Below are 56,889 nucleotides of genomic sequence, written 5' to 3'. Positions count from 1 at the left end.
TCGCCACCATCACCCTCGCCACGCAGCACGGCTGGTTCGGCACCTGGATCGGCAGCACGGTGGGCATGGTCGCCGCCGACGCGCTGGCCATCGTGGTCGGCGCCCTGCTCGGCAAGACGCTGCCCGAGAAGGTCATCACCTACGGGGCCGCCGCGCTGTTCGCGATCTTCGGCGTGCTGCTCATCCTCGACGGTGCCGGCGTCGTCGGCTGACCCGTGGGGGGCGACCCCGCTGTCGCGACGTCCCAACCTGCCGATACCGTGCCAGCACACCTCGGCCGGAGGGAGTCCCCCATGACGTACGTCGCCGCAGTCGGCAGCATCGAGCAGCGCCTCGCGGGTCGTCACGTGCTCCTGACCGGTGTCACGGGCTTCGTGGGCGAGGCCCTGCTGCACCTGTTGCTGAGCGAGGTCGCCGACGTGCGCGTGAGCGTGCTGGTGCGGCCCAAGGGGTCGACCAGCGGTGCCGCGCGCACGGCCTCCCTCCTGGGCAAACCGGCCTTCGAGCGAGTTGTCGACGCTGCCGGTGGCGTCGAGGCGCTCATGGCCGAGACGTCGGGCCGCGTCGCGGTGGTCGAGGGTGACCTCGCCGACGTGCCGCCGCTGCCCACCGACCTCGATGCCGTCGTGCACTGCGCCGGCGACGTGTCGTTCGACCCTCCGGTCGATGAAGGCTTCACCTCGAACGTGGTCGGCACCCGCGATCTGCTGGCCCGGCTCGTCGAGGCCGAGGAGGCCTCGGGCGGAGACGTGCACTACGTGCACGTCTCGACCGCCTACGTCGCCGGACGCCGACGCGGCCACATCCCCGAGGCGCCGGTCGAGCACGACGTCGACCTCGAGAGCGAGCTCGCCTGGGGGCTGGCCCAGCGCCGCGAGGTCGAGCACGCCAGCCGCACCAGCGAGGTGCTGGCCGAGCAGCGGCGCAAGGCCGAGAAGGAGCACTCGCGCGCCGGGCTGCTCACGGCTGCCGCCGCCACCGAGGCGGCGCGCAAGGCATGGGTGAAGAAGGAGCTGGTGCTGCGCGGCACCGAGCGGGCCCGCAGCCTGGGCTGGACCGACTGCTACACCTTCACCAAGGCCCTGGGCGAGCGCGTCGTCGAGGCGCACGCCCGGGCCGGGCACCGGGTCTCCATCGTGCGGCCGAGCATCATCGAGTCCGCCCTCGAGAGGCCCCACCCGGGCTGGATCGAGGGCTTCAAGATGGCCGAGCCGCTCATCCTCGCCTACGGGCGCGGCGAACTGCCGGAGTTCCCCTCGTCGGCCGACACCATCGTCGACATCGTGCCCGTCGACCACGTGGTCGCCGCGCTGGTGGCGGTGCTCGCGCATCCGCCCGAGGCGGGAGACGCGGAGTACTTCCACGTGTCGTCGGGCGACCGCAACCCGCTCACCTTCGGCACCCTCTACGACTGCGTGCGCGGGTACTTCGAGCAGCACCCGTTCGCGGGAGGCCAGCGCGGCGCCGTCCAGCTGCCGGAGTGGCGGTTCCCCGGGGCCGCGTCGGTCGAGCGGTTGCTCTCCACCAGCGAGCGAGCCGTGAAGGTGGCCGACTTCGTGCTCGAGCGCACCCCGCGCAGCGCCCGCACCCGCGAGCTGACCCGGCAGCTCGACCGGCAGGGCCGCCGCCTGGAGTTCCTGCGCCGCTACCTGACCATCTACGCCGAGTACGCCCAAGCCGAGCTGCGTTTCGTCGACGGCCACACCCTCGCCCTCTTCGCCTCGCTCTCCGACGACGACCGCGCGCGGTTCGCCTTCGACACCGCCGTCGTTAACTGGCGGCACTACCTCGTCGACGTGCACTGCCCCTCGGTCACCGAGCCCGTGCGCAAGATGGACGAGCTGCGCGCCCTGCGCCGCGGCCGCACGGCCGGTGGGAGCGACCTCAAGGCTGTCCCGTCGGGTCAGTCGTCGGGTCAGTCGTCGGGTCAGTCGTCGGGCCAGTCGTCGGGCCAGTCGTCGAACAGTGGGGCCGCCTTCTTCGACATGGACGGCACGCTGCTGTCGTCCAACGTCATCGAGACGTTCCTCTGGATGCGCCTCCAAGAGCTCGACGCGGGCGAGCGGTTCGCGGAGCTCTCGCGCATGGCCGCCCGGGTGCCCGGGCTGGTGCGGGCGGAGCGGCGAGAGCGCAGCGCCTTCCTGAGGGCGGTCTACCGCGACTACGCCGGCGCCCGGCTGGCCGACCTCGAGGCCGTGGCCGACGAGCACCTCACCGACCACGTGCTGTCGCGGCTCGCGCCGGCCGCGGTGCGCCGCATCCGGGAGCACCGGCGCGCCGGACAGCGCACCGTGCTCATCACCGGCGCGATCCGACCCCTGACCCGACCGCTCGCGCCGCTGTTCGACCACATCGAGGCCGCCGACCTCGCCGTCGACGAGCGTGGCGTGTGCACCGGACACCTCGCCTCCTCGCCGCTGGTGGGCGAGTCGCGCGCCGCGTTCATGCGCTCTTGGGCTGCCGACCACGGAGTCGATCTCGCGCAGAGCTACGCCTACGCCGACTCCCACTCCGACCTGCCGCTGCTCCAGGCCGCGGGCCGACCGGTGGCGGTGAGTCCCGACGTCGCGCTGTTCCGCCACGCCAAGAAGCACCACTGGACCGTCGTGGAGTGGGCCAGCCCCCGAACCGCCGCGCGCGGCCTGAATCCTGCGGGAGCGGCCCGATGATGCTGGCGCTGGAGATGTTCCGCTCGCTGCCGCGCACGGTGGCCGGCAAGGCGATGGGCTCGCGCATGCCGGGCCTGCTCTCGGGCTTCGCCGCACCCCTGCGGCTGGTCACCATCGAGGAGCCCCGCGTCGACAAGCCCGGCTGGGCGCCGCTGCGCACCCGGCTCTCGGGTATCTGCGGCTCCGATCTCGGCATGCTCTCGGGGCGCACGAGCCTGTACTTCTCCGCCCTCGTGTCGCTGCCGTTCGTGCCGGGGCACGAAGTGGTCGCCGAGCTCACCGAGGACGTCGATGACCTCCACGCCGGCACCCGCGTCGTGATCGACCCGGTGCTCAGCTGTGCCGCGCGGGGCGTCGAGCCGTGCGAGAGCTGCGCCGCCGGTCGCACGAACGTGTGCTCGCGCATCACGGTCGGTGACGTGTCGGCGGGTTTGCAGACCGGGTTCTGCCACGACACCGGCGGCGGCTGGGGGCAGCAGCTCGTCGCCCATCGCACTCAGCTGCACCCGGTGCCCGAGGGCTGGAGCGACGAGCAGGCGGTGCTGGTCGAGCCCATCGCGTGCGCGGTGCACACCGCGCTCCGCGCCGGCGTGCGCACCGGCGACCGGGTGCTCGTGAGCGGCGCCGGGTCGGTCGGGCTGTTCGCGACCCTGGCGCTGCGCGAGTTGACCCCGGCCGGGGAGATCGTGGTCGTGGCCAAGCATCCGCACCAGCGCGAGCTTGCGCTCGAGCTCGGCGCCAGCGACGTGGTGGCCCCGCACGAGGTGCTGCGCCGGATCCGCCGCACCACCGGCGCGTTCCAGCTGCGTCCGGAGTTCTCCTCGCCCTACCTGCTCGGTGGCGTCGACGTCGCGATCGACGCGGTCGGCTCGTCGACCTCGCTCGAGACGGCGCTCGGCGCCACGCGGGCCGGCGGGCGCGTCGTCCTCTCGGGGATGCCCGCGGCCGCCGACCTCTCGGCAGCCTGGTTCCGTGAGCTCGAGGTCGTCGGCACCTACGCCTCCTCACGCAGCGAGCCGACGGGGGAGGGCGCCTTCGAGACCGCGCTGCGCCTGGCCGCACACCCCGCGGTCGAGCAGTTGGCCAAGGGCGTCGCGAGCTACCCGTTGCACCGGTGGCGCGAGGCCCTCGACCACGCCCACTCCACCGGCCGCCTCGGCACCGTCAAGGTCGCCTACGACCCCCGCTCGAGCAGATAGAGGAGCACCCGTGACACGCCCAGGATTCGTGCTCGAGGTCGACGACCGCACCCCGCCGCTGGTGGTGCACGAGGGTCTCGGCTTCCGGCTCGAGGAGTTCCCGCTCGGCACCCGCGTGGTCTACCCGCCGGAGTCGCTGCCGGCCGTCGACGACGTCGAGGGCACGATCCGCAACGCCCTGCTGGATCCCGTCGACTCCGACCCGCTGCCCGAACTGCTGTTCGCGGGCATGAAGCTGACCATCGCCTTCGACGACCTCTCGCTGCCGCTGCCGACGATGAAGGCGCCCGACGTGCGCCAGCGCGTCATCGAGCAGGTGCTCACGATGGCCGCCGAGGCCGGGGTCGACGACGTCGAGATCATCGCCGCGAACGCGCTGCACCGGCGCATGACTCCGGCCGAGCTGCGCCACATCGTGGGCGAGCGGGTGTTCCGCTCGTTCCACCCCCAAGGCAAGCTCTACAACTTCGACGCCGAGGACCGCGCCAACCTCACTCACCTGGGCACCACCGATGAGGGCGAGGACGTCGAGATCAGCAAGCGGGCCGCGGAGTCCGACCTGCTGGTGTACGTCAACCTGAACCTCGTGGCGATGGACGGCGGCCACAAGTCGGTGGGCATCGGACTGGCGTCGTACAAGAGCCTGCGTCACCACCACAACGCGCACACGATGGTGCACTCGCGCTCGTTCATGGACCACAAGAAGTCGGCCATGCACCAGTCGGCGTGGCGGATGGGTCGGATCATCAAGGAGCACGTGAAGGTGTTCCAGATCGAGACCACCGTCAACAACGACGTGTTCCCCAAGCCGTATGAGTTCCTGCAGAAGCGCGAGTGGGAGTGGTCGGTGCGCGACCAGGCCTCGATGCTCGCCGCGCGGCGCGGGCTCGCGCTCGCGCCGCAGAAGCTGCGGCACAAGATCTTCCACGACATGCGGGCGCCGTACGGCCTGACCGGCGTCAGCGCCGGCGAGGTCGAGGGGGTGCACGAGCAGACGCTGGAGCGGGTGCACCGCCAGCATTGCGTCGAGGTCGACGGCTACTCCGACGTGCTGGTGATGGGCGTGCCCTACCTGGGGCCCTACAACGTCAACAGCTCGATGAACCCAATCCTGGCGACCTGCATGGGGCTGGGCTACTACTTCAACTCCTACCGCAACCATCCCGTCGTCCGACGCGGGGGAGCGGTGATCCTCTACCACCCGCTCGACGAGGGCTTCAACCAGCTGCATCACCCCTCCTACGTCGACTTCTACGAGGAGGTGCTCGCCGAGACCACCGACCCGGCCGTGATCGGGGAGAAGTACGAACGGCAGTTCGCCGAGGATCCCTGGTACGTGCACCTCTACCGCACCTCGCACGCCTATCACGGGGTGCACCCGTTCTACATGTGGTACTGGGCGGCGCACGCGATGGACCATGTCGGTGACGTCGTGTGGGTCGGTGGCGATCGGCGGGTGGCCTCGCGGCTCGGCTTCCGGGCGGCATCCACGCTGGCCGACGCGCTCGAGATGGTGTCGGGCTCGGTGGGCACCAGCCCGTCGATCACCTACCTGCACAACCCGCCGCATCTGCTCGCCGACGTGCGGGTCTAAGGCTCGGGGAGGTCTGCTCGTGGGGTTCGTGAACGAGAGCATCGACGACGTCCGGCGCACCGCCCGCGGCTGGCGCTGGGGACGCCGCTCGCAGGTGCCGCGCTCGGCCGAGGCGTTCGTGCCCGATCAGCGCCAGGCGGTGCGCGACTCCGACTGGTCGCGCACCAAGGCGGCGGTGGCGGTGCGCGAGGTGGCGCAGAAGGCCGGTCTCGAACCGGTGTTCCGCTCCCAGGTGCGCACCCAGGTCCAGGGTCTCGACGTGCTGGAGCGCATCGAGGGGCCGGTGATCTTCGCCGCCAACCACGCCTCGCACCTCGACACGCCGCTGATCCTGCTCTCGCTGCCCGACGAGTGGCGCCGGCGCACCGCGGTGGCCGCAGCAGCCGACTACTTCTTCGACACCTGGTGGCGCGCGGTCGGCTCGTCGCTGTTGTTCAACACGTTCCCCATCGACCGGCACGGTGGTGCGATGGCGACCACGCCCGGCGAGGTGCTCGACCAGGGGTGGAGCCTGGTGATCTTCCCCGAGGGCACGCGCTCGACCGACGGCTGGATGAGCCGGTTCAAGATGGGCGCCGCGTTCCTCTCCCACACCTACGACGTGCCGGTCGTGCCCGTCGCACACCGGGGCACGTTCGCTGCGATGCCGCGCGGTGCCGGCTGGCCGCTGAAGGATGCCGGACGGCGACGCCAACTCACGGTGCGCTTCGGTGAGCCGATCCGGCCTCGCGAGGGCGAGTCGGTGCGCGACTACGCGCCGCGCATCCGCGACGCCGTCGCCGCGCTGCTCGACGAGGACACCAGCGACTGGTACGCCGCCCAGCGGCGCCGGGCCGCGGGCGCGACCCCCGATCCGAGCGGTCCCGATGTCGCGGCCTGGCGCCGGGTGTGGGCGCAGACCGAGTCCCCCCACGCTGAGAACGGCACGCGTCGTATCGCGGCCTGGCGTCGCTGAGCCCGTCGCGACGTCCGCTTCCGGCCGCTCGGCGTCCCGTTCGCTCGGCCAGCGGGAGGCCAACCCGAGCGGGCCTAGAGTGGGCGCCATCACATGTCGCGAGGAGGAAGCATGATCGTCCCGTTCAGCGTCTCCGACTTCATCGAGCGCGCCGTCACGGTGTACGGCGAGCGCACCGGTGTGGTCGACGAGCCGAGCCAGCCGGCCGCCCCCCTGGGCGAGAAGGGTGAGCTGACCTACGCGCAGCTGCACGCGCTCGCCGCCCGGCAGGCCGCCAAGCTCGACGAGATGGGTATCGGGTTCGGCGACCGCGTGGCCGTGGTCAGCCACAACAGTGCCCGCCTGCTCACGGCGTTCTTCGGCGTGGCCGGGTACGGCCGGGTGCTGGTGCCGGTGAACTTCCGGCTGCGACCCGACGAGGTGAGCTACATCGTCGAGCACTCCGGTGCCCGGGTGCTCATCATCGACCCCGAACTCGACGACGAACTGCGCGACGTCACGGCCGAGCACCGCATCGTGATCGGCGACGACGAGCAGATCTACGCTCCCGAGGGTGCGGTGCCGCAGCCGTGGGAGCACGACGAGAACGCCACCGCGTGCATCAACTACACCTCCGGCACGACGGCCCGGCCCAAGGGCGTGCAGATCACCCACCGCAACATCTGGACCAACGCGGTCACCTTCGCCATGCACACGACCGTGAGTGACCGCGACGTCTACCTGCACACGCTGCCGATGTTCCACGCCAACGGCTGGGGCATGCCGTTCGCGATGACCGGCCTGGGCGTCAAGCAGATCGTGATCCGCAAGATCGACGGCGCCGAGATCCTGCGACGGATCGAGGAGCACGGAGTCACCGTCATGTGCGCCGCGCCCGCCGTGGCCGCCGCCGTGCTCGAGGCGGCCCAGAGTTGGGACGGGCCGATCCCCGGTCGCGACAAGGTGCGCATCATCATGGCCGGTGCCCCGCCGCCCACGAAGACCGTGGTGCGAGTCGAGCAGGAGCTCGGTTGGGAGTTCATCCAGATCTACGGCCTCACCGAGACCTCGCCGCTGCTGACCATCAACCGCAACCGCGCGGAGTACGACCGTCTCTCGCCCGAGGAGAAGGCCGTCAAGCTCACCCGCGCGGGCGCGCCGGCCCTCGGTGTGACCCTCTCGATCTCCGAGGCGGACGACGAGAGCGACGGCGGCGAGGTGCTGGCCCGATCGAACGTGGTGCTCGAGGGCTACTGGGAGCAGCCCGAGGAGTCCGAGCGTGCGCTGGCCGGCGGGTGGTTCCACACCGGCGACGGCGGCGTCATCGGAGACGACGGCTACCTCACCATCAGCGACCGCAAGAAGGACGTCATCATCACCGGCGGCGAGAACGTGTCGTCGATCGAGGTCGAGGACGTGCTGTTCTCGCACGCCGCCGTCTCGGAGGTGGCGGTGATCGGCGTCCCCGACGAGAAGTGGGGCGAGACGATCAAGGCGCTCGTCGTCCTCGCCCCCGACGCCGAGGTCACCGAGGCCGAGCTGATCACCTGGTGCAAGCAGAAGGCGGCCGGCTACAAGGCACCCACGTCGGTGGAGTTCCGCGACGAGCTCGCCCGCACCGCCACCGGCAAGCTGCAGAAGTTCAAGCTGCGCGCGCCGTACTGGGAGGGCCGCGACCGCCAGGTCAACTGATCTGGCTGCCGTGAGGCAACCTTCCCCCGGAGGGCCAGTGCCACCCGCTCACGGGTGAACCTTCAGGCCCGCACGTCGAGCACGACCTCGAACTCCAGCAGGTCGGCGCCGGTGGAGACCGGGGTGGGGTGCTCGGGGTGGTCGCCGGCGGCACCGCTGGCGTGAGCGGCGCGGGCGCCGCCGTCGCGCCAGGCCTCGAACGAGGCGTCGTCGGCCCACTGGGTCACCACGAAGTAGCGGTCCTCGCCGGCGACGGGGCGCAGCAACTGGAAGCCGAGGAACCCCGGGACGCCGTCGACGGCGTGGGCGCGGGCTGCGAACCGCTTCTCGAGCTCCGCGTGGGCCTGGGGCGGGGCGGAGATGGCGTTGATCTTCACGACGGGCATGGCCCGAGGTTAGGGCGTCGAGGCGATCACCCACGGATGCGGTACAACTGGCACGTGTTCAAGCAGCCCCTCCTGGCCCTGGTGTTCGCCGTGCTGAGCGGCGCGAGCGTGTTCGGCGCCCTCTACGAGATCGACCATGCCGGTGTCTGGGCCGAGCTCGGCATGATCGTGCTGGCGTTCGCGTTCATGATCGGACTGCTGCGCACCGTGCAGCTCACCACGCCGCCCGGCCAGCAGTGAAGCGGCCGTTCGCGGGGCCCCGAGCGCAGCCGTTCCCGGTGCCGGGAACGGACGACGACGACGCACCCACCCTGCGCGAGGTCGTCGACCTGGTGCACTCCTGGTACCCGCCGGCCACCGCCGACGACTGGGACCGCGTCGGACTGGCGATCGGGGAGCTGACCGAGCACGTCCACCACATCTTGGTGGCGGTCGACCCGGCGCCGAGCGTCGCCGCGGAGGCTTGTGACCTCGACGCCGACCTGCTGCTCGTGCACCACCCGTTGTTCCTCAAGCCCGTGCACGGGTTCACCTCGGAGACGCCCAAGGGGCGTACGGCCTGGCGGCTCATGGACGTCGGCTGCGCCCTGCTCACCGCGCACACGAACGCCGACCAGGCGGTCAGGGGCGTCTCCGAGGCCATGGCTCGCGTGCTCGGCCTGACGAACCTCGCGCCGCTCGTGCCGGCGCCGGCCGAGCCCTACGACAAGCTCGTGGTCTTCACGCCGCAGCAGAACGCCGACGTGATGCGCGCCGCCCTCGCCGAGGTCGGCGCGGGCCGGCTCGGTGACTACGAGCACGCCTCGTTCACCACCGTCGGCGAGGGCCGGTTCCGTCCGCTGCCCGGGGCCAACCCGACCATCGGCACGGTCGGGGACGCCGAGCTCGTCGACGAGGTGCGCATCGAGGTCGTGATGCCGCGCGGCGCTCGCGCTCGCGTCGTCCGCGCGATGCTCGCGGTGCACCCCTACGAGGAGCCCGCCTTCGAGGTGATGGAGATGGCCGACACCGGTCTCTCCGAGACCGGCGCCGGCCGCATCGGTGACGTCGAGCCGACCACCCTCGCGGCGTTCGCCCAGCATGTCGCCGAGGTGCTGCCCGAGACGGTCGGCGGAGTACGGGTGGCGGGCGACCCCGACCGGCCGGTGCGCCGGGTGGCGCTCTGCGGCGGCGCCGGCGACTTCCTGCTCGAGACGGTGCGTCGCACCGACGCCGACGTCTACGTGACCAGCGACCTGCGGCACCACCCCGCCTCGGAGCACCTGGAGCACGCGCAGCACTCCGGCGGTCCGGCGCTCGTCGACGTCTCGCACTGGGCCGCGGAGTCCACGTGGCTGCCGGTGGTGGCCGAGCGGCTGCGGGCCGCGCTCGGGGAGCGCGTGCGCGTTACGGTGAGCACGCGCCGCACCGACCCCTGGACCCACCTGTACCGCTGACGTGCCGCTGACGTACCGCTGACTCATCAAGGGAGCCTCCGCTGAAATCCGACCCGACCCACCAGCTGGCCCTGCTCGACCTGCAGGCGCTGGACTCCCGCGCCGATCAGCTGCGCCACCAGCGCCGGTCGCTGCCCGAGCTGGCCGAGATCGCCGCGCTGGAGAAGTCGCGTGGCGAGCTCGTCGACCAGGCGCGCGACGCCAAGATCGTCGTCGACGACCTCACGGTGGAGCAGGAGAAGATCGACGCCGATGTCGAGCAGGTCAAGGTGCGCCGCACGCGCGACCAGAGCCGCATGGACGCCGGCCAGATCACCAACCCGAAGGATCTCCAGCGCATGCAGGAGGAGATGGTCTCCCTCGAGCGGCGCATCAGCCACCTCGAGGACGACGAGCTCGAGGTCATGGAGCGGCTCGAGGCCGCGCAGGGCATGTTGAGCGCGCTGAACGACCAGGTCTCCCAGACCGAGCAGCAGCTCGAGGGGCTCGTGGCGACCCGCGACCAGAAGCTCGGTGACCTCGACGGCCAGCTCGTCGACGTCGAGGCCCAGCGCGGACCCTCGCTCGAGGGCCTGCCCGAGCCGTTGCTCGCGCTCTACGACAAGCTCCGGGCGAGCAAGGGCGGGATCGCCGCTGCGGCGGTGCGTCAGCGGCGATGCGGCGGCTGCCAGCTCGGCCTCGACGCGGCCGAGGTGGAGCGCATCCGGGCGGCCGCGGACGACGATGTGCTGCGCTGCGAGGAGTGCTCGCGGATCATGGTCCGCACGGCCGAGTCCGGGCTGTGACCTCTGCCGCCTTCGAGGCCGGGGGCGCGCGGCGCGGCTGGTCGGCGAGCAACGTGCACGCGACGCTCGTGCTGGTACGCCACGGCGTCACCGCGCACACCCTTGAGAAGCGGTTCTCCGGCGGTCTCGGCGGGGCCGACCTGCCGCTGACCGACGACGGGCGCGAGCAGGCCCGCCGCGCCGGCCGCTGGGTGGCCACTCACCTGCCCGAGACGGGTGCGGTCGTCGCCTCCCCGCTGCGACGCACGGCGCAGACCGCCGAGCACGTGGCGCCGCGGCTCGAGGTCGGCGCCGTCGAGACCGATCCCGGCTTCGCGGAGATGGAGTTCGGTGCCTGGGAGGGCCTCACCTTCGCCGAGGTCGCCGAGCGCGACCCCGAGGCGCTCGCGGCCTGGCGGGCGTCGTCCGACGTAGCGCCCCCGGGCGGGGAGTCCTTCGCCTCGGCCCGCGCACGCGTGCTGGCGGCCCGCGACCACCTGCTCGCGCGACGAGACGGCGGCACGACGGCGGTCGTCACGCACGTCACGCCCATCAAGCTGCTGGTCGCCGACGCGCTCGGCGCGCCGCTCGAGGCGCTCTACAGGATGGAGCTCTCACCGGCCTCGATCACCGTGATCGGGTACGACGCCAGGGGTGGCGCCTCGCTGCGTCTGTTCAACCACGTGCCGGTCTGAGGGAGCGCGCTGCCTCACCCGGCCTCCCGCGCTGAGGCCAACAGATCCTGGACCAGGGCGCGGTCACCGTACGAGGCGTACACGGCGACCTCGCCGACGTAGGTGTAGCCACCCCACGTCGGAGTTCGGTTCCCGATCTCCCGCACGACGCCGGGACCGTGGGCCGGGTCGAAGGTGGCTGAGTCGTAGAAGGCGATCCCCTCCTCGAAGACACACGGCGGCGAGTCCGGTCGTGCCCAGCGCTTGAGCTGGAACTCGCAGTCACCCATGTCCAGGCGTTCCCAGGCTGATGGGACGTCGACGCGGACGCCGTCGTACTCGATGGTCTTCCACGCCTCGCGCGACGGTGAGTCACCCACCACCTCCACAGGCGGGTCGGCGGCGGCCCGCATCCAGGCCAGGACGACGATGAGGACGGCGGCGAGCACGGCCGCGAGAAGCAATCGGGCACGAGGCGTGGCTGTCACGGTTCCTCGGACGTCCAGCACGGCCGCGAGGTTCCGCCGCGAGCGCGGCGTGGTGTCGATGCCGACACCCGGACCCGGTCACAGCTCGCCCACCACGACGTCGAGTCGGGTGCCCGACTTCTCCGGGGTCGACTCGACGTGCCAGCCCAGGTCGCGCAGTGCCGTCGCCAGCGCCGCCGGCGTGCCGGGGTTGGCGCCGTCCTCCAGCAGGGCTCGCACGAGGCGACCCTTCGTGGCCTTGTTGAAGTGGCTCACGATCTTGCGCTGCCCCTGGTGCTCGTGCAGCACGCGCACGGTGGCGGTGCGGCGGGCGAGGTCGGGTGTCGGCTTCCAGAAGGCCGCATAGGCGGTGGAGCGCAGGTCGACGAGCAGTCCGCGGCCCAGCGCGTCGAGCACGGCGGGCCCGAGGTGGGCGCGCCAGTGTGCGGCCACGCCACCGAGGCCGGGCAGCGTGCTGTTGCCGGAGAGCCGGTAGGCGGGGATCTTGTCGGTGAGTCGCACGAGTCCGAACACCGACGACGTGATGGCGACCCGCGTGGCGGCACGACGTCGGGCAGCGGGTGAGAGCGAGCCCGAGTCGAGGGCGTCGTAGAGCACCCCGGTGTAGATCCGGTCGGCCCGGGCGGTCGGCGACTCGTGGGCCCGAGCGTTCAGGTCGACGAGGTCGAGTTGGGTGCTGCCGATCTCCAGGGCCGCCGCGGCTGCGGCCGGGTCGGCCGCACAGAGCTCGACGAGGGCGTCGATCACCTGGCGGCGGGCGGCGGTCAGCCACGGGCTGGAGAGCTTGTCGAGGGCGAGTGCGGAGCCCCGGGACGGGGTTGCCTTGCCCTCACTGGGCGGGAGCAGGATCAGCATGGTGCTGGCTATGGTGCCGGTATGACGTCGCACCCCGTGGTCCGGGTCCGGCCTCGCCTCGGCGAGCAGTCGGACGACGAGTCGGTTCCGGCGCGAGCCCTGCGCGCCGGCGTGCAGGCGCTCCAGGAGGAGCTCGGGGTGCAGGCGGCCTTCCCGCCCGAGGTGACCGTGGCAGCGGAGGCCGCCGCGGCTTCGCCGCGTCTGCCCTCGCTCGACCGGACGGACCTGCCGTTCCTCACCATCGACCCCGAGGGCGCGCGCGATCTGGACCAGGCCATGCACCTCGCGCGTGACGGCGAGGGCCCGGACGCCGGCTTCGTCGTGCACTACGCCATCGCCGACGTGGCCGCGTTCGTGAGGGCAGGCGATGCTGTCGACGTCGAGGCACACGAGCGGGGGGAGACCCTCTACGGCGCCGACTCCAAGCTGCCGCTGCACCCGCCCGGGCTGAGCGAGGGGGCGGCGTCCCTGCTGCCCGACGAAGTGCGCCCGGCCCTGCTCTGGACGATCCGCATGGACGCCCACGGCGAGCGCACCGACTCCCATGTCGAGCGGGCGCTGGTGCGTTCCGTGGTGCAACTGACCTACGAGGAGGCGCACGCCCACATCGAGGCCGGTACCGGCCCCGAGACGTTGGGGGTGCTCGCCGAGCTCGGCCCGCTCAGGCTGCAACGCGAAGCGTCGCGCGGCGGGGTTTCGCTGCCGCTGCCCGAGCAGGAGGTCGTGGTCGATGGCCGCCGCTGGCACCTCGAGCACCGGGCGCGGCTGCCCGTCGAGGACTGGAACGCGCAGATCTCGCTGCTCACCGGGTTCGCCGCCGCGGCGATGATGGTCTATGCCCGCGTCGGACTGCTGCGCACGTTGCCGCCCGCGGACCCGGCCGACGTGCAGCGGCTTCACCGTACGGCCCGCGCGCTCGGCATCGACTGGCCGGCGGAGATGCTCTACCCCGACTTCGTGCGCACCCTCGATCCTGCTGAGCCCGCCCACGCGGCCATGGTGGTGGCCTGCACCCGCCTGCTGCGCGGGAGCGGGTACGTCGCCTTCGACGGCGAGTTGCCCGCCCAGCCGATGCATGCGGCGTTGGCCACCGAGTACGCCCACGTCACGGCACCGCTGCGTCGTCTGGGCGACCGATACGCCGGCGAGATCTGCCTCGCCCTGTGTGCCGGCACCGACGTGCCCGGCTGGGTACTGGACGCCCTGCCCGGCCTGCCCGAGACGTTGAAGGCGTCGGCCCGGCGCGCGGGACAGTACGAGCGCGGGATCCTCGACCTCGTCGAGGCCGGGGTGCTCGACGGTCAGGTCGGCAGCGAGTTCGACGCGGTCGTCGTCGAGGTCGACGAGTCGGGGACGCGGGGCCAGATCGTGATCGCCGAGCCCGCCGTCGAGGGACGTGTGCAGGCGCCCGAGGGGCATCCGCTCACCCTCGGCAGCGACCTGCGCGTGCGATTGGTCGAGGCGGACGTCGAGCAGCGGCGGGTCCGCTTCGAGCCCGCCTGATCCGCGCGCGGAGGGCCAGGTGCGGCGCCAGATGCGGGAGCCGGAAGGCCCGTTGCGCCGGAGAAAGGGAAGGCCCCGCCGGTGTGGGAGCGGCGGGGCCTCCAGCACCCTCGCGACGTCTGAAGGTCCGAGAGTGAACGAGCAACCTCCCCCCGGAAGTGACCCGCTGGACGGAACGGTGTCACACCGAGAGTGGTGGTGAAAGCAGCGCCGCGCCCGTTTTCGCCACCGGTCTAGACCGCCGGTTCGCGGTGTGGAATGTGTGTGGAGAGTGGACCGGTAAGACGACTCTCACGAGCGCACGTGGAACCGTTCGCCCTGGGGGCCGAAGAGCGCCAGCACCTCGGCGGGATGCGGGCCTGGGTTTCCGACCCAGTGCGGGGTGCGCGTGTCGAATTCGACCACCTCGCCCGGCTCGAGGGTCAGGTCGCGGGTTCCGAGCGTCAAGCGCACCCGACCCGAGAGCACGTACATCCACTCGTAGCCCTCGTGCACCGTCTGCTCGGCTGGCCCGGGCTCGACCGGCAGGATCATCTTGAAGGCCTGGAGCCCGCCCGGCCGCTTGGTGAGGGGGATGTGCGTGCGGCCGTGCCGCCGGATCGGCTTGAGTCGCACGCGCGGGTCGCCGGTCTCGGGGGCGTCGACGAGCTCGTCGAGGCTCACTCGGTAGGTGCGGGCCAGCGGCAGCAGCAGTTCGAGGGTCGGACGTCGAACACCTGACTCCAGTCGCGACAGCGTGCTGATCGAGATGCCGGTCTCGGCGGCCACGTCGCCCAACGTGGCCTCGCGCTCGAGTCGCAGCTGGCGTAGCCGGGGGCCTACCTGATCGAGCGAGGATGAGGTCATAGTGCCTACTTTGCCATAACGGCAAAGTTGTTTGCGCTCGCAGCGGGGAGGGGTCACGCTGGGGACATGAGCCACCAGCACGCGCACAGCCAGCCCCATGCACCCCTCGACATCCCGAGGCCGAACGCCGACTACGACGCCGTGATCGTGGGAGGTGGGGCGGCCGGGCTGTCGGGAGCGCTGGCGCTGGCGCGGGCCCGTCGGCGGGTGCTCGTGGTCGACAGCGGCGATCCGCGCAACGCCGCCGCGCACGCCGTGCACAACTTCCTGACCCGCGACGGCACGCCTCCCTCGGAGCTCTATGCCGCGGGGCGCGCGGAGGTCGCGGGCTACGGCGGCGAGACCATCGAGGGGCGGGTGGCGTCGGTTCGCGCGTGGGGTGAGGAAGCGATCGGCTTCGTGGTGGGGGTCGAGGCGGAGTCGGGGAGCCGTGAGGTCACGACGCGACGACTGCTGGTCGCCACCGGAGCATCCGACGCGCTGCCCGACGTGCCGGGGCTGCGCGAGCGGTGGGGCCGCGATGTCGTGCACTGCCCCTACTGCCACGGCTACGAGGTGGCCGACCGGCGGATCGTGGTCGTGGGCACCAGTCCGATGGCGGGGCACGCCGGCCTGCTCTGGCGGCAGTGGAGCCAGAGCGTGACGCTGCTGGTCGACCCCGCGGTGGCCGAGGCGGGGCTGCCCGACCCGCACGAGGGTGAGCGGCTCGAGGCGATGGGCGTGGTGCTCGACGAGGGACGCGTCGTCGAGGTGCTCGTCGAGGACGATGCCGTGACCGGCGTCCGGCTCGATGACGACCGCGTGGTCGAGGCCGACATCGTGGTCTGGCAGGCCGAGGTGCTGGCGCGCAGCGAGGTGCTCGAGCACCTGGGCATCGCGGCGGTGCCGATGGAGGTCGCCGGTGCGCGGATCGCCTCCCAGGTGCCCGTGACCCCACCGGCTGGCGCCACCTCGGTGCCCGGCGTGTTCGCTGCGGGCAACGTGGCCGAGCCGATGGCGCAGGTGGTGCATGCTGCGGCGGCCGGCACCTGGGCCGGGGCGATGATCAACGCGGACCTGGTGCGCGAGGACGCCGACCGTGCCGTCGCCGCCTCGCGCGCCGAGTTCTTCGAGCAGCCGGCCTGGGAGGAGCGCTACGGACAGAGGGACAACGTCTGGAGCGGCAAGGTCAATGCCGTCCTCGCCACCGAGGCCGTCGACCTCGTGCCCGGACGCGCGCTCGACATCGGCAGCGGGGAGGGTGGCGACGCGCTCTGGCTGGCCGAGCACGGATGGGAGGTCACGGGTTGTGAGTTCAGCTCGACCGGCCGGGCCCGCGCCGCTGCCGAGGCGGACTCACGCGGGCTGACCGATCGGGTCGAATGGCGCGCCGTCGACGTCCGCGAGTTCTCGGCCGAGGGCGAGGCATGGGATCTCGTCACCTGCCACTTCCTGCACCTGCCGGACGGCGGCATGCTCGACGTCACCCGTCGTCTCGCCGAGGCGGTCGCGCCCGGTGGCACGCTATTGGTGGTCGGCCACCACCCCGACATGATGAAGGGCCCGCGCGGTCGCCACGCTCACACGGCCGAGCAGCTCGGGCCGGTGCTGACGTCGGGGGAGTGGGCCGAGGAGTGGTCGGTCACGACCGAGACCCGTGCCCGCACCGCGCTGGCTCGTGATGGCAGCGGTGAGGAGATGACCTTCCTGGATGCGGTGCTGATCGCGCGGAGGGCGGGCTGACGATGATCGAGCAGCCGGCGCCGACGAGCGCGTCGAAACCCCGCACGACGCTGATGCACCGGTGGTTGAGCCGTGAGGAGCGCCAGCGACGAGCGCGTCGTCCGGTGGTTGAGCCGTGAGGCCGTCCACGGCCGAGCGCGTCGTCCGGTGGTTGAGCCGTGAGGAGTGCCAGCGACGAGCGCGTCGTCCGGTGGTTGAGCCGTGAGGAGTGCCAGCGACGAGCGCGTCGTCCGGTGGTTGAGCCGTGAGGCCGTCCACGGCCGAGCGCGCCGAAACCCCACACGGCGCTGACGCACCGGTGGTTGAGCCGTGAGGAGCGCCAGCGACGAGCCCGTCGTCCGGTGGTTGAGCCGTGAGGCCGTCCACGGCCGAGCGCGTCGAAACCCCACACGGCGCTGACGCACCGGTGGTTGAGCCGTGAGGAGCGCCAGCGACGAGCGCGTCGAAACCCCGTAACGGGCAAGGCAACATCTTCTCCACAGTTCCCCGTCACACCTTCCGATAGAACAGGTGTTCGACTAGAATCAGGTCATGACCATGGCGCCCGCACCCCAGCCCGCAGGACTGCTGGCATGTGCGGTGTCGGCACAACGCGACGCGCAGGCCGCCGAGGCCCGGCTGTGGGAGGCGGCCGCGGAGTGGTGTGCCGCGCACGCCGAGGGCCACGTGCCCGACTGTGTCGCCGGTGGCCCGCTCGGTGTCGTCACTGATGAGTTGCTGGCGGCCTATGAGGTCGAGGGTGGTGACCGGCTCATCGGTGCCGGTGGCCCGGGCACGCCGTTGGTGGCTCAGTTCGCGATCATCGAACTCGCCACCGCCCTGGGGCGCTCGGATGCGTCTGGTCGGGCGTTCGTGGGTGTGGTGATGGAGACCCGGTTCCGCCTCCCACTGCTGTGGGAGGCCATGACCTCCGGACGGGTGCCGCCGTGGCGGGTACGCCGCATCGCCGAAGAGACGATGAAGGTCGGTGCCGATGCTGCCGCCTTTGTAGACCGGATGATCGCACCCGTTGCGCACAAGACCGGCCTGCGGGCCCTGGACGGTCTCGTCGCGGATGCGATCGCTCGCTACGAACCCGAAACCGCTGAGGCCGACCTCGCCGACGCCCACGCGACCAAGCACGTGACGATCGAGCTCGACCCCGGGCGATCAATTACCCAGGGTGCGGTCTGCGCGTTCGACGGCCTCGTGCGCCTCGACGGGCTCCTCGACCGGGCCGATGCCGAGGATCTCGACCACGCCCTCCGCCACCTCGCCGCGGAGCAGTCCGCGCTCGGCTCACCGCTGGACCTCGGCGAACGACGTGCCGCCGCCCTGGGGCAGCTCGCCCGGAGCCAGACCATGCTCGACCTCGGTGGTCAGGTGAGCGGTGGTGTGGTTTCGACGCGCTCGGCCGTGAACGGCCTCACGGCTCAACCACCAGCCTCGGCGGTGGTTTCGACGCGCTCGGCCGTGAACGGCCTCACGGCTCAACCACCAGCACCAGGCTCACCGGTGGTTTCGACGCGCTCGGCCGTGGACGGCCTCACGGCTCAACCACCGGGCTTGCTGGTGGTTGAGCCGCCGGATGCCGAAGGCGAAGGCGTGTCGAAACCACCCCCACCCACCACGCTCCCCACCACGGTCCCCGCAGTCGTCCCCGCACGGCAGCTCGTGCTGCACGTGCGCCTCTCGGCCGCAGCGATCCACGCCGCCACCGACCCACAATCAGTGCAGGTGGACCCGGCCACCGGTGCTCTGGGCCTTCACCTGGCCCGCGTCTCCACCGACACCGGTGCCCATCGGGCCACGGTGACCGCCGCCCAGGTCGCCACCTGGGCCGGCAACCCCGACACCCAGGTCATCGTCAAGCCTGTCGTGGACCTGACCGAGACCATCAGCGTGGACGCCTACGAGATCCCCGACCGCATCGCCTACCGAGTCACCGAGCAGCGCCAGACCTGCGCCTTCCCCTTCTGCCAACGATCCGCGATGCGGGCCGACCTCGACCACATCGACGAATACGTACCCACGTCCGACGGCGGCCCACCCGGCCAGACCAGCACCGAGACCCTCGCCCCGCTGTGCCGCACCCACCACCGCGCGAAAACCCACCCCAGCCAGAACCAGAGACGCTGGCGCTACCGCCGCGTCCGCCCGGGGCTCTACCTCTGGACCTCACCGCACGGCCGACACTTCCTGGTCGACCCCGACGGCACCGAGCACCTCACCTGAGCCGCAGAACCTACTTGTTGCGCGCGTAGAGGTAGGCGCCGACCAGGACGATCACGAATCCGATCAACGTGACCACCGCGCCAGTGGTGGTGATGCCGTCCTGGTGTTCGAAGAACCGCGGGATCATGTCGAGCAGTCTCGGCGTGCTGCCGCAGCGTCTGCCTCACCCCGGCCGCGACGGGTGTCGATGGCCATGGCTGTGGCGGAACCGGCCGATGGGCGCCTCCGGCAGGATTCGAACCTGCGACACCTGGTACCGGAAACCAGTGCTCTATCCCCTGAGCTACGGAGGCATGCGCCAAGCGATGCGCGCGGCGTCACCCTACAACTGCCCGCGCGGGCCACCGAATCCCAGCCCGAGAACCAGCCCCGCTGTATCGGTTCGTCGGCCGGGGAGGTGCGTCGATAGGCTGACGGGGTGACTCCCGAGCAGCTTTCCACCGCGATCGTCGACGTGTTGACGACGCTCACCGACGAGGGCGCGCTGACCCTCGAGGGTGGCGTCCCGACGAACGTGACGGTGGAGCGACCCCGCCAGAAGGGTCACGGCGACTACGCCACCAACATCGCGATGCAGTTGGTCAAGAGGGCGCAGGTCGGCGGTGCGACGACCAACCCCCGCGCCCTGGCCGAACTGCTGAGCGCCCGGTTGGAGCAGCAAGGCGGCATAGCCGACGTCGAGGTGGCCGGCCCCGGCTTCATGAACATCACCGTCGCGGCCGCGGCCCAGGGCCAGGTCGCTGCCGACGTCGTCGCGGCCGGAGACGGCTTCGGCAGCTCGCAGACCCTGACCGGGCAGCGCATCAACGTCGAGTTCATCTCCGCCAACCCGACGGGTCCGTTGCACCTGGGCCACACCCGGTGGGCGGTCGTCGGCGACGCCATCTCCCGCGTGCTGGAGGCGGCCGGTGCCGAGGTGACGCGCGAGTTCTACATCAACGACCGTGGCAACCAGATGAACCTCTTCGGTGCCTCCGTCGAGGCGGCTGCCCTGGGTGAGCCCGTGCCCGAGGACGGCTACAAGGGCGGGTACATCCCCGAGCTCGCCCAGCAGGTCGTCGCCACGACCCCCGGCATCCTCGAGCTCGACGCCGCCGAGCGGCTCGAGGCCTTCCGTGAGGCGGCCTACGCGCTGCAGCTCAACAGCCAGCAGGAGCAGCTGGAGCGGTTCAACACCCACTTCGACGTGTGGTTCTCCGAGCGCTCGCTGCACGCGGGCGAGGAGGGCAACGACGTCGCCGATGGCCTGGAGAAGCTGCGGGCCCAGGGCCACCTCTTCGACGCCGACGGTGCGTTGTGGATGCGCACCACCGACTTCGGTGACGACAAGGACCGCGTGCTCATCCGCTCGAACGGCGAGCTCACCTACTTCGCCTCCGACACCGCCTACTACGTCAACAAGCGCGAGCGCGGTTTCGACCGCTGTCTCTACCTGCTCGGCGCCGACCACCACGGCTACGTCGGCCGGCTCAAGGCCATGGCCGCCTGCGCGGGCGACGACCCCGACCAGACCCTCGAGGTGCTGATCGGTCAGCTGGTCAAGATCATGCGGGGAGATCAAGAGGTCCGACTCTCCAAGCGTGCCGGCGAGATCGTCAGCCTCGAGGAGCTCATCGACGACATCGGTACCGACGCGCTGCGCTACTCCCTGGCGCGCTACCCGGCCGACTCGCCGCTCACGCTCGACATCGAGGAGATCACCAAGGCCTCGAACGACAACCCGGTCTACTACGTGCAGTACGCCCACGCGCGCTGCTGCCGCATGGTCGAGAACGCCACGGCGCTGGGGATGAGCGTCGAGGACGCCGTCGCCGGCTTCGACCCCGCACTGCTCAGCCACGAGCGGGAGGGCGAGCTGCTCCGGGCGCTGGCGGAATTCCCGCGCGTCGTCGCCAGCGCCGCCGAGCTGCGGCACCCGCACCGGGTGGCGCGCTACCTCGAGGAGACCGCGGCGGTCTTCAACAAGTGGTACGACACCCGCGAGTGCCGGATGCTGCCGCAGGGCGACGAGCCGGCCGGGCCGGTCAACGACGCCCGGCTCGTGCTCACGCTGGCCGCCCGCACCGTGCTGTCGAACGGTCTGACCCTGCTCGGCGTCACCGCGCCCGAGCGGATGTGAGCGGGCAGCGATGAGCCACACCCACGAGGCGGGCTGGGCGCACGCGCCCGGAGCCCTGCGCGGGCCCGCCTGGCTGCGCGAGCCGAGCGACCCCAACGCGCTGGTCCCGCAGCTGTGGTCGCACCACGCCGAGAAGCGCGACGGCGTCCTGACCCTGGCGGGAGTGCCGGCGGGCAGTATCGCTGTCGAGCACGGCACTCCGGCCTACGTGCTCGACGAAGACGACTTCCGCGCGCGGGCCCGGGCGTTCCGCGACGGGTTCGCCGGCTACGACGTCTACTACGCCGGCAAGGCGTTCCTCTGCACCGCCGTCGCCCGGTGGATCGCCGAGGAGGGTCTGCACCTCGACGTCTGCTCCGGAGGCGAGCTGACCGTCGCCGAGCGGGCCGGCTTCCCGATGGAGCGCGTCGGCTTCCACGGCAACAACAAGAGCCTCGGCGAGCTCGAGCGCGCCGTCACCCTCGGCGTGGGCCGCATCATCGTGGACTCCTTCGACGAGATCGACCGGCTCGCCGCCGTCACCCACGAGCTCGGGCGCGACGCCGCTGTCATGGTGCGCGTCACCGCCGGCGTCGAGGCACACACCCACGAGTACATCGCCACCGCGCACGAGGACCAGAAGTTCGGGTTCTCCATCAACGCCGGCGACGCCTTCGAGGCCGTCCTCCGTGTGCTCGCCGCGCCCGGGTTGCGCCTCCAGGGCCTGCACTCCCACATCGGCAGCCAGATCTTCGACACCTCCGGCTTCGAGGTCGCCGCGCGGCGCGTGCTCGCGCTGCACGAACGAGTCGCCACCGAGCTCGACGTCGTCATGCCCGAGATGGATCTCGGCGGCGGCTTCGGCATCGCCTACACGACCCAGGACGAACCCGCCGAGCCCGCGATCCTCGCGGCCGGGATCACTCGCATCGTCGAGCAGGAGTGTCGAGGCCGTGGCATCGCGGTCCCGCAGCTCTCGGTCGAGCCGGGCCGCGCCATCGTCGGGCCGTCGGTCTGCACGCTCTACTCCGTCGGCACGGTCAAGCCGGTCACGCTGGACGCCGGGGCGGTGCGCACCTACGTCTCCGTCGACGGTGGCATGAGCGACAACATCCGCACGGCGCTCTACGACGCCGACTACTCGTGCACGCTGGCCTCACGTGCCTCGCAGGCGCCGCCGGTGCTGGGCCGGGTCGTGGGCAAGCACTGCGAAGCCGGTGACATCGTGGTCAAGGACGAGTTCGTGCCCGGAGACATCGCCGCCGGAGACCTGCTCGCCGTGCCCGGCACCGGCGCGTACTGCCGCTCGATGGCCTCGAACTACAACCACGCGTTGCGCCCCCCGGTGATCGCAGTGCGGGACGGAGTGGCACGCGTGATCGTGCGGCGCGAGACTGAGGACGACCTGTTGGCGACCGATGTGGGTGATGAGCGATGAAGGTGGCCGTGCTGGGCTGTGGCTCGGTGGGATCCCAGGTCGTGCGCCTGCTGCTGGAGCAGTCCGACGAGCTCGCGGCGCGCGTCGGCGCCCCGGTCGAGCTGGCCGGGGTCGCCGTCCGGCGGCTCGAGGCGGCCCGTGAGGTCGAGGTGCCCGAGGGCCTGCTGACCACGGACGCCGACGCGCTCGTGCGCCGTGACGACGTCGACCTCGTCGTCGAGGTGATCGGCGGCATCGAGCCCGCCCGCTCGCTCATCCTGGCCGCCCTGGAGGGCGGCGCCTCGGTGGTGTCGGCGAACAAGGCGCTCGTGGCCGAGGACGGTCCGACCCTCTTCGACGCGGCGCAGAAGGCCGAGCGTGACTTCTACTACGAGGCAGCAGTGGCCGGGGCGATCCCGATCCTGCGGCCGCTGCGGGAGTCGCTGGCCGGCGACAACGTCAGCCGCGTGCTCGGCATCGTCAACGGCACCACCAACTTCATCCTCGACAAGATGGACACCTCGGGTGCCGGGTTCGAGGAGGCGCTCGAGGAGGCCCAGGAACTCGGCTACGCGGAGGCCGACCCCACTGCCGACGTCGAGGGGTTCGATGCCGCCGCCAAGGCCGCCATCCTCGCCTCGCTGGCGTTCCACACGCGCGTGAGCGCCAGCGACGTCTACCGCGAGGGCATCACCGAGGTCACCGCCGGCGACGTCGCCTCGGCGCGAGACATTGGCTGCGTCGTCAAGCTGCTCGCCCTCTGCGAGCTCCGCACCGGCCCGGACGGCGAACGCGGGGTCTCCGCGCGGGTGCACCCGGCGATGATCCCGCGCAGCCATCCGCTGGCCTCGGTGCGCGAGGCCTACAACGCGGTGTTCACCGAGTCCGAGGCGGCCGGCCAGCTGATGTTCTACGGCCCCGGTGCCGGCGGTGCGCCCACGGCGTCCGCGGTGCTCGGCGACCTCGTCACGATCGCGCGCAACCGGCTCGCGCACACGACCGGCGCGGGCGAGTCGGCCCATGCGGACCTCACGGTGCTGCCGATGGGCGAGACCGTGACCCGCTACCACGTCGCGATCGACGTCGACGACAAGGTCGGCGTGCTCTCGCAGGTGGCCATGGCCTTCGCCGAGCACGGCGTGTCGATCCAGAACCTGCGGCAGGAAGGTCGCGGCGACGACGCCCAGCTCGTCGTCGTCTCTCACGAGGCCACCGACGCGCAGCTGCGCGAGACCATGCAGCACCTCGAGCAACTGGAGTCCGTGCGTGAGGTGACCTCGGTGATGCGCGTCGAGGGAGGAGCGGAATGAACACGCAGGTGGGCACCCGTCAGTGGCGCGGCGTCATCGAGGAGTACCGCGAACTGCTGGAGATCCCGCAGGACACTCCGGCCGTCACGCTGCGCGAGGGCGGCACCCCGCTGGTGGCCTCGGAGTGGCTCTCCGGCCTCACCGGTGCCCAGGTGCACCTCAAGGTCGAGGGGGACAACCCCACCGGCTCCTTCAAGGACCGTGGCATGACGGCCGCGATCTCGGTCGCCAAGCACGAGGGCGCGAAGGCCGTCGTGTGCGCCTCGACGGGCAACACCTCGGCGTCGATGGCGGCCTACGCGGCCAAGGCGGGGCTGACCCCGCTCGTGCTCGTACCCGAGGGCAAGATCGCGGCGGGCAAGATGGCGCAGGCGATCATCCACGGCGGTCGCGTGATCATGGTGCGCGGCAACTTCGACGACTGCTTGGCGATGGCGCGCGGCCTCGCCGCCGAGTACCCGGTGGCGCTGGTCAACTCGGTCAACCCCGTGCGTCTCCAGGGCCAGAAGTCGGCGGCGTTCGAGATCTGCGACATGCTCGGCGACGCACCCGACTACCACCTGCTGCCGGTCGGCAACGCCGGGAACATCTCGGCCTACTGGCTGGGCTACACCCAGTACCTCGATCTGGGGCGCACGACCAGGCGCCCGGTCATGCGCGGATTCCAGGCCGAGGGCGCGAGCCCGCTGGTCACCGGCGAGCCGTTCCCCGACCCCGAGACCAAGGCCACCGCGATCCGCATCGGCAACCCGGCCTCGTGGCACTTGGCGGAGCAGGCGGCCAAGGAGTCGGAGGGTCGGTTCGCCGCGGTCAGCGATGAGCAGATCCTCGCCGCACAGCGGGAGCTCGCCCGCCGGGACGGCGTGTTCGTCGAGCCTGCGTCGGCCGCCGGCATCGCGGGCCTCCTCGCGGAGCTCGAGTCGGGGGAGGACTACACGGGCTCGACCGTGGTCATCACGGTGACCGGTCACGGCCTGAAGGACACCGCCACCGCGCTCGAGGCGTTCGCGGGCGGAGGTGCCGGCATCGTCGACACGGTGGTCGACGCCGACGTGCACGCCGCGGCCAAGGCCGCGGGCCTGGGCTGACGCCGGTGGCTCCCGTGTTCGTCGACGGACCAGTGCGGGTCTCGGTCCCCGCGACCTCGGCCAACCTCGGGCCGGGCTACGACACCCTGGGGCTGGCGCTCGACCTGCGCGACGAACTCGAGGGCGAGGTGCTGGCCTCGGGTCTCGAGGTGCAGGTCACGGGCGCGGGCGAGGGAACGGTGCCCCTCGACGAGTCGCACCTGGTCGTGCGGTCCATGCGCGCCGCCTTCACGGTGCTGGGGGAGCAACCACCCGGCCTCCGGCTGACCTGCCACAACGTCGTGCCGCACGCGCGCGGCCTGGGCTCGTCCTCCGCCGCGATCGTGGGCGGGTTGGTGCTCGCGCGGACACTCGTGACCGACGGTGCGGCGCGCCTGCCCGACGACGCCCTGGTCGATCTCGCCTCGCGCATCGAGGGTCACCCCGACAACGTCGCGCCCGCCCTCCTCGGTGGCTTCGTGGTGGCCGGCGCCGACGAGGTGCCGGCGGGGGAGGAGCCGCACTTCTTTGCGATCCGAGGGTCGGTCGACCCCCGGATCGGAGTCGTCGTCCTGGTCCCGCCCACCCCTGTGTCGACCGAGGCCGCGCGCGGGCTGCTGCCAGCCGAGGTTCCCCACGCCGACGCCGCTGCGAACTCCGGCCGAGCAGCCCTGCTCGTGGCGGCGCTCACTGCGCGCCCCGATCAGCTGCTCCGCGCCACGCGCGACGTGCTGCACCAGGAGTACCGGCGCCCCGCGATGCCGGAATCCCTGGCCCTGATCGACCGACTGCGGGCCGAGGGGGTGCCGGCGATCGTGTCGGGCGCCGGGCCGACGGTGCTGGCCTTCGTCGATGCGGCCGACGAGGTGGGGATACGGCGCGTGCTCGACACCGCTCCCGACGGTTGGTGGGCGACGAGATTGGCGGTCGACCTGCGCGGCGCCCTCGTCGTCTAGTGGTGCGTGCACTCCCGCAGCGCGCCACCAGCCCTGCCGGCCGGTCGGGCTGATACGCTCCGAGCGAGCCGTGGTCGATCTGGACCCGGCGGCCCCGCTGGGCGGGCAACACGTTCGTCATCCTCGAAGGACTCTCGTGACCGATTCGACTCAAGCCCCTGCTGCTCGCAAGCGCGGAGGGGGTATCAACGGCATGCTCGTCGCCGATCTCAAGGCGATGGCCAATGGCATGGGCATCGCCGGCGCCGACTCGATGAAGAAGGCCCAACTCGTCGAAGCCATCACCGGGTTGCAGGATCGGCATGCCCAATCGAAGTCGGAGCAGTCGAAATCGGAGCAGTCGAAGTCGGAGCAATCGAAGTCGGAGCAGCCGAAGTCGGAGCAGTCGAAGGCAGCGCAGCCGAAGGTCGAGCAGCCGAAGCAGAACCCGTCCCGGGCCGAGAAGCCCCAGCAGGACCAGCCCCAGCAGGACCAGCCCCAGCAGGACCAGCCCCAGCAGGACCAGCCCAAGCGGGACCAGCCCCAGCAGGGCAAGGGCCAGCAGCCCGACAAGCAGACCAAGGCCCAGTCCGGGCAGGGCAAGGGGCAGCAGAACAACCAACAGAAGAACCAGGGCAAGTCCGGCGGTCAGGCCGAGCAGGGCAAGACCCAGTCGGACAACCAGCAGAACAACCAGAACAACCAGAGCAACCAGCCGGCTCAGGGTCAGCACGACGACGACGACGAGGGGCGGGGTCGCAATCGGCGCCGGAGGGGCCGCGACCGCGACCGCACTCGGGGGCGTGGTGAGGTCGACACCACCGTCCTCGAGGACGACGTGCTCGTGCCCGCAGCGGGCATCCTCGACGTGCTCGACAACTACGCCTTCGTACGCACCAGTGGCTATCTGCCGGGGCCTGACGACGTGTACGTGTCGCTGTCGATGGTGCGCAAGTACGGCATGCGACGTGGCGACGCGGTCACGGGTCAGGTGCGCCAGCCCCGAGAGGGCGAGCGCAAGGAGAAGTTCAACCCGATGGTGCGTATCGAGACGGTCAACGGCTCCGAGCCGGACGCCGCTCGCACCCGGCCCGAGTTCGAGGCGCTCACCGCGGCCTACCCGACGACCTGGCTGCACCTGGAGACCGGGTCCGAGGATCTGTGGGGTCGCGGGGTCGACCTGATCGCACCCATCGGTGCCGGGTCGCGGGCGCTCGTGGTGGCTCCGCCAGGAGCGGGTGCGACGTCGCTGTTGGCGTCCTTGGCGTCGTCGGTGGCGACCACGGCGCCGAGCAGTCACCTGATGATGGTGCTGCTCGACGAGCGCCCCGAGGAGGTCGCCGAACTGCGCGGCAGTGTGCGTGGTGAGCTGATCGTGTCGACCTTCGACCGCGTGCCCGCGGACCACACGGTGGCTGCGGAGCTCGCGTTGGAGCGCGCCAAGCGTCTGGTCGAGCTCGGGATGGACGTCGTGTTGCTCCTCGACGGTCTCACGCGCCTCGCGCGTGCCTACAACACCTCCGGTCACGGTGGCGGTAGGGCGCTGCCGGGCGGGCTGGACTCCACGGCTCTGCCGCCGGTCAAGCAGTTCTTCGGTGCGGCCCGCCGGGTGGCCGAGGGTGGGTCACTCACCATCGTCGCGACGGCCACGGCGGGTGAAGACTCGATCCTCGACGGCGTGGTGCTCGAGGAGCTGCGGAGTACCGCCACCACGACGTTGCGACTCCAGGCGCCGGGCCCGCGGGTCGACGTGGCGGCCTCGGGTACCCGACTGGTCGAGCGTCTCCTGGAGCCGGATGCCATCGTGGCCCGCACGGCGCTGCGCGACTCGGTGCTCGCCGAGGGCACCACGGGTCTGGTCGAGCGGATCCGGGCGACGACCTCCAACGCCGAGCTGCTGCGTCTCGTGCGTTAGTCCCGCCTGCTCGTAGGTTGCTTGTTGCTGAACCGTTGCCGAGGAGTGGAGAATCGGTTCTGGTGTTCCAGGACCTCGTGCCCTTGCTCCCGTCTAGGCTGACGTGCGCAGCGGTGGCCCGTGGAAGGCCACGCCGAGCAAGGTCGGAGCAAGGAGGGGTCGTGGCGAAGATCGTCATCGCCGACGACGACGTCGACATCCGCGAACTGGTGGAGTTCAAGCTCTCCAGCATGGGGCACGAGGTCACGTCCGTGGCTGACGGAGCCGCGGCCCTGCGGGCCTGCCAGAGTGCGCGCCCGGACCTCGTGGTGCTCGACGTCATGATGCCGGGCGTGTCCGGCCTCGAAGCCCTCCGGGCCTTGCGCGGTGAGCCGGCACTGGCCGATCTGCCGGTCATCCTGCTCACCGCACGGGCCCAGGAGTCCGATGTCGAGATGGGCTTCGACTCCGGTGCCGACGACTACATCACCAAGCCGTTCAGCCCGCGTGAGCTCGGCTCCCGCGTCGCCGCGCTGCTCAGCCGCGCCACCTCGGTCTGACCCGGGATTAACGCAGGCCGTGCCGGTGTTGGCACACTGATCGTCGTCTCGGCACCGGTTCACGTGCGTCCGCCCTCCCGGCGGTCGGCGACCCGGCGCCCCAAGGAGAGGAAGAAATGAAGAAGGACATCCACCCCGAGTACACCGAGACCCAGGTCACCTGCACCTGCGGCTCGACGTTCACCACCCGCAGCACCGCTGCCGCCGGCACCATCCGCGCCGACGTGTGCAGCCAGTGCCACCCGTTCTACACCGGCAAGCAGAAGATCCTCGACACCGGCGGTCGCGTCGCCCGGTTCGAGGCGCGCTACGCCAAGGCCAAGGAGCAGGCCAAGAAGTAGCTTCGCTGCGAGCGCCGGTCTGCGCCGACCACAGGGGTCGGCGTGGCCGGCGCTCGTCGTCTGTCCGCACTCGGAACCACCGTCAGGAGCCAGCAGTGTTCGAGGCCGTCGAGGGCATGCTCGCCGAGCATCGCGAGATCGAGGGTCGCCTCGCCGAGCCCGAGACGCACGCCGACGCACGGCTGGCCAAGCGGCTCAACCAGCGCTACGCCGCGCTGTCGGCCATCGTCGACACGTGGCGAGAATGGACGACGCTGGGGGAGGACGCCGAGGCGGCGCGCGAGCTGGCGGCCGAGGACGCCTCGTTCGCCGACGAGGTCGACGAGCTGCTCGCCCGGCGTGAGGAGGCCGAGGAGAAGCTTCGCCGTCTCCTGGTGCCCCGTGACGAGGCGGACGACAAGGACGCCCTGCTGGAGATCAAGTCGGGCGAGGGCGGCGAGGAGTCGGCGCTGTTCGCCGGCGATCTGCTGCGGATGTACTCCCGCTACGCCGAGGCCCGCGGCTGGTCGGTCGAGGTGCTCGACTCGGCCGAGTCCGACCTCGGCGGCTACAAGTCGGTCACCGTCGCGGTGAAGGCGAAGGGCACGCCCGCGCCCGGTGAGGCGCCGTTCGCGCAGCTGAAGTTCGAGGGCGGGGTACATCGCGTCCAGCGGGTGCCGGTCACCGAGAGCCAGGGCCGCGTGCACACCAGCGCCGCCGGCGTCCTGGTGCTCCCGGAGGCAGAGCAGGTCGACGTCACGATCGACGAGAACGATCTGCGCATCGACGTCTTCCGCTCGTCCGGTCCGGGTGGTCAGAGCGTGAACACCACCGACTCGGCCGTGCGGATCACCCACGTCCCCACGGGCATCGTGGTCTCCTGCCAGAACGAGAAGAGCCAGCTCCAGAACCGCGAGCAGGCGATGCGCATCCTGCGCTCGCGGCTGCTCGCCGCGGCGCAGGAGGAGGCCGACGCCGCGGCCGGCGAGGCGCGCCGCAGCCAGGTGCGCACGGTCGACCGCTCCGAGCGCATCCGCACCTACAACTTCCCCGAGAACCGGATCTCCGACCACCGGACCGGCTACAAGTCCTACAACCTCGACCAGGTACTCGACGGCGACCTCGGCCCCGTGCTCACCTCCTGCATCGAGGCCGACATGGCGGCCCGCCTGGCCGCACTCGAGGAGCAGTGACCGCGGCACGCGCCCTGCTGCGCGCGGCGCAGGAGCGTCTCGCCGTGGCGGGCGTGGCCAGCCCCGGGGCCGACGCGGCCGAACTCCTCGCGCACGTGCTCGGCATCTCGCGCGGCCGGCTGCCGCTGCTCGATGACGTGGCCGCCGATCGTGCGGCGGCCTTCGAGGTCTTGATCTCGCGGCGCGAGGCGCGCGAGCCGCTCCAGCACCTCACCGGCGTGGCCGCGTTCAGGTACGTCGAGCTGGACGTCGGCCCCGGCGTCTTCGTGCCCCGCCCGGAGACCGAACTGCTGGCCGGCTGGGCGATCGAGGAGGCGATGGGCCTCGAGCGCCCCGTGGTCGTGGACCTCTGCACCGGTTCGGGAGCCATCGCCCGCAGCATCGCCCACGAGGTGCCGCACGCCCGGGTGCACGCCGTCGAGCTCGATCCGGCGGCACACGCCTGGGCGGAGCGGAACCTGGCCGACACCGGCGTCGATCTGCGTCTCGGTGACGCGTTCGATGCCTTCGAGGATCTGCGGAGCCAGGTCGACATCGTGGTCTGCAACCCGCCCTACGTACCCCTGGAGGCGTGGGAGTCGGTGGTGGTGGAGGCGCGAGACCACGATCCGCACCTCGCGTTGTTCTCGGGCGGCGACGGGCTCGACGCGATCCGGCTGCTGGAGCGCCACGCCTCCCGGTTGCTCCGCCCCGGAGGCGTGCTCGGGTTCGAGCACGCCGACGTACAGGGCCAGAGCGCGCCGGCCGTGCTGGCGTCCTCAGCACGGTGGCGCGAGGTGCGCGACCACGACGACCTGGCCGGTCGTCCGCGCTTCACGACGGCGCGGCTGGCACGATGACCCCATGCAGCGATACGGCACCTCGAACGACGACGACCGCGAGAGTGCGATCGAGGCGGCGAGCCTGACGCTCCAGCGCGGCGGCCTGGCGGTCATCCCGACCGACACGGTGTACGGCATCGCCTGCGACGCCTTCGACTCCTCCGCGGTCAAGGCGCTGCTCCGGGCCAAGGGTCGCGGCCGTGAGATGCCGCCGCCCGTGCTGGTCTCGGCCGCGACGACGCTCGACGCCCTGGCGGTCAAGGTGCCCGGCTACGCGCGGGCGCTGGTCGAGGCCTTCTGGCCGGGCCCCCTCACCATCGTGTGCCACCAGCAGACCTCGTTGCAGTGGGATCTCGGTGAGACCCGCGGCACCGTCGCCGTCCGGATGCCCGACCACGACCTGACTCGCGAGGTGCTCGAGCGCACCGGCCCCTTGGCCGTGTCGTCGGCGAACCGGACCGGTCAACCCGCGGCCACCGACGCCGACGAGGCGGAGCGGATGCTGGGGGAGGAGGTCGACGTCCTGGTCGACGACGGCCCCGCGCCCGGAGGTGAGGCCTCGACGATCGTCGACGTGACCGGCTCCCAGGGGCGCATCCTGCGCCTGGGCGCCCTCAGTCTGGAGCGGCTCAACGAGGTGCTCGAGCCCCTGGGGGCCACGCTCACGACGGAGACCGAGCCGGCCGAGGATCCCGCACCTGCCGAGGAGGCCTGAGCCTCCCCGTGCGCGAGTACCTCCTGGTCTTCCTGGTCGCGGCCGCGGTCACCTATCTGCTCACCGTCATCGCGCGCGAGATCGCGCTGCGCACCGGTGCCGTGGCCCGTGTGAGGGACCGCGACGTACACGACGAGCCCATCCCGTACATGGGCGGGCTCGCGATGCTGGGCGGTCTCGTCGCCGCCTACCTGGTGGCTCGCGAGCTGCCGTTCCTCTCCGACGCGGGTCCGTTCGTGTTCCGCGACGCGGGCGTGGTGTTGCTCGCCGGAGCCCTGATCTGCGCGGTCGGCGTGCTCGACGACATCTTCGAGCTCGACGCCCTCACCAAGCTCGGAGGCCAACTGCTGGCCGCGGGCTTCCTGGTGGCCTTCAAGGTGCAGATCAACTGGTTCACGATGCCCGACGGCACCATCTTCTCCCTCGACGCCGCGCAGCGCGCCCTGCTCACCAGCGTGCTCGTGGTGGCGACGATCAACGCCGTCAACTTCGTCGATGGCCTCGACGGCCTCGCTGCCGGTGTGGTCGGGATCGGCGCCAGTGCCTTCTTCTTGTTCTGCTACACGCTCACCGTGCTGACCGGCGAACCGCGCAACACCACCGCAGCGCTGCTCAGCGCCGCCCTGGCCGGCGCCTGCGCCGGGTTCTTGCCCCACAACATCAACCCGGCGCGGTTGTTCATGGGCGACTCCGGGTCGATGCTCATCGGCCTCATGCTCTCGGCCAGCGCCGTCACGCTGACCGGACAGCTCAACCAGGCCAGCTTCTCGGGCGGTGCGGCCGGCCAGGCCTCGAGCGGACCCGGCCTGGCGCCCATGATCCTGCCGGTGCTGCTGCCGATCTCGATCCTCATCGTGCCGCTGGTCGACCTCGTCCTGGCCGTGGTGCGGCGCACCGCCGCGGGGCGCTCGCCGTTCGCGCCCGACAAGCAGCACCTGCACCACCGGTTGCTCGAGATCGGGCACTCCCAGCGACGAGCCGTGTTCATCATGTGGCTGTGGGCGGCCCTGGTCGCCTTCGGTGCCGTGCTCGCCAGCCTCTACTCCGGTCCGCTCGTGCTGGTGTCGCTGGCGGTAGGCACGGTGCTCACCATCACCTTGACCTTCGTGGTGCCCATCGCTCGGCGTCCGCGCATGCTCGAGTCCCCGTGACCGCGCACGGTGGGTCGGTTGAACGTTCCAGTTGCGCCCCTCCGAAACGCTTGTGATAACTTTCACGAGCACCTGAGAAACCGATCAGAACGACGCTCCGACCGACTTCGACGATGAGGCCGCCGACTGCGATGAACGCGACGAACCGGGCAACCGCCGGGCCGCGCTCCCGTCCAGGGACGCCGCTGCTGGTCGCCGCCTCGGCCGCCCTGGTCGCGGTGCTGCTCGTCCTCGCGGTGGGCACCGCCGTCTCCGGCGGCTCCGGTGCCGGCGGAGCCCTCGTGGGCGGCGGCTTGGTGCTCGCGGTGCTGGTGGTCGGCGCCGTGGTGGTCAACGCCACCGCCGCGCGGTTCCCCGAGCTCTCGCTCGCGGTGGCCCTGGGTGTGTTCACCCTCGAGGCCGGCGCCCTGCTCGTCGCGTTCGCGACGCTCGACGGCAGCACCCTGCTCGACGGCACGCTCTCTCGCGGATGGCTCGCGGGCGCGGTCGCGGCGGGTGCCTTCGGCTGGATGGTCGGGCACACGGTCGGCTTCGTCCGGCTGCGCATCCCGGCCTTCGAGGAGCCTGGCGTCGCCGCCGTCGGCGAGGCTCGGCGAGCGACCTCTGGCGTCGGTTCCGAGACCGTCCGGGCGGATGCGCGATGACGGGGGATCACTGCTATGGTCCGAGCGCGATGACCCCGAGGAGCACCGGCCCTGGCCTCATCCAGAGTCGCTCCGGCCGAGTCCAACCAGAAGTCAGCAGCGGATCCCGACCCGTAGCCAGTACGCAGGAGTCATGTTGAGCAGCAGCATCATCGCCCTCTCGGGCAGTACCTACGAGCCCCCGGGCCCAGGCGACTTCTTCCTCCCGGCGCTCTTCGGCCCGGTCACCAAGCCGATGGCCCTCGTGGTCATCGCGGCGCTGCTGGCGTTCGTGGCGTTCTACTTCATGTCGCGCAAGGCGGCCGTCGTGCCCGGGCGCCTGCAGTTCGCCGGTGAGGCCGTCTACGGCTTCGTGCGCAACTCCATCGCCCGCGACACCATCGGCGCCCACGACTACCAGCGCTACGTGCCGTACCTCTTCACGGTCTTCGTCTTCGTGCTGGTCAACAACTTCTTCGGCGTCGTCCCGCTGCTCCAGTTCCCGACCATGTCCCACATCGGGTACACCACTGCGCTGGCGGCCATCACCTGGCTGATCTACAACGGGGTGGGCATCGCCAAGCACGGGCCACTGGGCTACCTCAAGCACCAGACCGTGCCCGCGGGCGTGGCGCCGTGGATCCTGCCGATCCTCATCCCGCTGGAGTTCCTCTCCAACATCATCGTCCGGCCGATCACGCTGGCACTGCGTCTGTTCGCCACGATGTTCGCCGGTCACCTGCTGCTGATCCTGTTCTCGGTCGGCGGTGAGTTCCTGCTGCTCCACTACGACCCCCGCGCCCTCGGTGTGACGGTCGGCCTGGTCTCCTTCCTCATCGGCATCGCCGTGAGCTTCCTCGACATGCTGGTCATGTTCCTCCAGGCCTACGTCTTCACGCTGCTCTCGGCGATGTACATCGCCGGGGCGATCTCCGAGGAGCACTGAGCAACCCGCACGACCCGAGCCCGCACGTCTCGGGGCTCGACCAGCACAGCACCACCGACAGTCACACCACAGCTGCACCAAGTAGATGACGCGTCCTTGCGTCACCAACGAAAGGAAACCCCCATGGGTGGCACCGCAAACATGATCGGCCTCGGCCTCGCTGCGATCGGCCCCGCCATCGGCGTCGGCCTGATCTTCGCGGCCTACGTCTCCGGCGTGGCCCGTCAGCCCGAGGCGCAGAGCCGCCTCCAGGGCATCGCCATCTTCGGCTTCGTGCTCGCCGAGCAGTTCTTCATCATCTCCCTGGCGCTGGCGTTCGTCCTCAAGGCCTGACCGGGCTCCTCGCCCGAGCCAGCATTCATCCAGGAGTTGAAAGATGATCAACCAACTCTTCCTCGCAGCCGCTGAGGCCGCCGAGGACGAAGAGCCGAACCCGCTCGTCCCGCACCTCGCCGAGATCATCCTCGGTGCGGTCGTGGTGCTCATCCTCTGGTTCCTCATCTCCAAGTTCGTCGTCCCGAACTTCGAGAGGGCCTACGCCGAGCGCACCCAGGCGATCGAGGGCGGCATCGCCGCGGCCGAGACCAAGCAGGCCGAGGCCGACGCCAAGCTCGCCGAACTCGAGCAGCAGCTCTCCGAGGCGCGCCACGAGGCGGCGCGCATCCGCGAGGAGGCGCGCGAGCAAGGCGCGTCCATCGTCGCCGAGATGCGGCAGCAGGCGCAGGCGGAGTCCTCTCGCATCGTCGAGGCCGGCAAGGCCCAGATCGAGGCGGAGCGTCAGCAGGCGGTCACGTCGCTGCGCGCCGAGGTCGGCACCCTGGCGACGACGCTGGCAGGTCGCATCGTGGGCGAGAGCCTCGACGACGAGGCTCGCCAGAGCCGCGTGGTCGACCGTTTCCTGGCCGACCTCGAGACCGGCGCGCCGGGGGTCAACTGACATGAGCTCGGACTTCCGCGGAGCCTCGGCCGAGGCCGTCGCCACCCTGACCGACGAGTTGGACGGCGCGCTCTCCGGCGCGCCCTCGTCCGCCCCGTCGGTGGCAGCCGGGCTCTTCGAGGTCTCCCAGACGCTGCGTCACGAGGGTGCCCTGCGCCGCTTCGCCACCGATGCCTCCGTGCCGACCGAGGCCAAGACCGGTCTGGTGGGCGAGGTGCTGGGCGGCAAGATCGACGACGCCGCCCTGGCCCTGGTGCGCACCGCCGTCGGTCAGCGTTGGACGACCACCCGCGATCTCGCCGACGCCTTGGAGCACCTCAGCGTGATCGCGGTCGTCACCTCGGTCGGCGACGACTCCGAGCGGCTGGCCGACGAGCTGTTCACGTTCGCCCAGACCGTCAAGGACACTCCGGCGCTGCGTGACGCGCTGTCGGACCCCGCCCGCTCGGTCGCCGACAAGCGCACGCTCATCGAGGGACTGCTGGGTGGCAAGGCCCTGGCCGCCACCCAGACCCTGGCGGTCCAGGCGCTCCACGGCACCTACCGCACGGTCGGAGTCGCCCTGGCCGAGTACCAGAAGGTGGCCACACAGGTGCACGGCCGCGGTGTGGCCACCGTCCGCGTGGCTCGTCCGCTCTCCGAGGCCGACACCCGCCGTCTTGCCGAGGCGCTCAGCCGCCAGTACGGCCGCCCGGTCCACCTCAACACGGTCGTCGACCCCTCGATCCTCGGTGGCATCCTGGTCGAGATCGGCGACGACGTCATCGACGGCACGGTCTCCGGCCGCCTCGACGACGCCCGCCGGCAGCTCGCCGGCTGACCCACCCCAGACCACTCACTCCCTCGATTCCACCCCAGAGAGAAGGCACCACCATGACGGAGCTCTCCATCCGGCCGGAGGAGATCCGCGACGCGCTCCAGAAGTACGTCGCCGACTACCAGCCCGACGCGGCCAGCCGCGAGGAGGTCGGCACCGTCGCCCAGGCGGCCGACGGCATCGCGCGCGTCTCCGGCCTGCCCTCGGCCATGGCCAACGAGCTGCTGGAGTTCGAGGACGGCACCCTCGGCCTCGCGCTGAACCTCGACACCCGCGAGATCGGTGTCGTCGTGCTCGGTGACTTCGACAAGATCGAGGAGGGCCAGACGGTGCGCCGCACCGGCGAGATCCTCTCGGTGCCCGTGGGCGACGCCTTCATGGGCCGCGTGGTCGACCCGCTGGGCAAGCCGATCGACGGCCTCGGCGAGATCGAGTCCTCCGAGCGCCGGGCCCTCGAGCTCCAGGCGCCCACCGTGGTGCAGCGCAAGTCGGTGCACGAGCCGCTCGCGACCGGCATCAAGGCGATCGACGCGATGACCCCCATCGGGCGCGGCCAGCGGCAGCTGATCATCGGCGACCGCGCGACGGGCAAGACCACGATCGCGATCGACACGATCATCAACCAGAAGCAGAACTGGGAGTCCGGCGATCCGGAGAAGCAGGTCCGCTGCATCTACGTCGCCATCGGCCAGAAGGGCTCGACCATCGCCTCGGTGCGCGGAGCGCTCGAGGAGGCCGGCGCCCTGGAGTACACCACCATCGTCGCCGCTCCGGCGTCCGACTCGGCCGGCTTCAAGTACCTCGCCCCCTACACCGGCTCGGCCATCGGCCAGCAGTGGATGTACGACGGCAAGCACGTGCTCATCGTGTTCGACGACCTGACCAAGCAGGCCGAGGCCTACCGCGCCGTGTCGCTGCTGCTGCGCCGCCCGCCGGGCCGCGAGGCCTACCCCGGTGACGTCTTCTACCTGCACAGCCGCCTGCTCGAGCGCTGCGCGAAGCTCTCCGACGACCTCGGTGCCGGCTCGATGACCGGTCTGCCGATCATCGAGACCAAGGCCAACGACGTCTCGGCGTTCATCCCGACCAACGTCATCTCCATCACCGATGGACAGATCTTCCTCCAGTCCGACCTCTTCGCGGCCAACCAGCGCCCGGCCATCGACGTCGGCGTCTCGGTCTCGCGCGTGGGCGGTGCGGCCATGACGAAGGCGATGAAGGGCGTGACCGGCTCGCTCAAGGTCGACCTCGCGCAGTTCCGCGCGATGGAGGCGTTCGCCATGTTCGCCTCCGACCTCGACGCCGCCTCGCGCCAGCAGCTCGACCGCGGCCAGCGCCTCATGGCGCTGCTCAAGCAGCCGGCCTACTCGCCCTACCCGCTCGACGAGATGACCGTCTCGCTGTGGCTGGGCACCACGGGCCGCCTCGACGCCGTGCCGGTCGCCGACGTGCTGCGCTTCGAGCAGGAGTTCATCGACTTCGTCAAGCGCAGCCACGAGGGCATCCTCGCCGGCATCCGCGAGACCACGAAGTTCGAGGACGAGGACGGCCTGGCTGCCGCCTACGACGAGTTCGTGGGCCAGTTCGAGACCTCCGAGGGCGGTTCGATCAAGGCCGGCAAGGAAGAGGCCGAGGCCCTCGAGGACGACGAGCTCGACCAGGAGCAGATCGTCAAGCAGAAGCGGGGCTGACCATGGCCGTATCGCTGCGTGAGTACCGCGCGCGGATCAAGTCGACGGAGTCGATGAAGAAGATCACGCGCGCCATGGAGCTCATCGCTGCGTCGCGCATCATCAAGGCGCAGCAGCGGGCTCAGGCCGCCGCGCCGTACGCCCGGGAGCTGACCCGTGCGGTCTCCGCGGTGGCGACGTTCTCCAACGTCGACCACCCGCTGACCAGCGAGGTCGAGAACCCGACGCGTGCCGCCGTCCTGATCGTGACCAGCGATCGAGGTCTGGCCGGTGCCTACTCCTCGTCGGTGCTCAAGGAGTCCGAGCGGCTCGCCGAGCGGCTGCGCGAGGAGGGCAAGGAGGTCGTGCCCTACATCTGCGGACGCAAGGGCGAGGCCTACTACAGGTTCCGCGACCGCGCGGTGCAGCAGTCCTGGACCGGCTTCTCCGACCAGCCCTCCTACGACGTGGCGGCCGAGATCGGGCAGACCCTGATCGACGCCTTCCTCGACGACGAGGGCGTCGACGAGGTGCACGTGGTCTACACGCGCTTCGTCTCGATGCTCACCCAGGAGCCGCACGCCACCCGGCTGCTGCCGCTCGAGGTCGTCGAGGGCACCGAGGCGCCCGCCGACGGCGAGGTGTTGCCGCTCTACGAGTTCGAGCCCTCACCGGAGCGGGTGCTCGACGGGCTGCTGCCGCAGTACGTGCAGTCGCGCATCTTCTACTGCCTGCTCCAGGCGGCCGCCTCCGAGCTGGCCGCGCGTCAGAAGGCGATGAAGTCGGCGACCGACAACGCCGAGGAGCTCATCAAGAAGTACACCCGGATCGCCAACCAGGCCCGCCAGGCTGGCATCACCCAGGAGATCAGCGAGATCGTGGGCGGCGTGAACGCGCTGGCCGACGCGAACGCCGGTGCCGAGTAACCGCCGCAACATCGAGTGATACGAGAGACAGACATGACTGCCACCATTGAAGAGACCACCCAGGCCGGCGGCGCCAGCGTCGGTCGCATCGCGCGCGTGATCGGCCCGGTCGTCGACGTGGAGTTCCCCGTCGACGCGATGCCGGAGATCTACAACAAGCTCGAGTGCGAGATCACCCTCGGCGGCGAGACCACCGTGCTGCCGCTCGAGGTCGCCCAGCACATCGGCGACGGCATGGTGCGGGCGATCTCGCTCAAGCCGACCGACGGCCTCGTGCGTGGCGGCCAGGTCAGCGACACCGGCGGCCCGATCTCGGTGCCCGTCGGCGACGCGACGCTCGGCAAGGTGTTCAACGCCACCGGCGACGTGCTGAACCTCGAGGAGGGTCAGACCTTCGAGGTCGAGGAGCGTTGGGGCATCCACCGCAAGGCGCCGGCCTTCGACCAGCTCGAGTCGAAGACCAACATGTTCGAGACCGGCATCAAGGTCATCGACCTCCTCACGCCGTACGTGCAGGGCGGCAAGATCGGTCTCTTCGGTGGCGCCGGCGTGGGCAAGACGGTGCTCATCCAGGAGATGATCGCCCGGGTGGCCCGCGACCACGGCGGTGTGTCGGTGTTCGCCGGCGTCGGCGAGCGCACCCGCGAGGGCAACGACCTCATGGTCGAGATGGAGGAGGCCGGCGTGCTCGGCCAGACCGCCCTCGTCTTCGGCCAGATGGACGAGCCGCCGGGCACCCGCCTGCGCGTCGCGCTGTCGGCACTGACGATGGCGGAGTACTTCCGCGACGTCCAGAACCAGGACGTGCTGCTGTTCATCGACAACATCTTCCGGTTCACCCAGGCCGGTTCGGAGGTGTCGACCCTGCTGGGCCGCATGCCTTCGGCGGTGGGCTACCAGCCGAACCTGGCCGACGAGATGGGTGTGCTCCAAGAGCGCATCACCTCGACGCGTGGTCACTCCATCACCTCGATGCAGGCGATCTACGTGCCCGCCGACGACTACACCGACCCGGCGCCGGCCACCACGTTCGCCCACCTCGATGCCACCACCGAGCTCTCGCGTGAGATCGCCTCGCTGGGCATCTACCCGGCCGTGGACCCGCTCACCTCGACCTCGCGGATCCTCGACCCGCAGTACATCGGCCGCGAGCACTACGACTGCGCGATCCGCGTCAAGCAGATCCTGCAGCGCAACAAGGAGCTCCAGGACATCATCGCGATCCTCGGTGTCGACGAGCTCTCCGAGGAGGACAAGGTCATCGTGAGCCGGGCGCGCCGCATCCAGCGCTTCCTCTCGCAGAACACCTACGTCGCCAAGCAGTTCACCGGCATCGAGGGCTCGACCGTTCCGGTGGCCGACACCATCGAGGCGTTCAACAAGATCGCCGACGGAGAGTACGACCACGTGGCCGAGCAGGCCTTCTTCATGTGCGGCGGTCTGGACGACGTCGAGAAGAAGTGGGCCGAGATCCAGAAGAGCCTCTGATGGCCGACATCGGTACCGGCCTGATGGTCGAGATGGTCGCCGCCGACCGGACCGTGTGGTCCGGCGAGGCGTCGATGATCATCGCCCGCACGGTCGACGGCGACCTGGGTGTGCTGCGCGGTCACGCGCCGCTGCTCTCGCTGCTGACCGAGGCCGCCGTCGAGATCAGCACCCCCGACGGCGTGGTGCACGCAGCCGTCGACGGCGGTTTCATCTCGGTGGCCGACGACCGGGTCTCGATCCTCACCCAGCACGCGCTGCTGGCCGAGGAGATCCACATCGACGAGGCCAAGGCCGAGCTCGAGTCGGCCGAGGGCATGCCCACCGGCAACGAGCGCGAGCAGCGCATCCGGAGGGCCTCCTCGCGCATCCGCGCCGCAGAGGCCGCCGGCTGACGACGACCCCACCTCCTCCACCGCCCCGCTGTTGAGGCATGCCCTAGGGTGTGCCCTGGCGGGGCGGTGGCATGTCAGGGCCACCTCTCCCACGGTGTCGGTCGGGCCAGGTGATGGCGGTGTCGCGAGAGGGACCAGATGGCGTGGTGGCAGTGGCTGCTCGACTCCGCGGGCATGCTGCTCCTGCTGGTGGTCGGCTACGGCCTCGGCCTCGTCGTCCGGCGCCGCTGGATCGCCCGTGACGGCGGCACCTTCGAGCTGAGCCACCGCGTGCGCCACGGTCGCGGCGGCCGGGGCTGGTTGCTCGGGGTGGGCCGTTACTCCGGCGAACGGCTGGAGTGGTTTCGCCTCTTCTCGCTCTCGCCGAGGCCCAAACGCTCCTGGGCTCGGGAGCAGCTCAGCTACTCCGGCCGGCGCGACGCGCTGGGGGCCGAGCAGGTGTCGCTGTTCCCCGACCACCTCGTCATCGTCTGCCAGAGTCCGGACGGCGAGGTCGAGCTGGCCATGGGGCCGGCGTCGCTCACCGGCTTCCAGGCGTGGTTGGAGGCCAAGCCGCCGGGTGCGGAGATGCCCAGCTGAGGTGGCCGGACGCCGTGTTTTGACCGGTAAACGGCCGGGTGTGAGGATCGCGGGATGACCCTCGCCTCGTCGGTGCAGGCGCCCTCGACGGCGCTGCTCACGGCCCGTAACGCCGTGGCGACCTCCTTCGCGGTCAACGGTGCGGTCTTCGCGAGCCTGGTCTCGCGCCTGCCCGACGTGCGTCAGCGCCTCGACCTCTCCAACGGCGAGCTCGGCATGCTGCTGCTGGCGATGTCGGTCGGGTCGCTGGTGGGGCTGCCGTTGAGCGGCACCCTGGTCGGCCGTCTCGCCGCGTCGGGCGCGGTGCGGCTGGGGGCGGTCTGCGACACGCTCGGACTCGGCGTCGTGGCGCTCGGGGTCGTGAGCGGAGAGGTGTGGCTCGCGGCGTCCGGCCTGGCGCTGCACGGCTTCGGCACCGGCGTCTGGGACGTCGCGATGAACGTCGAGGCGGCCGACGTCGAGCGACGGCTGGGCCGCACGATCATGCCGCGCTTCCACGCCGGCTGGAGCCTCGGCTCCATCTCCGGGGCCGCCGTGGGCATCGTCGTGGTCGGTCTCGGCGTGCCGCTGCTGGCGCACCTGTGGGGCGTCCTCGTCGCCGCCCTGGCGACGGCCTGGGTGACCGCGGGCCGGTTCCTCACGGTCCGCCACGCGGGCGGTGGCGCGTCCGACCAGCACGCGGCCGAGCGGCGCTCCACCGGCTGGCGCGAGCCACGCACCCTGGCCATCGGCGTGATGGTGCTGTGCTTCGCCCTGGTCGAGGGCACGGCCAACGACTGGCTCACCCTCGGCCTCATCGACGGCTACGACGTGCCGCACTGGCTGGGGGTCGCCGGCTTCGCCCTCTTCGTGGCGGCCATGACGACGGGCCGGCTGCTCGGCCCGCGCCTGCTCGACCGCGCCGGGCGTCCCGCCGTGCTGTGGGGGAGCGCCCTGCTGGCCGGCGTCGGGGCCGTGGTGACGGTGCTCGGTGCGCGCCTCGACGGTGCCGGCGTGGCGGTCGCGGCCGCCCTCGGCATCGCGTTGTGGGGCCTCGGCGCGGCGCTCGGCTTCCCCGTGGGCATGAGCGCGGCGGCCGACGACGGCGCGCGAGCGGCCGGCCGGGTCGCCGTCGTGTCGACGATCGGCTATGGGGCGTTCCTCGCCGGACCACCGCTGCTCGGCCACCTCGGAGACCGCATCGGGACGCTCGAGGTGCTGCTCGCCGTCACCGTCTTGATGGTGCCGGCGTCGGTCACGGTGCTGGCCACTCGGCCGGCGCGCTCGCCGGCCTGAGCGACGACCTCGCTCAGCGTTCTCCGCCGGGCACCCACATCACGTCGCCCTGCACACGGTTCGCGTGGCGCGCCAGGATGAACACGAGGTCGCTGAGTCGGTTGAGATAGGTGATGGCCACCTTGTTCATGGTCTCGCCGTGCACCTCGAAGGCGGCCCACGCGGACCGTTCCGCCCGCCGGACGACGGTGCGGGCGAGGTGCAGGTGCGCCGCGCCCGGCGTGCCGCCGCTGAGGATGAAGGAGCGCAGCTTCTCCAAGGGCTCGTTGTACTCGTCGCACCAGGCCTCGAGCCGGTCGACGTAGGCGGGCTCCACGCGCAACGCCGGGAACTCGGGGTTCTCCACGACCGGGGTGCAGAAGTCGGCGCCCACGTCGAAGAGATCGTTCTGCACGGTGGTCAGCACCCCGGCGACGTCGTCGTCGAGGTCGCCGCACGCGATGGCCAGGCCGATGGTGGCGTTCGCCTCGTCGACATCGGCGTAGGCGTGGAGGCGCAGGTCGTTCTTGGTCGTCACGCTCATGTCGCCCAGGCGGGTCTCGCCGGCGTCGCCCGTGCGCGTGTAGATGCGCGTCAAGTTCACCATGGGCCACACCCTTGCACGTACGGTCGAGGCATGGTCTCGGTGGGCGAAGGATCCCGATGGGCGCGGCCGGTGCTGCTGGCACTGCCCGGAGTCACGCTGGCGGCGGCAGGGTTGTTCCACCCTCACCACCTGACCTACGACACCTCGTGGCGGTGGTTCGCCCTGCACGTGCCGGGCCTGCTCGTCTTCCCCCTGGTCGGCGCCGCGCTCGCCGCGCTCGTGAGCCACCGTCAGGATCCGATCGCCTGGATCGTGCGGCTCGCCGCCTACGTCTATGCGACCTTCTACACCGCCCTCGACGTCATCAGCGGCATCGGCGCGGGCTGGGTGACCCACCAGCTCGGACCCGACGTGCCACGCCCCGAGGCAGTGAGTCAGATGTTCCGGATCGGCACGCCGTTGGGGCGAGTGGGCGAGTGGGCCCTCCTCGTCGCCGTGTTGGCGATCGTCGTGGACCTCGCGGTCAAGCGGCGCATCGAGGCCCTGGCCGGGGTACTGCTCGTGCCGGGGGCGTGGTGCGTCCACCTCGACCACATCTTCTCGCCCACAGGGGTGACCGGCATGGTGCTGCTGGGCGTGGGTACCGCTCTCGTGGCCGCACGGCAAAATTTCTCGCCGCGTGGCGCAACCGAATCGCCCGTCGATGCGTCTTGACTGGTGAGAGCACGCGAGAGGAGAAACCTCCATGGCCGACGCCACTTCCCCTGTCATCAGCGTCCAGGGGTCGACCCTGGTGATGTCCGGCGCCCTCGATGCGCGCAGCAGCACCCGGGTGCGCGAGGCGCTCTACGCGCACCTGTCCGACCATCAGCACGTGGTCGTCGACCTCGACGGGGTGGAGTCGGTCGATCTCACCACGCTGCGGGTGCTCGCCGCGGCCAGTCGTGGGGCCGACCGTGAGGGTCGGCATCTCACGTTGCGCGGTTGCGGGCCCGCCGTGCGCCGGATGCTGCACCTGACCCATCTGATCCGGGTCGTCGACGTCGACCGGACCCCGTCCCTCACCGCGTCTGCCTGACCGCCGCGGCGCCCGGCGGGCCGGACGAGCAGTGGCCCCCGCCACACGGACTGGTGGTTACCGGCGCGTAGATCTCGTTCTACTCTTCGCCTATGAGTGAGTCCGCACCCCGTGATGCCCGCCCCCACGAGAGGGCCCCGAAGGATCGCCCCTGGGTCATGCGCACGTATGCGGGTCACTCCACGGCGGCCGCCTCGAACGCGCTGTACCGCAGCAATCTCGCCAAGGGCCAGACCGGGCTCTCCGTGGCCTTCGACCTGCCCACGCAGACCGGCTACGACCCGGACTCGCCGCTCGCCGTCGGTGAGGTCGGCAAGGTAGGCGTGCCGGTGCCCCATCTCGGTGAGATGCGCCGTCTCTTCGAGGACATCCCGCTGTCGGAGATGAACACCTCGATGACGATCAACGCCACGGCCATGTGGTTGCTGGCCCTCTACCAGGTCGTCGCCGAGGAGCAGGGTGGCGTACCCGAGGGCGAGTCGACGCCCGAAGAGGTGGCGGCGCTGCTGGCCGGCACCACGCAGAACGACATCATCAAGGAGTACCTCTCCCGGGGCACGTACGTGTTCCCGCCCGAGCACTCGCTGCGGCTGATCGCCGACACGATCGCCTACACGGTCCACCAGATCCCGAAGTGGAACCCGATCAACATCTGCTCCTACCACCTCCAAGAAGCCGGGGCGACGCCGGCGCAGGAGCTGGCCTACGCGCTGTGCACCGCCATCGCCGTGCTCGACCAGGTCAAGGCGTCCGGACAGGTCTCCGAGGCCGACTTCGAGCGCGTCGTCGGCCGGATCAGCTTCTTCGTCAACGCCGGTGTGCGCTTCATCGAGGAGATGTGCAAGATGCGCGCCTTCGTCGAGCTGTGGGACGAGATCACTCGCGAGCGCTATGGCGTGCAGGATCCCAAGATGCGGCGCTTCCGCTACGGCGTGCAGGTCAACAGCCTCGGTCTGACCGAGGCCCAGCCCGAGAACAACGTGCAGCGCATCGTGCTCGAGATGCTCGGCGTGACGCTGAGCAAGAACGCCCGGGCGCGCGCCGTCCAACTGCCGGCGTGGAACGAGGCGCTCGGCCTGCCGCGGCCCTGGGACCAGCAGTGGTCGCTGCGGCTCCAGCAGGTGCTGGCCTTCGAGTCCGACCTGCTCGAGTACGAGGACATCTTCGACGGCTCGAAGGTCGTCGAGGCGAAGGTGGCCGACCTGGTCGCCTCGGCCAAGGCCGAGATGGACCGGGTGCAGGCCATGGGAGGTGCCATCGCGGCCGTCGAGTCCGGCTACATGAAGTCCGAGCTGGTCTCGGCCCACGCCGCGCGTCGGGCCGCCATCGAGTCCGGCGAGGAGGTCATCGTCGGCGTCAACAGGTTCGAGACCACCGAGCCGTCGCCGCTCACGGCCGACCTCGACGGCGCCATCCAGGTCGCCGACCCCGAGGCGGACGCCGCCGCGAAGCGGTCGGTGGAGGAGTGGAAGGCCCGGCGTGACGAGGCCGGAGTCGAGCAGGCGCTGCGCGACCTCGCCGAGGCCGCCAAGGGCACCGACAACCTCATGACCGCCACGCTCGCAGCCGCGCGCGCGGGCGCGACCACGGGCGAGTGGGCCGGCACGCTGCGCGAGGTGTTCGGCGAGTTCCGTGCCCCGACCGGCGTCTCCGGCGCCGTCGGCGTGGCCGACGCCGGCGCCGAGCTGGCCGCCGTCCGCGAACGCGTCACGGCGACGGGCGACGAGCTGGGCGGACGCCTGCGGCTGCTGGTCGGCAAGCCGGGCCTCGACGGCCATTCCAACGGCGCCGAGCAGGTGGCCGTACGAGCGCGTGACGCCGGCTTCGAGGTGATCTACCAGGGCATCCGGCTGACGCCCGCGCAGATCGTGTCGGCCGCCGTGGCCGAAGACGTGCACTGCGTCGGCCTCTCGATCCTCTCCGGCTCCCACATGGAGCTGGTGCCGGCCGTGCTCGACGGCCTCGCCGAGGCGGGCATGGACGACGTGCCGGTCATCGTCGGCGGCATCATCCCCGACTCCGACGCCAAGCGGCTCGTGGAGCGCGGCGTCGCCGCGGTCTACACGCCCAAGGACTTCGGTCTGACCGAGATCATGGGCGGCATCGTCGAGGTGATCCGCACCGCCAACGGCCTCAGCTGAGGCCGCCGAGCCACCTCAGCACGCGCTGCTGCACCCGAGGAGCCGACTTCTCCAGCGTGAGGGCGGACCCGGTGTTGCGGAACGTCTTCGTACGCACGGCGGGGCTGCCGGAGAACGTCTGCCCGGTGGTGCCGCCACGCAGGCGGGCGTCGTCGGCGCCGTAGAGCTGGAGGACGGGGACGTCGATGCGCCCGCTCTCCAGGGCCAGGTCGGCGACGGTGGCCGGGAGGCTCGTGACGTCGCCGCACGGGATCGGCTGGCGGTGACGGGTCGCACCGCGCTGGATCGCGCGCGACGCGGAGGAGAACAGCAGCGCCCGGAAGTCGGCCGGGCTCGCGCCGAGGTTGGTCGTCGAGGCGCTGGTGCACGCACCGCCCTGCCTCGTGGCCTCCGAGACGGCGGCGGCCGATGCCGCCGCGGGATCCCACGACATGAGCACGAGGCCGTCGATCCTGGCCCCGTCGGCCGCCGCGAGCTGGGCGATGGCGGCACCGGTGCCCTGGCCCTGGAGCACCACGTGCGTTGCGTGCGGGGGCGTCCGGCCGGGGGTGTTGGCAAAGTCGTAGATGCCGGAGTAGAGATGCTGCACGATCTGCTCGACGAGCTCCGCCTGCGCGCCGAGGCAGGTGCTCCCGTCGCCGAGCCTGCTGCGCCCGTAGCCGAGCCGGTCGACCACCAGGGACAGCTCGCCGCGCCGGGCCAGGGCTCCGGCGTAGTCGGCGCGGCGGTGACCCCGGGCGTGCCAGAACCAGCTGCCGGTGCCGTCGTCGTGGAGCAGCACGTTGACGCGAGTGGGTCCGCCCTTGCCGAGCACCGAGGCGCGAGGCCCCACCAACTGGCCGTAGACCTGGTACTCCTCGCCGTCGGCGACGCAAGGCACGTGTGTCTCGTTGCTGTTGGTGAGGGTGAAGACCACTGCGCGCGTGATGACGCGGTCGCCGGTCGCCGCGTGCGCCGTGGTGACGGTCATCGCGCCGAGCCCGGCGCCGAACAGCGCCGCGGTGAGGGCGAGGGCCAGGGTCCGCACGAGGCGGAGGCGACGGGTGAGGGCAGGGGGCTGGAACCACATATTCTTGAACATACGTCAATAACGCAGGAATGGAGTAGTCACTCTGGTGTGACGTCACCCACGGCGTCGTGCTCACATGGGCGCTATGGCGAGGGTGGTACTGGTCGGTGCCGGCGTGGTGGGGCTCAGTTGTGCGGTGCGTCTGCTCGAGGCGGGGCACCGAGTCGACGTCCTCGCGCGCGATCTCGGGACGGAGACGACCTCCGGCGCCGCGGCGGCGATCTGGTACCCCTACCGCGTCGGCCCCCAGGGCCGCGTGACCGCGTGGTCTGCCCGCACCCGCGCCGTCCTCTCCGAGCTCGCCGCGCAGGTTGCGGTGAGCGAGCACGGGGTGCGGCTGGTGACGGGTACCGAGGTGCGCCGACACCCGGGCGGAGACCCGTGGTGGGCCGCCGCGGTCGACGACCTCGCGCGCACCACCGCCGTGCCGGCGCCCTACGCCGAGGGATGGACCTTCACCGCGCCGGTCATCGAGATGCCGCGCTACCTGCCCTGGCTCGCGGGTCGCGTGCGCGCTCTCGGAGGCACCATCACCCGCATGGCGCTCGCCGGCCTCCCGCGTGCGGACGTCGTGGTCGACTGCGCGGGGCTGGGCGCGCGACGCCTCGCCGTCGACACCTCGGTGCACCCCGTGCGCGGGCAGGTCGTGCGTCTGCGTCAAGTGGGTCTGACGCGGTGGTGGATCGACGACGAAGGGCCGACCTACGTCATCCCGCGCGGCGATGACATCGTGGTCGGGGGCACCGCGGACGAGGACGTCTGGTCGCGGACGGTCGATCCCGGTACCGCCCGAGCCGTGCTCGATCGCGCCGTCCGTCTCGTCCCCGAGCTCGCCGGGGCCGAGGTGCTCGGGCACCGCGTCGGGCTGCGTCCGGCACGGCCCACCATCAGACTCGAGACCGTGCCAGAGGACGGACGAACGGTCGTGCACTGCTATGGCCACGGCGGTGCCGGAGTGACCGTCTCGTGGGGTTGTGCCGACGAGGTGGTGAGTGAAGTCACCCGCATTGCGCAAGGCCGCGCCATCGCGTCGTCTGCCGACACAGGAAAGTGACTTTCGACCCTGCTCGACTCGCCGTATTGCTGGGACGGGAGCGACTGCGGCCTCGTAGCCTTGCGGGGTGGACAACAGCCTCGATCTCGGTGCGGGCTTGTGGGCTGGCATCTTCGAGGCGTCGCCCGATGCGATCGTCGTCGTCGACGAGTCCGGGCTGATCGTGGCCGCCAACCGCAAGTGTGAGCACGTCTTCCTGCGGGAGCCCGCGATGCTGGTCGGCACGAGCGTCGACGCGCTGGTGCCCTCGGCGGTGCGCCGGGGCCACCCGAGCCGCCGGGAGTCGTACTCTGCCGTGCACGAGGGCCGGGAGATGGGCCTCCTGGAGCTGGCCGCGGCGCGGGCGGACGGCACCGAGTTCCCGGCCGAGATATCCCTGGCCTCGATCCGGGCCGACGGCCGCACCTACACGTGCGCCACGGTGCGTGACATCACGCGCCGGGTGCGCGAGCGCGAGCGGTTCCGGGGGCTGTTGGAGGCGGCGCCGGACGCCATGGTGATCGTCGACGACCAAGCGCGCATCCAGCTCGCCAACCGTCAGGTCACGAACCTCTTCGGCTACGAGGCCTCCGAGCTGGTGGGCCAGCCGATCGAGATCCTCGTGCCGCAGCGCTACCGCGGCCACCACGTCGCGCTGCGCGACGGCTTCCTCGGACACCCCGGGGTGCGGCCGATGGGCTCGGAGCAGTTGCTCTACGCCGTGCGCAAGGACGGCACGGAGTTCCCGGTCGAGATCTCGCTGTCGCCGCTGGAGACCGCCGAGGGGGTGCTGGTCTCGGCAGCCGTGCGCGACGTGACCGAGCGGCTGCGCTTCCAACAGCAGGCCGACCGGGTGCGCGACGAGCTGGTCGCCACCGTGTCGCACGAGCTGCGCACCCCGCTGACCTCGATCATCGGCTACCTGGAGCTGCTCGGCGACCTCGAGGGCGACTCCCTCTCCGAGACCGGCCGCAGCATGCTCGACGTCATCGAGCGCAATGCGATGCGCGAGTTGCGCCTGGTCAACGACCTGCTCGATCTGGCCTCGCTCGACAACGGTCTCGGTTCCGCGTCGCTGTCGCAGGTGAGCCTGGGCGCACTGGCGCAGGCCTCGGTGCGGGCGGTCAACGAGGCGATCCTCGGAGCCGACCGCGAGGTCGAGTTCTTCTTGGGAGACGACGTGGTGGTGCGGGGCGACGCGGAACGGCTCACGCAGGTCTTCGACAACCTGTTGACCAACGCTTTCCGCTTCAGCGACGAGACGTCGCCCGTGCGGGTGACCGGTGGGCGCGACGGCGGCTGGGTGTGGTTCGAGGTGATCGACGCCGGTCGTGGCATCCCCGAGCACGAGCTCCCACACGTGTTCGACCGCCTCTTCCGGGGGGCCGATGCCGTGCGCGACCAGGTTCCCGGTGCGGGCCTGGGGCTGACCATCACGCGAGCCATCATCGAGTCCCACGGCGGGCGCATCGCCGCAACCAGCATCCCCGACGAAGGCACCACGGTGCGCGTCGAGTTGCCGCGCAGCACCACCGAGCCCTCAGCGGCGGCGCTCGCGTCGGGACCGCTTTCCGAGGATCCGGACGCCCAGCACGCCTAGCGCGGCCCCGAGCAGGGCTCCCACGAAAGCGCCCCAGCCACCCAGCCAGTCGCGATCGGCGCCGAGTGTCACGGCGCCCGCCGCGGCCAGCAGCATGATGAGCAGCCCCAGAGCGGCATTCCTCATGACCTCGCGCAGGAACAGTGCACTGAAGGAGGTCGCGGCGAGGGCATCGAGGACCGGAACGGCGCGCAGCACCGCCGTCGGTACCAGCGGGCCGTAGACGTGCGGGAAGGTCTCGCTGCTGCTCTCGGGGGCGTCGGCGGGTCGCTCCTCGCGGACCTCGGCACCGAGACGGTGTGTCTCGATCTCGAGCAGTAGCAGCGGCTCGTCCAACTGAGCGTAGAAGCGGGTGTAGACGCCGCGCCACTGGTCCTCGCGGCTGGCGTGGATGAAGCCCTCGTCGGCGAGGCTGCGCCCCAGCGTGGAGGTCGTGTAGGTGCCTGACTCGCGTGCCGCCAGCCAGTCGGCCTCAGTCGCGATGTGGAAGATCCGCACCGGGGCAACCTATCGGCGGCGGCGAAGCACAGGATCCGGACAGGTGCCCCCGACCTCTGGCACAGCGCCGAGCACCAGCGTGACCGCGTCGCTCGCTCCCGTCGAAAGGTCCGCCTCGTGCGCCTCCGCCTGCCCGCACACCGTCGTCTGACGATCGGCGTCCTCATCGTCCTCCTCGTGGCGTTGGGTGGTGGCACGGGAGCCTGGCTGTTGACCCGCGGCGACTCGGCCGTGGCGGCTTCGACGACTGCGACCGTGGAGACCCAGACACTGCAGACGACCGTCTCGGCCGACGGGACGTTGGAGCCGACGCGCACCCGTGACCTCGACTTCGACGTGTCGGGCACGGTGACCCGGGTTGCGGTTTCGGAGGGCGACACCGTGCGCAAGGGACAGATTCTGGCCGTCGTGGACGACACCGCCCTGGTCGCCACCCGGCGAGCGGCGGCCGCCTCCCTCGCCGCCGCGCGTGCACAGTTGGCCCAAGACGAGGACGACGACGCCTCCGACGTGCAGCTCGCCTCGGACTCGGCGGCGGTGGTGACCGCGCGCGCGACACTCGCCGACGCCCAAGACGCCGTCGAGGAGGCCACTCTGCGCGCGACCATCGGCGGCCTGGTCACCTCCGTCGGCGTGACCAAGGGCGAGGTGGTCGGCTCCTCTTCGGGTTCGACCGGCTCGAGTTCGGATTCGACCGGCTCGAGTTCGGGTTCGAGTTCCGGCTCGGCCTCGACCTCCACTGCGGCGGTCGAGATCGTCTCGGCGGGCAGCTACGTCGTCGACGCCACGGTCGGTGCGACCGATGTGGACTCGCTGCACAAGGGCCTGCAGGCCCAGCTCACCGTCTCGGGCGTCGACGACACGGTCTACGGCACGGTGCGCTCGATCGGGCTGGTCGCACAGACCTCGAGCAGCGGGGCTGCGGTGTTCCCCGTGACGATCGCGGTGACCGGACGGCGCAAGGATCTCTACGCCGGAACGTCGGTGACCGCCTCGATCATCGTCGAGCAGCGCGACGACGTGCTCGTCGTCGACTCGCGAGCCCTCCAGACCGACGACCAGGGCACCTACGTCACCCAGGTGGTCGACGGTCGAGACGTGCGTACCGCCGTCGAGGTGGGAGAGACCGTGGGCATGGCGACCGAGATCACGCAAGGCCTGCAGGCCGGCGACGTGGTGCGGGTGACCACCGGGTTCGGGCAACGCGGCAGTACCGGCCAGTCCGGTGGCCCGGAGGGCGGCCAGCAGCAGATGCCGGGAGGCGAGATGGGCCAGTCGGGCCAGGGCATGGACGGCTCCGGCGCGCAGCCGCCGGCGGGGGCCGGCCAGTGAGCGAGTCGATCATCACCCTTGAGGGCGTGCGCAAGACCTATCGATCCGGGAGCGTGGAGTTCGAGGCTCTGCGCGGGGTCGACGCCGCCATCGAGCAGGGTGAGTACGTCGCCGTCATCGGGCCGTCCGGGTCGGGCAAGTCCACCTTGATGAACATCCTCGGCTGCCTGGACAACCCGACCGCCGGCCGCTACCTGTTGGCGGGCGAGGACGTCTCGTCGATGAGCGAGACCCAGTTGGCCGAGGTGCGCAACCGACGCATCGGCTTCGTGTTCCAGCAGTTCCACCTGCTGGCAAGCCAGTCGGCGTGGCGCAACGTGGAGCTACCCCTCGTCTACGCCGGCGTGCCGCGTGCCGATCGCCGCGCGCGGGCGATCGCGGCGCTGACCCGTGTGGGGCTGGCCGATCGGGTGGACAACCGGCCGGGCGAGCTCTCCGGTGGTCAGCAGCAGCGGGTGGCTGTCGCCCGCGCGCTGGTGACCGAACCCGCCTTGATCCTCGCCGACGAGCCGACCGGCAACCTCGACTCGCGCTCGACCGCGGACGTGCTGGCGTTGCTCGACGAACTGCACGCCGCGGGCCGCACGATCGTGCTGATCACCCATGAGCACGACGTGGCCGCCCGGGCCGAGCGCAACCTGGTGGTGCGAGACGGCGAGATCGTGTCCGACGAGCCGGTCGCGGGGGTCAGCGCATGAGTTGGGTCGAGACGTTCCGTGCCGCTGCCGAGGCCGTCCGGGCACACCGCCTGCGGTCGGTGCTCACCATGCTGGGCATCGTCATCGGCATCGCGTCGGTCATCTTGACGGTGGGTTTCGGTCAAGGCGCCCAGAACGAGGTGAAGGACGAGATCAGTGCGCTGGGCAGCAACCTGCTCATCGTCTCGCCGGGCAGCAGCACCGATTCCTCGGGTACGCGCGGCGGCTTCGGGTCTGCCACCACCTTGACCCTCGCCGACACCACGGCGATGTCCGACCGTTCCGTCGTGCCCGATGCCCGAGCCGTGGCGCCGACGGTCTCCAGTCAGACCTCGCTCGTGAACGGCGACACCAACTGGACGACGTCCATGGTCGGGACGACGACCTCCTGGCCGCAGGTGCGCGCGCGTTCCGTGGCCGAGGGCCGCTTCTTCTCGGAGTCCGAGGCCGCGGCCGGCGCCGATGTCGTGGTCCTGGGCCCGGACACGGTCGACGAACTCTTCGCCGACGTGCCGGACCCCGTCGGCCAGACCGTGACGGCCGGTGGTCGAACCCTGACCGTCATCGGGGTGCTCGACGCCTCCGGCGCCTCCTCGAGCGGGAGCTCGGAGGACGACGTCGCGGTCATGCCGGTGGCTTCGGCGCTGAATGTCAGTGGGTCGACCTCGACCGCCGTGTCGACCGCCTACGTGGAGGCCACGTCGGGGGCCACGCTCTCGGCGGCCTACCAGGAGATCGACGCGTTGCTGCTGACCCGGCACGCCGTCACTGCCGACGACGCGGACTTCACCATCTCCACGCAGGACTCCCTGGTGGAGACGGCCAATGCCACCAACGCGACGCTCACGGTGCTGCTCACCGGCGTCGCCGCGATCTCGCTGCTCGTGGGGGGCGTGGGCGTCATGAACATCATGCTGGTCTCGGTCACCGAGCGCATCCGCGAGATCGGCCTGCGCAAGGCGCTGGGCGCCACGCCGCGCGTCATCGGCCGGCAGTTCCTCGTCGAGGCATCGCTGCTCGGCCTCACCGGCGGACTCGTCGGACTGCTCGTGGGGGTGGTCGGCTCCTGGGCGTTGCCGGCACTCATCGACCAACCCGTGACGCTCTCGCTCACCGCAGCTGCCGCAGCGCTGGCCACCGCGCTCGCCTTGGGCGTCGGGTTCGGGGTCTACCCCGCCACGCGCGCCGCTCGGTTGACCCCGATCGATGCGTTGCGCAGTGAATAGCCGGCGTTCTCGCACCACCCCTCCCCGTCATCCGTCCCCACTCGAGAGGAACCCCATGCGGATCCCCGCCCCCCACCGATCCACCCTCGCCCTGGTCGCGCTGAGTCCCGCGCTGGCCCTCGCCCTCGCGGCCTGCGGCGGTGGCGAGACCGCCGCCGACACCGGTGCGACGTCCACCACGTCGGCCGCCCCCTCGGGAGGCCCGGGCAGCGGATCGGGGATGCAGCCAGGCACGAGCGGTGAGATCGCTGCGGTGAGCGGTCACACGCTGCAGGTGCAGGGAGCCTCGGCGCAGGTGGCGGTCTCGTGGACGGCGCAGACCACGTTCACCCAGCAGACGAGCGCCGACCTGGCCGACGTCGAGGTCGGATCCTGCGTCGCGGTCAGGGAGGAGACCGCCTCGACCGCCTCAGCCGGCTCCGACTCCGAGCCGGGTGCCGCGACCTCGGTCTCGATCACGCCGGCCGACGACGACGGCAGCTGCTCCCTGGGCCTCGGTGGCGGACCCGGTGGGGCCGAGGGCGGCGGGCCGTCGGGCATGCCCAGCGATCGGCCCAGTGACATGCACAGTGACATGCCCAGCGATCGGCCCACCGACATGCCCTCGCCGGGGGCGGGTGCCGGCGTGCCCGGTGGCGGCATGCCAGGCTCCCTGGTCGTCGGAACGGTCACGGCCACCTCGGCGGACGGCTTCACGGTGGCCCCCTCCGCGCCGGGCGACGGACCGTCGTCGTCCTCGTCGTCCTCGTCGGAGAAGGTGGAGGTCGCGGTCGACAGTGACACGACGTTCACCGCGCGGGAGTCCGCGACGGGCAAGGACGCCACCGTGGGCCGCTGTCTGACGGCGCAGGGAGAGGCCGACTCGACCGGTTCGGTCACCGCGACCAGCATCAGTCTGAGCGACCCGGTCGACGGCACCTGCAGCAGCGGTTTCGGTGGGGGAGGGCCGGCCCGGTGAGGATCCGTATCGCGGTGATCGCCTCGGCCTTGGTGGTGGCCTCCGGCGGCGGGTACGCCGCGTACGCCTCGGGCGGTGACACCCCCTCCTACCGCACCATCGTGGCGAGCACCGGCGACGTCGAGCAGACCCTCGATCTCGCCGGCACCCTGGAACCCGCCGGCCGGGCCGATCTGGCCTTCGCGACCACAGGCACGCTCGACCGGGTCTCGGTGCGGGCCGGTCGGACGGTCAAGGCGGGAGAGGTGATCGCGCACCTGCAGACCTCCTCGCTGCGTCACGCCGTGCAGCGAGCCCGGGCCCAGGTGGCCTCCGCCAGGGCTCAACTGGCTCGCGACGTCGACAGTCAGGCGGCGGCTGTCTCCACCTCGAGCTCTACCTCGGGCTCCTCCTCGGGCTCCTCCTCGGGCTCCTCCTCGGGCGGGGGGTCGAGTTCGTCCGGCACGCATCCTTCGGGGTCGGGGCAGTCATCGCAGGGATCCGCGGGTGGCCACTCCGCGAGCGCGGGGGAGGACACCGATCCAGAACAGATCCTCGCCACGCTCGCCGATGAGCAGGCGGCGGTGGTCGCGGCGCAGTCGGCGGTGAGCGCGGTGATCGCGACGGCGACGGAGGATCTCGCGACCCAGCAGTCGGTGTGCTCGGCAGCCGTCTCGACTCCACCCAGCGAGGAGCCGTCGGCGTCGAGCGACCCGACCAGCAGCCCGACCAGCACCCCGTCGAGCGAGCCGACCAGCACCCCGTCGAGCGAGCCGACCAGCGAGCCGACCAGCGAGCCGACCAGCGAGCCGACCAGCACGCCGACATCGATGCCGGTGACCTCGGCCGACTGCTCGGCCGCGCTCTCTCAGGTGCAGGCCGATCAGCAGACGGTGGCCGATGTGCAGACGACCCTGCAGGCCGCCCTCGAGGATCTGGCGGCAACGCTGGGCGACGCCGTGCTGGCGGTCTCGGACTCAGCCAGCACCTCGGCCAGCACCTCAGCCAGCACCTCCGGCAGCTCGTCGAGCAGCGGGTCGAGCAGCGGGTCGAGCAGTCGGTCCGGCGGCACGTCGACCGGCTCCAGCGCCGGGTCGGCGTCCCCGAGCGGGACCGACCAGACGCCGACGGCCGCGACGCTGGCCTCGGACCAGGCGTCGATCGACCAGGCGCGGGCCGACCTGGTGCAGGCACGCGCGGAGTTGTCGATGGCCACCATCTCCGCGCCGTTCAGCGGCCGGGTGGTCGAGGTAGACGCGGCGGCGGGCGACTCGGTGGCCTCGGGGAGCACGGTGGCCGTGCTCGTCGCCTCGCGGACCACCACCTTCACGGTCGCGGTCGACTCCGACCAGGTGCCCGCGCTCAGCGTCGGCCAGATCGCACACGTCACTCCTGCCGGGTCCACACGCGGCTACCACGCCACCGTCACCGCGGTGAGCTCGATTCCCGACAGCGACGGCGACTACCCGGTGACGCTCACCCTGAGCAAGAAGGGGCTGGACCTGGCGACGGGTCTGACGGCCACGGCCTCGGTGGTCACCGGTTCGGCCGAGGGCGTGGTCACCGTCCCGGCCTCGGCCGTCTCGGACGGAACGGTGCTCGTGCTCGGGTCCGACGGCAGCGCTCGGCGTACTCGGGTCACCACCGGAGTGGTGGGCGCGACGACGGTCGAGATCACCGACGGCGTCGCGGCCGGTGACGAGGTGGCGCTGGCCGACCTGGACACGCCGCTGCCGACCACCGACGACAGCCAGACCGGCACCCAGGGTTTCCCCGGCGGCTCCGGCGGCCCGCCCGGGATGCAGGGTGGCATGCAGGGTGGCATGCAGGGTGGACCGCCCGGAGGTTCGGGCGGGGGACCGCAGCGCTGACGCACCGCTGGTTGAGCCGTGAGGAGCGCCAGCGACGAGCGCGTCGTCCGGTGGTTGAGCCGTGAGGAGCGCCAGCGACGAGCGCGTCGTCCGGTGGTTGAGCCGTGAGGCCGTTCACGGCCGAGCGCGTCGAAACCCCGTACGGCGCTGTCGCACCGGTGGTTGAGCCGTGAGGAGCGCCAGCGACGAGCGCGTCGAAACCCCGTAACGGGCAAGGCAACATCTTCTCCACAGATCCCCGTCACACCTTCCGATAGAACTGGTGTTCGACTAGAATCGGGTCGTGACCACGGCTCCCGCACCCCAGCCCTCGGAGCTGTTGAGCGCTGCGGTGTCGGCGCAACGCGAAGCCCAAGCCGCCGAGACCCGGCTCTGGGAGGCGGCCGCGGAGTGGTGTGCCGCGCACGCCGAGGGGCATGTGCCGGACTGTGTCGCCGGCGGCCCGCTCGGTGTCGTCACCGACGAACTGCTCGCGGCCTATGAGGTCGAGGGTGGTGACCGGCTCATCGGTGCCGGTGGCCCGGGCACGCCGCTGGTGGCTCAGTTCGCGATCATCGAGCTCGCCACCGCCCTGGGGCACTCCGATGCTTCGGGTCGGGCGTTCGTGGGTGCGGTGATGGAGACCCGGTTCCGCCTCCCACTGCTCTGGGAGGCCATGACCTCCGGGCGCGTCGCACCGTGGCGGGTACGCCGCATCGCCGAAGAGACCATGCGCCTCGGGCCTGAGGCTGCTGGGTTCGTGGACCGGATGATCACCCCCATCGCGC

Annotated in this window: 54 protein-coding genes and 1 tRNA gene (2 of these 55 running past the window's edge); 47 read left to right on the top strand and 8 right to left on the bottom strand. The window is 71.2% G+C overall.

What is annotated here, in order from left to right:
• The 6 genes from ISG29_RS14225 to ISG29_RS14200 form a co-directional block, all read left to right on the top strand.
• Positions 1-212 carry the end of a TMEM165/GDT1 family protein gene (locus ISG29_RS14225; protein ID WP_194504107.1) on the top strand. The gene continues 370 nt to the left of window position 1, outside the view, so the window shows 212 of its 582 coding nt (coding positions 371-582); its start codon lies off the left edge, out of view; its stop codon occupies positions 210-212.
• A gap of 81 nt (positions 213-293) precedes the next feature.
• Positions 294-2,669 carry an HAD-IB family hydrolase gene (locus ISG29_RS14220; protein ID WP_194504106.1) on the top strand — a complete coding sequence of 792 codons (2,376 nt, stop codon included), beginning with the start codon at positions 294-296 and terminating at the stop codon, positions 2,667-2,669.
• Positions 2,666-3,868, top strand: coding sequence for a zinc-dependent alcohol dehydrogenase (locus ISG29_RS14215; protein WP_194504105.1), 1,203 nt, complete (start codon positions 2,666-2,668; stop codon positions 3,866-3,868). The genes ISG29_RS14220 and ISG29_RS14215 overlap by 4 nt, the downstream gene beginning before the upstream one ends.
• Positions 3,869-3,878: 10 nt before the next feature.
• Positions 3,879-5,462 (top strand): lactate racemase domain-containing protein, encoded by a 1,584-nt coding sequence (locus ISG29_RS14210; protein ID WP_328829210.1) that lies wholly within the window; start codon positions 3,879-3,881, stop codon positions 5,460-5,462.
• A gap of 28 nt (positions 5,463-5,490) precedes the next feature.
• A complete protein-coding gene (locus tag ISG29_RS14205) occupies positions 5,491-6,417 on the top strand; it encodes a lysophospholipid acyltransferase family protein (protein WP_328829208.1) in 927 nt (308 codons plus the stop codon).
• 111 nt (positions 6,418-6,528) lie between these two features.
• Positions 6,529-8,088: an AMP-binding protein gene (locus ISG29_RS14200; RefSeq protein ID WP_194504103.1), complete on the top strand. Its 1,560-nt coding sequence runs from the start codon at positions 6,529-6,531 to the stop codon at positions 8,086-8,088.
• Positions 8,089-8,150: 62 nt separating this feature from the next.
• Here the strand turns inward: ISG29_RS14200 and ISG29_RS14195 are convergent, their stop codons facing one another.
• Entirely contained in the window at positions 8,151-8,474 is a 324-nt protein-coding gene (locus ISG29_RS14195; protein ID WP_194504102.1) for an antibiotic biosynthesis monooxygenase family protein, read from the bottom strand.
• 54 nt (positions 8,475-8,528) lie between these two features.
• On the opposite strand from ISG29_RS14195, the gene ISG29_RS14190 reads away from it, so the two are divergent.
• Genes ISG29_RS14190 through ISG29_RS14175 form a run of 4 tightly spaced genes read left to right on the top strand, consistent with a single transcriptional unit; the run spans position 8,529 to position 11,369 of the window.
• Positions 8,529-8,714, top strand: a complete 186-nt coding sequence (locus ISG29_RS14190) for a hypothetical protein (protein WP_194504101.1) — start codon at positions 8,529-8,531, stop codon at positions 8,712-8,714.
• A 38-nt stretch (positions 8,715-8,752) separates the two neighbouring features.
• On the top strand, positions 8,753-9,910 hold the full coding sequence (locus ISG29_RS14185; RefSeq protein ID WP_194504100.1) for a Nif3-like dinuclear metal center hexameric protein: 1,158 nt from the start codon (positions 8,753-8,755) through the stop codon (positions 9,908-9,910).
• Between the two features lie 41 nt (positions 9,911-9,951).
• Positions 9,952-10,695 carry a zinc ribbon domain-containing protein gene (locus ISG29_RS21720; RefSeq protein WP_456237967.1) on the top strand — a complete coding sequence of 248 codons (744 nt, stop codon included), beginning with the start codon at positions 9,952-9,954 and terminating at the stop codon, positions 10,693-10,695.
• The gene (locus tag ISG29_RS14175; protein WP_194504099.1) at positions 10,692-11,369 is read left to right on the top strand and encodes a histidine phosphatase family protein; all 678 of its coding nucleotides are present in this window, start codon (positions 10,692-10,694) and stop codon (positions 11,367-11,369) included. The genes ISG29_RS21720 and ISG29_RS14175 overlap by 4 nt, the downstream gene beginning before the upstream one ends.
• 14 nt (positions 11,370-11,383) lie before the next feature.
• Here ISG29_RS14175 and ISG29_RS14170 read toward each other — a convergent pair whose 3' ends face one another.
• Positions 11,384-11,836, bottom strand: coding sequence for a hypothetical protein (locus ISG29_RS14170; protein WP_194504098.1), 453 nt, complete (start codon positions 11,834-11,836; stop codon positions 11,384-11,386).
• A 78-nt stretch (positions 11,837-11,914) separates the two neighbouring features.
• Positions 11,915-12,691, bottom strand: a complete 777-nt coding sequence (gene yaaA, locus ISG29_RS14165; RefSeq protein WP_194504097.1) for a peroxide stress protein YaaA — start codon at positions 12,689-12,691, stop codon at positions 11,915-11,917.
• A 21-nt stretch (positions 12,692-12,712) separates the two neighbouring features.
• Between yaaA and ISG29_RS14160 the strand changes: the two genes are divergently transcribed.
• Complete coding sequence (locus ISG29_RS14160; protein WP_194504096.1) at positions 12,713-14,194, top strand: RNB domain-containing ribonuclease; 1,482 nt, start codon at positions 12,713-12,715, stop codon at positions 14,192-14,194.
• A 291-nt stretch (positions 14,195-14,485) separates the two neighbouring features.
• Here ISG29_RS14160 and ISG29_RS14155 read toward each other — a convergent pair whose 3' ends face one another.
• The gene (locus ISG29_RS14155) at positions 14,486-15,040 is read right to left on the bottom strand and encodes a helix-turn-helix domain-containing protein (protein WP_194504095.1); all 555 of its coding nucleotides are present in this window, start codon (positions 15,038-15,040) and stop codon (positions 14,486-14,488) included.
• A 66-nt stretch (positions 15,041-15,106) separates the two neighbouring features.
• On the opposite strand from ISG29_RS14155, the gene ISG29_RS14150 reads away from it, so the two are divergent.
• The gene (locus ISG29_RS14150) at positions 15,107-16,762 is read left to right on the top strand and encodes a bifunctional NAD(P)/FAD-dependent oxidoreductase/class I SAM-dependent methyltransferase (RefSeq protein WP_194504094.1); all 1,656 of its coding nucleotides are present in this window, start codon (positions 15,107-15,109) and stop codon (positions 16,760-16,762) included.
• Positions 16,763-17,293: 531 nt separating this feature from the next.
• The gene (locus ISG29_RS14145) at positions 17,294-18,976 is read left to right on the top strand and encodes an HNH endonuclease signature motif containing protein (RefSeq protein ID WP_194504093.1); all 1,683 of its coding nucleotides are present in this window, start codon (positions 17,294-17,296) and stop codon (positions 18,974-18,976) included.
• A gap of 220 nt (positions 18,977-19,196) precedes the next feature.
• On the opposite strand, the gene ISG29_RS14140 is transcribed toward ISG29_RS14145, so the two are convergent.
• Positions 19,197-19,269 (bottom strand) — tRNA-Arg (locus ISG29_RS14140).
• Between the two features lie 125 nt (positions 19,270-19,394).
• On the opposite strand from ISG29_RS14140, the gene argS reads away from it, so the two are divergent.
• From argS to ISG29_RS14025, 23 genes are all read left to right on the top strand, one after another.
• Positions 19,395-21,095, top strand: coding sequence for an arginine--tRNA ligase (gene argS / locus ISG29_RS14135; protein WP_194504092.1), 1,701 nt, complete (start codon positions 19,395-19,397; stop codon positions 21,093-21,095).
• A 10-nt stretch (positions 21,096-21,105) separates the two neighbouring features.
• A complete protein-coding gene (gene lysA / locus ISG29_RS14130) occupies positions 21,106-22,512 on the top strand; it encodes a diaminopimelate decarboxylase (protein ID WP_194504091.1) in 1,407 nt (468 codons plus the stop codon).
• Positions 22,509-23,801: a homoserine dehydrogenase gene (locus ISG29_RS14125; RefSeq protein ID WP_194504090.1), complete on the top strand. Its 1,293-nt coding sequence runs from the start codon at positions 22,509-22,511 to the stop codon at positions 23,799-23,801. Before lysA ends, ISG29_RS14125 begins: the two co-directional genes overlap by 4 nt.
• Positions 23,798-24,889 (top strand): threonine synthase, encoded by a 1,092-nt coding sequence (gene thrC, locus ISG29_RS14120; protein WP_194504089.1) that lies wholly within the window; start codon positions 23,798-23,800, stop codon positions 24,887-24,889. The genes ISG29_RS14125 and thrC overlap by 4 nt, the downstream gene beginning before the upstream one ends.
• 5 nt (positions 24,890-24,894) lie before the next feature.
• A complete protein-coding gene (gene thrB / locus ISG29_RS14115; protein WP_194504088.1) occupies positions 24,895-25,824 on the top strand; it encodes a homoserine kinase in 930 nt (309 codons plus the stop codon).
• A gap of 136 nt (positions 25,825-25,960) precedes the next feature.
• On the top strand, positions 25,961-27,718 hold the full coding sequence (rho, locus tag ISG29_RS14110; RefSeq protein ID WP_328829195.1) for a transcription termination factor Rho: 1,758 nt from the start codon (positions 25,961-25,963) through the stop codon (positions 27,716-27,718).
• 161 nt (positions 27,719-27,879) lie between these two features.
• The gene (locus tag ISG29_RS14105; protein WP_194504087.1) at positions 27,880-28,257 is read left to right on the top strand and encodes a response regulator transcription factor; all 378 of its coding nucleotides are present in this window, start codon (positions 27,880-27,882) and stop codon (positions 28,255-28,257) included.
• Positions 28,258-28,373: 116 nt separating this feature from the next.
• Entirely contained in the window at positions 28,374-28,598 is a 225-nt protein-coding gene (gene rpmE, locus ISG29_RS14100; protein ID WP_194504086.1) for a 50S ribosomal protein L31, read from the top strand.
• A 95-nt stretch (positions 28,599-28,693) separates the two neighbouring features.
• Positions 28,694-29,770: a peptide chain release factor 1 gene (gene prfA, locus ISG29_RS14095; RefSeq protein WP_194504085.1), complete on the top strand. Its 1,077-nt coding sequence runs from the start codon at positions 28,694-28,696 to the stop codon at positions 29,768-29,770.
• A complete protein-coding gene (gene prmC / locus ISG29_RS14090; protein ID WP_194504084.1) occupies positions 29,767-30,609 on the top strand; it encodes a peptide chain release factor N(5)-glutamine methyltransferase in 843 nt (280 codons plus the stop codon). Before prfA ends, prmC begins: the two co-directional genes overlap by 4 nt.
• A 4-nt stretch (positions 30,610-30,613) precedes the next feature.
• Positions 30,614-31,306 carry an L-threonylcarbamoyladenylate synthase gene (locus tag ISG29_RS14085; protein WP_194504083.1) on the top strand — a complete coding sequence of 231 codons (693 nt, stop codon included), beginning with the start codon at positions 30,614-30,616 and terminating at the stop codon, positions 31,304-31,306.
• Between the two features lie 8 nt (positions 31,307-31,314).
• Positions 31,315-32,457: a glycosyltransferase family 4 protein gene (locus ISG29_RS14080; protein ID WP_194504082.1), complete on the top strand. Its 1,143-nt coding sequence runs from the start codon at positions 31,315-31,317 to the stop codon at positions 32,455-32,457.
• Positions 32,458-32,570: 113 nt separating this feature from the next.
• The gene (locus ISG29_RS14075; protein ID WP_194504081.1) at positions 32,571-33,101 is read left to right on the top strand and encodes a hypothetical protein; all 531 of its coding nucleotides are present in this window, start codon (positions 32,571-32,573) and stop codon (positions 33,099-33,101) included.
• A 133-nt stretch (positions 33,102-33,234) separates the two neighbouring features.
• Positions 33,235-34,026: a F0F1 ATP synthase subunit A gene (gene atpB / locus ISG29_RS14070; RefSeq protein WP_194504080.1), complete on the top strand. Its 792-nt coding sequence runs from the start codon at positions 33,235-33,237 to the stop codon at positions 34,024-34,026.
• A gap of 123 nt (positions 34,027-34,149) precedes the next feature.
• Positions 34,150-34,359 (top strand): ATP synthase F0 subunit C, encoded by a 210-nt coding sequence (locus ISG29_RS14065; RefSeq protein WP_194504079.1) that lies wholly within the window; start codon positions 34,150-34,152, stop codon positions 34,357-34,359.
• Between the two features lie 43 nt (positions 34,360-34,402).
• Positions 34,403-34,963 (top strand): F0F1 ATP synthase subunit B, encoded by a 561-nt coding sequence (locus ISG29_RS14060; RefSeq protein WP_194504078.1) that lies wholly within the window; start codon positions 34,403-34,405, stop codon positions 34,961-34,963.
• Position 34,964: 1 nt separating this feature from the next.
• The gene (locus ISG29_RS14055) at positions 34,965-35,783 is read left to right on the top strand and encodes a F0F1 ATP synthase subunit delta (protein ID WP_194504077.1); all 819 of its coding nucleotides are present in this window, start codon (positions 34,965-34,967) and stop codon (positions 35,781-35,783) included.
• 53 nt (positions 35,784-35,836) lie between these two features.
• Positions 35,837-37,471, top strand: coding sequence for a F0F1 ATP synthase subunit alpha (gene atpA, locus ISG29_RS14050; protein WP_194504076.1), 1,635 nt, complete (start codon positions 35,837-35,839; stop codon positions 37,469-37,471).
• A 2-nt stretch (positions 37,472-37,473) separates the two neighbouring features.
• Complete coding sequence (locus ISG29_RS14045) at positions 37,474-38,376, top strand: F0F1 ATP synthase subunit gamma (protein WP_194504075.1); 903 nt, start codon at positions 37,474-37,476, stop codon at positions 38,374-38,376.
• Positions 38,377-38,394: 18 nt separating this feature from the next.
• The gene (gene atpD / locus ISG29_RS14040) at positions 38,395-39,864 is read left to right on the top strand and encodes a F0F1 ATP synthase subunit beta (protein ID WP_407940224.1); all 1,470 of its coding nucleotides are present in this window, start codon (positions 38,395-38,397) and stop codon (positions 39,862-39,864) included.
• Entirely contained in the window at positions 39,864-40,259 is a 396-nt protein-coding gene (locus ISG29_RS14035; protein ID WP_207793128.1) for a F0F1 ATP synthase subunit epsilon, read from the top strand. Before atpD ends, ISG29_RS14035 begins: the two co-directional genes overlap by 1 nt.
• Before the next feature lie 138 nt (positions 40,260-40,397).
• Complete coding sequence (locus ISG29_RS14030; protein WP_194504073.1) at positions 40,398-40,838, top strand: DUF2550 domain-containing protein; 441 nt, start codon at positions 40,398-40,400, stop codon at positions 40,836-40,838.
• A gap of 54 nt (positions 40,839-40,892) precedes the next feature.
• The gene (locus ISG29_RS14025; RefSeq protein ID WP_194504072.1) at positions 40,893-42,113 is read left to right on the top strand and encodes an MFS transporter; all 1,221 of its coding nucleotides are present in this window, start codon (positions 40,893-40,895) and stop codon (positions 42,111-42,113) included.
• Positions 42,114-42,126: 13 nt separating this feature from the next.
• Here ISG29_RS14025 and ISG29_RS14020 read toward each other — a convergent pair whose 3' ends face one another.
• Positions 42,127-42,699, bottom strand: a complete 573-nt coding sequence (locus tag ISG29_RS14020; protein WP_194504071.1) for a cob(I)yrinic acid a,c-diamide adenosyltransferase — start codon at positions 42,697-42,699, stop codon at positions 42,127-42,129.
• A 30-nt stretch (positions 42,700-42,729) separates the two neighbouring features.
• Here ISG29_RS14020 and ISG29_RS14015 point away from each other — a divergent pair, with 30 nt between their 5' ends.
• From ISG29_RS14015 to ISG29_RS14005, 3 genes are all read left to right on the top strand, one after another.
• Positions 42,730-43,353, top strand: a complete 624-nt coding sequence (locus ISG29_RS14015) for a hypothetical protein (RefSeq protein ID WP_194504070.1) — start codon at positions 42,730-42,732, stop codon at positions 43,351-43,353.
• 31 nt (positions 43,354-43,384) lie between these two features.
• Complete coding sequence (locus ISG29_RS14010) at positions 43,385-43,717, top strand: STAS domain-containing protein (RefSeq protein WP_194504069.1); 333 nt, start codon at positions 43,385-43,387, stop codon at positions 43,715-43,717.
• Between the two features lie 92 nt (positions 43,718-43,809).
• The gene (locus tag ISG29_RS14005; protein ID WP_194504068.1) at positions 43,810-45,858 is read left to right on the top strand and encodes a protein meaA; all 2,049 of its coding nucleotides are present in this window, start codon (positions 43,810-43,812) and stop codon (positions 45,856-45,858) included.
• Here ISG29_RS14005 and ISG29_RS14000 read toward each other — a convergent pair.
• Positions 45,851-46,927 (bottom strand): alpha/beta hydrolase, encoded by a 1,077-nt coding sequence (locus ISG29_RS14000; RefSeq protein WP_194504067.1) that lies wholly within the window; start codon positions 46,925-46,927, stop codon positions 45,851-45,853. The genes ISG29_RS14005 and ISG29_RS14000 overlap by 8 nt on opposite strands.
• Positions 46,928-47,012: 85 nt before the next feature.
• On the opposite strand from ISG29_RS14000, the gene ISG29_RS13995 reads away from it, so the two are divergent.
• Positions 47,013-47,981 carry an FAD-dependent oxidoreductase gene (locus tag ISG29_RS13995; protein WP_194504066.1) on the top strand — a complete coding sequence of 323 codons (969 nt, stop codon included), beginning with the start codon at positions 47,013-47,015 and terminating at the stop codon, positions 47,979-47,981.
• Positions 47,982-48,048: 67 nt separating this feature from the next.
• The gene (locus ISG29_RS13990; protein WP_194504065.1) at positions 48,049-49,560 is read left to right on the top strand and encodes a PAS domain-containing sensor histidine kinase; all 1,512 of its coding nucleotides are present in this window, start codon (positions 48,049-48,051) and stop codon (positions 49,558-49,560) included.
• Here ISG29_RS13990 and ISG29_RS13985 read toward each other — a convergent pair.
• On the bottom strand, positions 49,501-50,058 hold the full coding sequence (locus tag ISG29_RS13985; protein ID WP_194504064.1) for a DUF952 domain-containing protein: 558 nt from the start codon (positions 50,056-50,058) through the stop codon (positions 49,501-49,503). The genes ISG29_RS13990 and ISG29_RS13985 overlap by 60 nt on opposite strands.
• Positions 50,059-50,175: 117 nt before the next feature.
• Between ISG29_RS13985 and ISG29_RS13980 the strand changes: the two genes are divergently transcribed.
• The 6 genes from ISG29_RS13980 to ISG29_RS13955 all read left to right on the top strand — a co-directional run.
• Entirely contained in the window at positions 50,176-51,390 is a 1,215-nt protein-coding gene (locus ISG29_RS13980; RefSeq protein WP_194504063.1) for an efflux RND transporter periplasmic adaptor subunit, read from the top strand.
• A gap of 26 nt (positions 51,391-51,416) precedes the next feature.
• Positions 51,417-52,088, top strand: a complete 672-nt coding sequence (locus tag ISG29_RS13975) for an ABC transporter ATP-binding protein (RefSeq protein WP_328829178.1) — start codon at positions 51,417-51,419, stop codon at positions 52,086-52,088.
• Positions 52,085-53,314 carry an ABC transporter permease gene (locus tag ISG29_RS13970; protein WP_194504062.1) on the top strand — a complete coding sequence of 410 codons (1,230 nt, stop codon included), beginning with the start codon at positions 52,085-52,087 and terminating at the stop codon, positions 53,312-53,314. The genes ISG29_RS13975 and ISG29_RS13970 overlap by 4 nt, the downstream gene beginning before the upstream one ends.
• Before the next feature lie 55 nt (positions 53,315-53,369).
• Positions 53,370-54,272 (top strand): DUF5666 domain-containing protein, encoded by a 903-nt coding sequence (locus tag ISG29_RS13965; RefSeq protein ID WP_194504061.1) that lies wholly within the window; start codon positions 53,370-53,372, stop codon positions 54,270-54,272.
• Positions 54,269-56,122, top strand: coding sequence for an HlyD family efflux transporter periplasmic adaptor subunit (locus ISG29_RS13960; protein ID WP_194504060.1), 1,854 nt, complete (start codon positions 54,269-54,271; stop codon positions 56,120-56,122). Before ISG29_RS13965 ends, ISG29_RS13960 begins: the two co-directional genes overlap by 4 nt.
• Positions 56,123-56,405: 283 nt before the next feature.
• On the top strand, positions 56,406-56,889 hold the 5' end (the start) of the coding sequence (locus ISG29_RS13955) for an HNH endonuclease signature motif containing protein (protein WP_194504059.1). The gene runs 1,466 nt beyond the window's last position; only the first 484 of its 1,950 coding nucleotides appear in the window; the start codon lies at positions 56,406-56,408; its stop codon lies beyond the right edge, outside the window.

This window comes from Nocardioides acrostichi (assembly GCF_015319165.1).
Classification (GTDB): domain Bacteria; phylum Actinomycetota; class Actinomycetes; order Propionibacteriales; family Nocardioidaceae; genus Nocardioides; species Nocardioides acrostichi.
The sequence above is the reverse complement of the archived record's forward strand: the minus strand, read 5'-3'. Positions and strand labels throughout refer to the sequence as shown.

What these genes read in the sequence shown, in the direction of transcription:
- ISG29_RS14220 (WP_194504106.1), top strand. Translation starts at nt 294, where the DNA reads ATGACGTACGTCGCCGCAGTCGGCAGCATCGAGCAGCGCCTCGCGGGT.
- ISG29_RS14215 (WP_194504105.1), top strand. Translation starts at nt 2,666, where the DNA reads ATGATGCTGGCGCTGGAGATGTTCCGCTCGCTGCCGCGCACGGTGGCC.
- ISG29_RS14200 (WP_194504103.1), top strand. Translation starts at nt 6,529, where the DNA reads ATGATCGTCCCGTTCAGCGTCTCCGACTTCATCGAGCGCGCCGTCACG.
- ISG29_RS14195 (WP_194504102.1), bottom strand. Translation starts at nt 8,474, where the DNA reads ATGCCCGTCGTGAAGATCAACGCCATCTCCGCCCCGCCCCAGGCCCAC.
- yaaA (WP_194504097.1), bottom strand. Translation starts at nt 12,691, where the DNA reads ATGCTGATCCTGCTCCCGCCCAGTGAGGGCAAGGCAACCCCGTCCCGG.
- ISG29_RS14160 (WP_194504096.1), top strand. Translation starts at nt 12,713, where the DNA reads ATGACGTCGCACCCCGTGGTCCGGGTCCGGCCTCGCCTCGGCGAGCAG.
- ISG29_RS14155 (WP_194504095.1), bottom strand. Translation starts at nt 15,040, where the DNA reads ATGACCTCATCCTCGCTCGATCAGGTAGGCCCCCGGCTACGCCAGCTG.
- ISG29_RS14150 (WP_194504094.1), top strand. Translation starts at nt 15,107, where the DNA reads ATGAGCCACCAGCACGCGCACAGCCAGCCCCATGCACCCCTCGACATC.
- ISG29_RS14145 (WP_194504093.1), top strand. Translation starts at nt 17,294, where the DNA reads ATGACCATGGCGCCCGCACCCCAGCCCGCAGGACTGCTGGCATGTGCG.
- lysA (WP_194504091.1), top strand. Translation starts at nt 21,106, where the DNA reads ATGAGCCACACCCACGAGGCGGGCTGGGCGCACGCGCCCGGAGCCCTG.
- ISG29_RS14125 (WP_194504090.1), top strand. Translation starts at nt 22,509, where the DNA reads ATGAAGGTGGCCGTGCTGGGCTGTGGCTCGGTGGGATCCCAGGTCGTG.
- thrC (WP_194504089.1), top strand. Translation starts at nt 23,798, where the DNA reads ATGAACACGCAGGTGGGCACCCGTCAGTGGCGCGGCGTCATCGAGGAG.
- rpmE (WP_194504086.1), top strand. Translation starts at nt 28,374, where the DNA reads ATGAAGAAGGACATCCACCCCGAGTACACCGAGACCCAGGTCACCTGC.
- ISG29_RS14085 (WP_194504083.1), top strand. Translation starts at nt 30,614, where the DNA reads ATGCAGCGATACGGCACCTCGAACGACGACGACCGCGAGAGTGCGATC.
- ISG29_RS14075 (WP_194504081.1), top strand. Translation starts at nt 32,571, where the DNA reads ATGAGGCCGCCGACTGCGATGAACGCGACGAACCGGGCAACCGCCGGG.
- atpB (WP_194504080.1), top strand. Translation starts at nt 33,235, where the DNA reads ATGTTGAGCAGCAGCATCATCGCCCTCTCGGGCAGTACCTACGAGCCC.
- ISG29_RS14065 (WP_194504079.1), top strand. Translation starts at nt 34,150, where the DNA reads ATGGGTGGCACCGCAAACATGATCGGCCTCGGCCTCGCTGCGATCGGC.
- ISG29_RS14060 (WP_194504078.1), top strand. Translation starts at nt 34,403, where the DNA reads ATGATCAACCAACTCTTCCTCGCAGCCGCTGAGGCCGCCGAGGACGAA.
- ISG29_RS14055 (WP_194504077.1), top strand. Translation starts at nt 34,965, where the DNA reads ATGAGCTCGGACTTCCGCGGAGCCTCGGCCGAGGCCGTCGCCACCCTG.
- atpA (WP_194504076.1), top strand. Translation starts at nt 35,837, where the DNA reads ATGACGGAGCTCTCCATCCGGCCGGAGGAGATCCGCGACGCGCTCCAG.
- ISG29_RS14045 (WP_194504075.1), top strand. Translation starts at nt 37,474, where the DNA reads ATGGCCGTATCGCTGCGTGAGTACCGCGCGCGGATCAAGTCGACGGAG.
- ISG29_RS14035 (WP_207793128.1), top strand. Translation starts at nt 39,864, where the DNA reads ATGGCCGACATCGGTACCGGCCTGATGGTCGAGATGGTCGCCGCCGAC.
- ISG29_RS14030 (WP_194504073.1), top strand. Translation starts at nt 40,398, where the DNA reads ATGGCGTGGTGGCAGTGGCTGCTCGACTCCGCGGGCATGCTGCTCCTG.
- ISG29_RS14025 (WP_194504072.1), top strand. Translation starts at nt 40,893, where the DNA reads ATGACCCTCGCCTCGTCGGTGCAGGCGCCCTCGACGGCGCTGCTCACG.
- ISG29_RS14020 (WP_194504071.1), bottom strand. Translation starts at nt 42,699, where the DNA reads ATGGTGAACTTGACGCGCATCTACACGCGCACGGGCGACGCCGGCGAG.
- ISG29_RS14015 (WP_194504070.1), top strand. Translation starts at nt 42,730, where the DNA reads ATGGTCTCGGTGGGCGAAGGATCCCGATGGGCGCGGCCGGTGCTGCTG.
- ISG29_RS14010 (WP_194504069.1), top strand. Translation starts at nt 43,385, where the DNA reads ATGGCCGACGCCACTTCCCCTGTCATCAGCGTCCAGGGGTCGACCCTG.
- ISG29_RS14005 (WP_194504068.1), top strand. Translation starts at nt 43,810, where the DNA reads ATGAGTGAGTCCGCACCCCGTGATGCCCGCCCCCACGAGAGGGCCCCG.
- ISG29_RS14000 (WP_194504067.1), bottom strand. Translation starts at nt 46,927, where the DNA reads ATGTGGTTCCAGCCCCCTGCCCTCACCCGTCGCCTCCGCCTCGTGCGG.
- ISG29_RS13995 (WP_194504066.1), top strand. Translation starts at nt 47,013, where the DNA reads ATGGCGAGGGTGGTACTGGTCGGTGCCGGCGTGGTGGGGCTCAGTTGT.
- ISG29_RS13970 (WP_194504062.1), top strand. Translation starts at nt 52,085, where the DNA reads ATGAGTTGGGTCGAGACGTTCCGTGCCGCTGCCGAGGCCGTCCGGGCA.
- ISG29_RS13965 (WP_194504061.1), top strand. Translation starts at nt 53,370, where the DNA reads ATGCGGATCCCCGCCCCCCACCGATCCACCCTCGCCCTGGTCGCGCTG.